The 55,958-nt window shown below is 70.5% G+C and carries 54 protein-coding genes, 1 tRNA gene and 2 pseudogenes; 13 read left to right on the top strand and 44 right to left on the bottom strand.

The genetic code is table 11. The annotated features are described in order from the left end of the window. Nucleotides 1-195: 195 nt before the first annotated feature. The 8 genes from PV682_RS15740 to PV682_RS15700 all read right to left on the bottom strand — a co-directional run bounded on the left by PV682_RS15740 (nt 196) and on the right by PV682_RS15700 (nt 6,414). Nucleotides 196-444, bottom strand: coding sequence for an SCO5918 family protein (locus tag PV682_RS15740; protein WP_319730116.1), 249 nt, complete (start codon nt 442-444; stop codon nt 196-198). A gap of 47 nt (nt 445-491) precedes the next feature. Further along, on the bottom strand, nt 492-716 hold the full coding sequence (locus PV682_RS15735) for a CBS domain-containing protein (protein WP_319730211.1): 225 nt from the start codon (nt 714-716) through the stop codon (nt 492-494). A 275-nt stretch (nt 717-991) separates the two neighbouring features. Continuing rightward, nucleotides 992-2,446: a DEAD/DEAH box helicase gene (locus PV682_RS15730; RefSeq protein WP_319730113.1), complete on the bottom strand. Its 1,455-nt coding sequence runs from the start codon at nt 2,444-2,446 to the stop codon at nt 992-994. 169 nt (nt 2,447-2,615) lie between these two features. Beyond that, a complete protein-coding gene (locus tag PV682_RS15725; RefSeq protein WP_010351538.1) occupies nt 2,616-2,819 on the bottom strand; it encodes a cold-shock protein in 204 nt (67 codons plus the stop codon). A 740-nt stretch (nt 2,820-3,559) separates the two neighbouring features. After that, entirely contained in the window at nt 3,560-3,781 is a 222-nt protein-coding gene (locus tag PV682_RS15720; protein WP_319730109.1) for a hypothetical protein, read from the bottom strand. Between the two features lie 1,284 nt (nt 3,782-5,065). After that, a complete protein-coding gene (locus tag PV682_RS15710; RefSeq protein WP_055722789.1) occupies nt 5,066-5,569 on the bottom strand; it encodes a phosphoribosyltransferase in 504 nt (167 codons plus the stop codon). A 10-nt stretch (nt 5,570-5,579) separates the two neighbouring features. Beyond that, nucleotides 5,580-6,155, bottom strand: coding sequence for a dCTP deaminase (gene dcd / locus PV682_RS15705; RefSeq protein WP_055722790.1), 576 nt, complete (start codon nt 6,153-6,155; stop codon nt 5,580-5,582). 73 nt (nt 6,156-6,228) lie between these two features. Beyond that, the gene (locus PV682_RS15700) at nt 6,229-6,414 is read right to left on the bottom strand and encodes a hypothetical protein (protein ID WP_079057021.1); all 186 of its coding nucleotides are present in this window, start codon (nt 6,412-6,414) and stop codon (nt 6,229-6,231) included. Between the two features lie 279 nt (nt 6,415-6,693). On the opposite strand from PV682_RS15700, the gene PV682_RS15695 reads away from it, so the two are divergent. Together PV682_RS15695 and PV682_RS15690 are read left to right on the top strand one after the other, a co-directional pair. After that, nucleotides 6,694-6,764, top strand: a tRNA-Gly gene (locus PV682_RS15695). A gap of 130 nt (nt 6,765-6,894) precedes the next feature. Further along, the gene (locus PV682_RS15690) at nt 6,895-7,083 is read left to right on the top strand and encodes a hypothetical protein (RefSeq protein WP_319730106.1); all 189 of its coding nucleotides are present in this window, start codon (nt 6,895-6,897) and stop codon (nt 7,081-7,083) included. 415 nt (nt 7,084-7,498) lie between these two features. Here PV682_RS15690 and PV682_RS15685 read toward each other — a convergent pair whose 3' ends face one another. Both PV682_RS15685 and PV682_RS15680 read right to left on the bottom strand, forming a co-directional pair. Next, entirely contained in the window at nt 7,499-7,762 is a 264-nt protein-coding gene (locus PV682_RS15685) for a response regulator transcription factor (protein ID WP_319730103.1), read from the bottom strand. A gap of 35 nt (nt 7,763-7,797) precedes the next feature. Then, nucleotides 7,798-10,047, bottom strand: coding sequence for an ATP-binding protein (locus PV682_RS15680; RefSeq protein WP_319730100.1), 2,250 nt, complete (start codon nt 10,045-10,047; stop codon nt 7,798-7,800). A gap of 676 nt (nt 10,048-10,723) precedes the next feature. Here PV682_RS15680 and PV682_RS15675 point away from each other — a divergent pair. Together PV682_RS15675 and PV682_RS15670 are read left to right on the top strand one after the other, a co-directional pair. Next, nucleotides 10,724-12,832, top strand: a complete 2,109-nt coding sequence (locus PV682_RS15675) for a protein kinase domain-containing protein (RefSeq protein WP_319730098.1) — start codon at nt 10,724-10,726, stop codon at nt 12,830-12,832. A 218-nt stretch (nt 12,833-13,050) separates the two neighbouring features. Beyond that, a complete protein-coding gene (locus PV682_RS15670; protein ID WP_319730095.1) occupies nt 13,051-13,845 on the top strand; it encodes a polysaccharide deacetylase family protein in 795 nt (264 codons plus the stop codon). 69 nt (nt 13,846-13,914) lie between these two features. Here the strand turns inward: PV682_RS15670 and PV682_RS15665 are convergent, their stop codons facing one another. Next, nucleotides 13,915-15,258, bottom strand: coding sequence for a BTAD domain-containing putative transcriptional regulator (locus PV682_RS15665; RefSeq protein ID WP_319730091.1), 1,344 nt, complete (start codon nt 15,256-15,258; stop codon nt 13,915-13,917). A gap of 86 nt (nt 15,259-15,344) precedes the next feature. On the opposite strand from PV682_RS15665, the gene PV682_RS15660 reads away from it, so the two are divergent. Further along, a complete protein-coding gene (locus PV682_RS15660; protein ID WP_319730089.1) occupies nt 15,345-15,848 on the top strand; it encodes a hypothetical protein in 504 nt (167 codons plus the stop codon). Between the two features lie 74 nt (nt 15,849-15,922). Here PV682_RS15660 and PV682_RS44335 read toward each other — a convergent pair. The 3 genes and pseudogenes from PV682_RS44335 to PV682_RS15650 form a co-directional block, all read right to left on the bottom strand. Further along, nucleotides 15,923-16,288: pseudogene (locus PV682_RS44335) on the bottom strand (GtrA family protein); the annotation flags it as partial. A 197-nt stretch (nt 16,289-16,485) separates the two neighbouring features. Then, the gene (locus tag PV682_RS15655; RefSeq protein WP_319730087.1) at nt 16,486-17,154 is read right to left on the bottom strand and encodes a hypothetical protein; all 669 of its coding nucleotides are present in this window, start codon (nt 17,152-17,154) and stop codon (nt 16,486-16,488) included. Further along, on the bottom strand, nt 17,144-17,686 hold the full coding sequence (locus PV682_RS15650) for a SigE family RNA polymerase sigma factor (RefSeq protein ID WP_319730084.1): 543 nt from the start codon (nt 17,684-17,686) through the stop codon (nt 17,144-17,146). Before PV682_RS15650 ends, PV682_RS15655 begins: the two co-directional genes overlap by 11 nt. Nucleotides 17,687-17,845: 159 nt before the next feature. On the opposite strand from PV682_RS15650, the gene PV682_RS15645 reads away from it, so the two are divergent. Then, nucleotides 17,846-18,364 (top strand): RICIN domain-containing protein, encoded by a 519-nt coding sequence (locus PV682_RS15645; protein ID WP_319730082.1) that lies wholly within the window; start codon nt 17,846-17,848, stop codon nt 18,362-18,364. A gap of 62 nt (nt 18,365-18,426) precedes the next feature. Here PV682_RS15645 and PV682_RS15640 read toward each other — a convergent pair whose 3' ends face one another. From PV682_RS15640 to PV682_RS15555, 18 genes are all read right to left on the bottom strand, one after another. Further along, nucleotides 18,427-19,500, bottom strand: a complete 1,074-nt coding sequence (locus PV682_RS15640) for an SGNH/GDSL hydrolase family protein (protein WP_319730205.1) — start codon at nt 19,498-19,500, stop codon at nt 18,427-18,429. Between the two features lie 210 nt (nt 19,501-19,710). After that, the gene (locus PV682_RS15635; protein WP_319730080.1) at nt 19,711-20,346 is read right to left on the bottom strand and encodes an HAD family hydrolase; all 636 of its coding nucleotides are present in this window, start codon (nt 20,344-20,346) and stop codon (nt 19,711-19,713) included. A 98-nt stretch (nt 20,347-20,444) separates the two neighbouring features. Further along, nucleotides 20,445-22,070, bottom strand: coding sequence for a serine/threonine-protein kinase (locus PV682_RS15630; RefSeq protein ID WP_319730079.1), 1,626 nt, complete (start codon nt 22,068-22,070; stop codon nt 20,445-20,447). A gap of 196 nt (nt 22,071-22,266) precedes the next feature. After that, entirely contained in the window at nt 22,267-25,206 is a 2,940-nt protein-coding gene (locus PV682_RS15625) for a golvesin C-terminal-like domain-containing protein (protein ID WP_407705680.1), read from the bottom strand. Nucleotides 25,207-25,515: 309 nt separating this feature from the next. Further along, complete coding sequence (locus tag PV682_RS15620) at nt 25,516-26,199, bottom strand: response regulator transcription factor (protein ID WP_319730073.1); 684 nt, start codon at nt 26,197-26,199, stop codon at nt 25,516-25,518. 15 nt (nt 26,200-26,214) lie between these two features. Further along, nucleotides 26,215-26,847, bottom strand: a complete 633-nt coding sequence (locus PV682_RS15615) for a potassium-transporting ATPase subunit C (RefSeq protein WP_319730071.1) — start codon at nt 26,845-26,847, stop codon at nt 26,215-26,217. A 24-nt stretch (nt 26,848-26,871) separates the two neighbouring features. Beyond that, complete coding sequence (gene kdpB / locus PV682_RS15610; RefSeq protein ID WP_319730069.1) at nt 26,872-28,986, bottom strand: potassium-transporting ATPase subunit KdpB; 2,115 nt, start codon at nt 28,984-28,986, stop codon at nt 26,872-26,874. Then, nucleotides 28,983-30,647: a potassium-transporting ATPase subunit KdpA gene (gene kdpA, locus PV682_RS15605; RefSeq protein WP_319730067.1), complete on the bottom strand. Its 1,665-nt coding sequence runs from the start codon at nt 30,645-30,647 to the stop codon at nt 28,983-28,985. Before kdpA ends, kdpB begins: the two co-directional genes overlap by 4 nt. Before the next feature lie 6 nt (nt 30,648-30,653). Then, nucleotides 30,654-30,743 (bottom strand): K(+)-transporting ATPase subunit F, encoded by a 90-nt coding sequence (gene kdpF / locus PV682_RS15600; RefSeq protein ID WP_010351568.1) that lies wholly within the window; start codon nt 30,741-30,743, stop codon nt 30,654-30,656. Beyond that, a complete protein-coding gene (locus PV682_RS15595) occupies nt 30,740-30,925 on the bottom strand; it encodes a hypothetical protein (protein WP_133258202.1) in 186 nt (61 codons plus the stop codon). The genes kdpF and PV682_RS15595 overlap by 4 nt, the downstream gene beginning before the upstream one ends. A 111-nt stretch (nt 30,926-31,036) precedes the next feature. After that, nucleotides 31,037-31,819, bottom strand: a complete 783-nt coding sequence (locus PV682_RS15590) for an inositol monophosphatase family protein (protein ID WP_319730055.1) — start codon at nt 31,817-31,819, stop codon at nt 31,037-31,039. Then, nucleotides 31,812-32,462, bottom strand: coding sequence for a glycerophosphodiester phosphodiesterase (locus PV682_RS15585; protein ID WP_055718033.1), 651 nt, complete (start codon nt 32,460-32,462; stop codon nt 31,812-31,814). The genes PV682_RS15590 and PV682_RS15585 overlap by 8 nt, the downstream gene beginning before the upstream one ends. After that, complete coding sequence (locus tag PV682_RS15580; protein ID WP_319730049.1) at nt 32,459-33,541, bottom strand: ABC transporter ATP-binding protein; 1,083 nt, start codon at nt 33,539-33,541, stop codon at nt 32,459-32,461. The genes PV682_RS15585 and PV682_RS15580 overlap by 4 nt, the downstream gene beginning before the upstream one ends. After that, a complete protein-coding gene (locus PV682_RS15575; protein ID WP_055718032.1) occupies nt 33,538-34,350 on the bottom strand; it encodes an ABC transporter permease in 813 nt (270 codons plus the stop codon). Before PV682_RS15575 ends, PV682_RS15580 begins: the two co-directional genes overlap by 4 nt. Continuing rightward, nucleotides 34,347-35,309: an ABC transporter permease gene (locus PV682_RS15570; protein WP_319730046.1), complete on the bottom strand. Its 963-nt coding sequence runs from the start codon at nt 35,307-35,309 to the stop codon at nt 34,347-34,349. The genes PV682_RS15575 and PV682_RS15570 overlap by 4 nt, the downstream gene beginning before the upstream one ends. Then, a complete protein-coding gene (locus PV682_RS15565) occupies nt 35,306-36,481 on the bottom strand; it encodes an extracellular solute-binding protein (RefSeq protein WP_319730043.1) in 1,176 nt (391 codons plus the stop codon). Before PV682_RS15565 ends, PV682_RS15570 begins: the two co-directional genes overlap by 4 nt. Nucleotides 36,482-36,652: 171 nt before the next feature. After that, the gene (locus PV682_RS15560) at nt 36,653-37,672 is read right to left on the bottom strand and encodes a hemolysin family protein (RefSeq protein ID WP_319730040.1); all 1,020 of its coding nucleotides are present in this window, start codon (nt 37,670-37,672) and stop codon (nt 36,653-36,655) included. Continuing rightward, nucleotides 37,669-38,988, bottom strand: a complete 1,320-nt coding sequence (locus tag PV682_RS15555; RefSeq protein ID WP_319730037.1) for a hemolysin family protein — start codon at nt 38,986-38,988, stop codon at nt 37,669-37,671. Before PV682_RS15555 ends, PV682_RS15560 begins: the two co-directional genes overlap by 4 nt. A 381-nt stretch (nt 38,989-39,369) precedes the next feature. Between PV682_RS15555 and PV682_RS15550 the strand changes: the two genes are divergently transcribed. Continuing rightward, the gene (locus PV682_RS15550; RefSeq protein WP_319730035.1) at nt 39,370-40,410 is read left to right on the top strand and encodes a sporulation protein; all 1,041 of its coding nucleotides are present in this window, start codon (nt 39,370-39,372) and stop codon (nt 40,408-40,410) included. Between the two features lies 1 nt (nt 40,411). After that, entirely contained in the window at nt 40,412-40,654 is a 243-nt protein-coding gene (locus PV682_RS15545) for a twin-arginine translocase TatA/TatE family subunit (RefSeq protein ID WP_319730033.1), read from the top strand. A 36-nt stretch (nt 40,655-40,690) separates the two neighbouring features. On the opposite strand, the gene PV682_RS15540 is transcribed toward PV682_RS15545, so the two are convergent. Then, nucleotides 40,691-41,749 (bottom strand): cytochrome c oxidase assembly protein, encoded by a 1,059-nt coding sequence (locus tag PV682_RS15540; RefSeq protein ID WP_319730031.1) that lies wholly within the window; start codon nt 41,747-41,749, stop codon nt 40,691-40,693. 131 nt (nt 41,750-41,880) lie between these two features. Here PV682_RS15540 and PV682_RS15535 point away from each other — a divergent pair, with 131 nt between their 5' ends. After that, a complete protein-coding gene (locus tag PV682_RS15535; RefSeq protein WP_319730029.1) occupies nt 41,881-42,291 on the top strand; it encodes an SgcJ/EcaC family oxidoreductase in 411 nt (136 codons plus the stop codon). Nucleotides 42,292-42,308: 17 nt separating this feature from the next. On the opposite strand, the gene PV682_RS15530 is transcribed toward PV682_RS15535, so the two are convergent. Together PV682_RS15530 and PV682_RS15525 are read right to left on the bottom strand one after the other, a co-directional pair. Then, nucleotides 42,309-43,022, bottom strand: a complete 714-nt coding sequence (locus PV682_RS15530; protein ID WP_319730027.1) for a hypothetical protein — start codon at nt 43,020-43,022, stop codon at nt 42,309-42,311. Between the two features lie 85 nt (nt 43,023-43,107). Next, complete coding sequence (locus PV682_RS15525; RefSeq protein ID WP_319730025.1) at nt 43,108-43,527, bottom strand: SRPBCC family protein; 420 nt, start codon at nt 43,525-43,527, stop codon at nt 43,108-43,110. Between the two features lie 155 nt (nt 43,528-43,682). Here PV682_RS15525 and PV682_RS15520 point away from each other — a divergent pair, with 155 nt between their 5' ends. Then, on the top strand, nt 43,683-44,138 hold the full coding sequence (locus PV682_RS15520; protein WP_055723901.1) for a tellurite resistance TerB family protein: 456 nt from the start codon (nt 43,683-43,685) through the stop codon (nt 44,136-44,138). Between the two features lie 143 nt (nt 44,139-44,281). On the opposite strand, the gene PV682_RS15515 is transcribed toward PV682_RS15520, so the two are convergent. From PV682_RS15515 to PV682_RS15490, 6 genes and pseudogenes are all read right to left on the bottom strand, one after another. Next, on the bottom strand, nt 44,282-44,638 hold the full coding sequence (locus PV682_RS15515; protein WP_319730023.1) for a hypothetical protein: 357 nt from the start codon (nt 44,636-44,638) through the stop codon (nt 44,282-44,284). A gap of 60 nt (nt 44,639-44,698) precedes the next feature. Then, nucleotides 44,699-45,688, bottom strand: coding sequence for a trypsin-like serine peptidase (locus PV682_RS15510; RefSeq protein WP_319730020.1), 990 nt, complete (start codon nt 45,686-45,688; stop codon nt 44,699-44,701). A gap of 200 nt (nt 45,689-45,888) precedes the next feature. Beyond that, nucleotides 45,889-46,083, bottom strand: coding sequence for a DUF397 domain-containing protein (locus tag PV682_RS15505; RefSeq protein WP_319730017.1), 195 nt, complete (start codon nt 46,081-46,083; stop codon nt 45,889-45,891). Between the two features lie 2 nt (nt 46,084-46,085). Continuing rightward, a pseudogene (locus PV682_RS44330) lies at nt 46,086-46,265 on the bottom strand (transcriptional regulator); the annotation flags it as partial. A 400-nt stretch (nt 46,266-46,665) separates the two neighbouring features. Beyond that, nucleotides 46,666-47,598: a M56 family metallopeptidase gene (locus tag PV682_RS15495; protein WP_319730012.1), complete on the bottom strand. Its 933-nt coding sequence runs from the start codon at nt 47,596-47,598 to the stop codon at nt 46,666-46,668. Nucleotides 47,599-47,604: 6 nt separating this feature from the next. Beyond that, a complete protein-coding gene (locus PV682_RS15490; RefSeq protein ID WP_319730009.1) occupies nt 47,605-47,994 on the bottom strand; it encodes a BlaI/MecI/CopY family transcriptional regulator in 390 nt (129 codons plus the stop codon). Between the two features lie 169 nt (nt 47,995-48,163). On the opposite strand from PV682_RS15490, the gene PV682_RS15485 reads away from it, so the two are divergent. Together PV682_RS15485 and PV682_RS15480 are read left to right on the top strand one after the other, a co-directional pair. Next, a complete protein-coding gene (locus tag PV682_RS15485; protein ID WP_055720392.1) occupies nt 48,164-48,739 on the top strand; it encodes a TerD family protein in 576 nt (191 codons plus the stop codon). Nucleotides 48,740-49,117: 378 nt separating this feature from the next. Then, nucleotides 49,118-49,663: a hypothetical protein gene (locus tag PV682_RS15480; RefSeq protein WP_319730005.1), complete on the top strand. Its 546-nt coding sequence runs from the start codon at nt 49,118-49,120 to the stop codon at nt 49,661-49,663. A gap of 693 nt (nt 49,664-50,356) precedes the next feature. On the opposite strand, the gene PV682_RS15475 is transcribed toward PV682_RS15480, so the two are convergent. Further along, nucleotides 50,357-50,884: a signal peptide protein gene (locus PV682_RS15475; protein ID WP_319730003.1), complete on the bottom strand. Its 528-nt coding sequence runs from the start codon at nt 50,882-50,884 to the stop codon at nt 50,357-50,359. Nucleotides 50,885-51,189: 305 nt separating this feature from the next. Between PV682_RS15475 and PV682_RS15470 the strand changes: the two genes are divergently transcribed. Beyond that, on the top strand, nt 51,190-52,785 hold the full coding sequence (locus PV682_RS15470; protein WP_319730001.1) for a carbohydrate-binding protein: 1,596 nt from the start codon (nt 51,190-51,192) through the stop codon (nt 52,783-52,785). A 160-nt stretch (nt 52,786-52,945) separates the two neighbouring features. Here the strand turns inward: PV682_RS15470 and PV682_RS15465 are convergent, their stop codons facing one another. Continuing rightward, nucleotides 52,946-53,800, bottom strand: coding sequence for an LLM class F420-dependent oxidoreductase (locus tag PV682_RS15465; protein ID WP_319729999.1), 855 nt, complete (start codon nt 53,798-53,800; stop codon nt 52,946-52,948). Nucleotides 53,801-53,857: 57 nt separating this feature from the next. Next, nucleotides 53,858-55,945: a HelD family protein gene (locus PV682_RS15460; RefSeq protein ID WP_319729996.1), complete on the bottom strand. Its 2,088-nt coding sequence runs from the start codon at nt 55,943-55,945 to the stop codon at nt 53,858-53,860. Nucleotides 55,946-55,958: the final 13 nt, after the last annotated feature.

The raw sequence follows: 55,958 nt of genomic DNA, 5'->3' as shown, positions 1-55,958 counted from the left end.
GAAGAAGACTAGCCACACCAGGAGCCAATGTCTACTGCGACAAGAGCAGATTTTGGTATCCAGAGATCACAGGCATCCTGGATCCCGCAGCATCGGGTGGAAGAAGTGCGGGGGCGGTGGCGATACGACGGTGAGGGCCCTGCCGACGCGCGTCGGCAGGGCCCTCACTGGGCTTCTGGTGGCGGGGTCTTCACCTCACCAGGCGGGCTCGGGCTGCTCGTGGCAGGTGAAGCCGAGGCGGGTCATGGCCCGGACGACCTCGGCGCCGCTGAAGTCGCGGCGGTCCTGCCGGGTGACGACCTGGCCCACCTGCTCGACCGGGTAGCGGCGGCGGCCGATGGTCACGGACTCACCCGTGACGAGCTCGGGTGTGACGCCCTTCATCGAGGCCAGCACCCCGCTCTTGGTCAGCTCGAACGGGTACCGGGCGATGACACAGCGCATGTTGCCTCACAGGTGAAGAGGGGGACGAGCTGATCGGGCGAGGTGGGTCAGCGGGCGTGGACGAGGACGTCCCGCAGCCGGAGCCGGTCCGTGTAGGCGGGGCTGTCGCGGAGGACGGCGAGCCGGGCCCGGGTGATCAGGCCCGTACTCTGCTCGTCCCCGTCGCACAGGACGAGGTGATCGACACGGGCACCGGCCATGAGGGACAGAGCCACCTCGACGGTCATGTCGTCACAGACCCGAGGCCCGGACGAGGCCCTGCCGTCGACCACGGCCTCGCGGGAGGGAACATCGTGCTGCGTCCGGACCGGCGTCAAGGTGCCTCCTACGGGAAAGGGGTGGGCCTGTGATGTGCGCGGCGGGCTGCGTCGGGTGAGGGCGGCGGGCCGGCGATGTGCGGGGGCGGGGCGGCGATGTGCTGGGCGGGCCCGTGCCGGGCGGGGGTGGCGGGCCTGTGTTGTGGGGGCGCGGGTCGCCCATCGCACGGCCCGGCAGCAGGTCCGCGGGCCCGCGCCGCGTGAAAGGCCGGCCCGCGGCCGGCGCAGCTCTAGGCAGCCGAGCCGAACCCGGTCCGCCGCCGCGCCCCGCGGGGCACCGCTTCGCCGCCGGGCCGGCCGCCCTGACCCCGGCGCCCACGACGACCCCGGGACGAGGAGGACGCGCCGCGCGGTCGTTCCACCTCCGGCGCGGCGATGACGACCGGGACACCGGAAGGGGCCTGCGCACCGGTGATCCGACTCAACTCCGCCTCGCCCGACCGCACTTGGGCGAACCGAGGGGTGATGCCCGCCGAAGCCATCAGCCGGCTCACCTCGCGACGCTGGTCACGGGTCACCAGGGTGACGACACTGCCGGACTCGCCGGCCCGCGCCGTACGACCACCGCGGTGCAGGTAGTCCTTGTGGTCGGTGGGCGGATCGACGTTGACGACCAGGTCGAGGTTGTCGACGTGGATCCCGCGCGCCGCGACGTTCGTCGCCACCAGCACCGTCACATGCCCGCTCTTGAACTGGGCCAGCGTCCGCGTGCGCTGCGGCTGGGACTTGCCGCCGTGCAGTGCCGCGGCACGGACACCGCTGCTCAGCAGGTGCCTGGTCAGCCGGTCCACCGCGTGCTTGGTGTCGAGGAACATGATCACCCGGCCGTCCCGGGCCGCGATCTCGGTGGTCGTCCGGTGCTTGTCCTCGTCGCGCACATGGAGGACGTGGTGCTCCATCGTGGTGACCGCGCCCGCCGACGGGTCGACGGAGTGGACGACCGGGTCGTGCAGGTAGTTCCGCACCAGCCGGTCGACGTTGCGGTCCAGGGTGGCCGAGAAGAGCATCCGCTGCCCGTCGGGACGTACCTGGTCGAGCAGGGCGGTGACCTGGGGCATGAAGCCCATGTCGGCCATCTGGTCGGCCTCGTCGAGGACCGTGACGGCGACCTCGTCCAGTCGGCAGTCGCCCCGGTCGATGAGGTCCTTGAGCCGCCCGGGCGTCGCGACGACCACCTCGGCCCCGGCCCGCAGCGCACCGGCCTGCCTGCCGATGGACATCCCGCCGACGACGGTGGTCAGCCGCAGGCTCACGGACCGGGCGTACGGCGCGAGCGCGTCGGCGACCTGCTGGGCCAGCTCACGGGTGGGCACGAGGACGAGCGCGAGCGGCTGCCGCGGCTCGGCGCGCCGCCCCGCCGTACGGGCCAGCACGGCGAGGCCGAAAGCGAGCGTCTTGCCCGAGCCGGTACGGCCCCGGCCGAGTACGTCACGACCGGCCAGGGAGTTCGGCAGGGTCGCCGCCTGGATCGGGAACGGTACGGTCACGCCCTCGTGGCCCAGCGTGGCCAACAGCCGCGCGGGCATGGCGAGTTCGGCGAACGCCTCGACGGCGGGGAGCGCCGGCGTGACCGTCTTCGGCGGCGCGAACTCGCCCTGTACGGCCTGCCGGTTTCCGTGAGCCCTGGACCGGTGCGGAACACCGGAGCGGCCACGGGTACGCGTGGTTGTGCGCGTGCGATTCATGCGGAACCTTCCTTGATGCGGCGCGTATCAAGGAATTCCCGCAGCAGGTGAGCGGCGCGGAGAATTGCGAGAACGAGCCAGTACGACAGGGGATGCGCCCTGAAATGCAGCGAGCTGGGGCCCGCACCCCAAGGTGCGGGCCCCAGCTGCGAAGAATGCGTGCCGGAGGTCAGGCGGGAACGATGTTCTCGGCCGTCGGGCCCTTCTGGCCCTGCGCGATGTCGAACGACACCTTCTGGCCTTCCAGCAGCTCACGGAAGCCCTGGGCGGCGATGTTCGAGTAGTGGGCGAAGACGTCGGGGCCGCCGCCGTCCTGCTCGATGAAGCCGAAGCCCTTTTCCGCGTTGAACCACTTCACGGTGCCAGTAGACATATCTATTCTCCTTCGGAGACGGTGTCAGGAATTCACCCTGCGTGAACTCCGTGTCGCCGTGCTGATTAACCCGTCGGGAATAAACCTTCTGGCAACCACACCTGCAACTGAGATCGACAGTAGCACGGTCCGATCGGCCCTGAAAGGTCAATAATTCCGATCCGGCCGACGATCGAGGAATAATCGCCGCGCCCCGCAGCTATTTCTCATTCCACGGGAACAGATATTGCTCGCTGCGAGCGTGCCCCTTTCTGTCCCGCGTATCCGCCCACAGCCCTGTGACCTCCTCCGACGGCCTGTTCACCGCGGCCACCGCCGCCGGCGGCCGGCACAGCGGCGAGCGCCTCGGCCGCGTTGAAGGTCACATCCTTCGCACAGGGCGTGCGTGGGGACGACTCCAGGTCTCGTCCGAACGGCCGCGAACGGAGCTGAACGAGACGGAACCGGAGACGACCCGCGGCCGGCTGCCGAAGTCACCGTCGTTCGTGGAGCTAAGCCGCCTTGCGGCGCGCCGCACGCATGCCCGAGGCGGGATCCTGCGCATCGTCGAGCAGGAAGACCTCGTCTCCCTCGAAGTCCGGGGCCTGGAAGGGGTTTGTCGTCGGAGGAGGCGACGCCGCGGTGGAGCAGCGGGGTTGCCTTTCCGGAGCGGAGAACAGCGACGTTGAATCGATGAGAGGTCTCTCTTTCGTTACAGGTCCCCGATGGGGCCTGGCGTGCCGCGACCGGGCACGGTGGTCCTACAGTTTGGTCATCTTGGCGTACGGGCTCAAGATCCGCATTTGCGTCGAGCCGAAATCCACCAGCACCGCGATACGGTCCTCGACGCTGATGACCCGGCCGAGGCCGTACACGTCATGGGTGACCTGATCGCCCTCGGCGAAGTGCTTGGGAGCCGGTGTGCCCGGGGCCTTGAAGGGGCTGGTGGGCAAGTGACGCTTCGGTGCAGCGGGCTTTGTCATGACTCAGTATGCGCCTACATGCGTCCCGCTCCCTGTGGTCGTCGGCACAGATCCGCACGAGAGCAACCGCGTCGCGGCACTGACCTGCGGTTTCGAGACGTGGCGAGGCGAAAAGCAGCCGCAGACTCCTTCTCCGGCCGTGGCTGATCTCTGCGTTCGGCACGGTCGGGGCACAAACCTCAGCCACCGACAGCCGGCCACGCCGACCTATCAGGCACACGCGTGCCCCGCTGCCTGCGGATCGACAGCCGCGGCTTGGCGGCGGTTGGATCTGCTGATCGCCTGCTCGCACCGTCTCATTCGGAACGATCGAGCTACGCCCGGTGCGGCGTTGCCTCCGCCCCAGCCGTATGAGGACGACCGCTGCCATCGCCGTGAAGGCGGCCGGCTGGAGATGTTCACTCGGCGAGTCGACGCCGGCAAGATCACAGCGGGTGGGCCACCTCACGACGGTTCAACCATGTCAAGCGGGTTGGGGCGCATACGCGTTGCCCTCCACGTGCTTTCCACCTGTGGTGGTGGGCTGAGTGACAGCGTGCAGGAGAGCCGCTCGCGGCTGCGGGGCAGGCCGACGTATTTCCAGAGCTTGGCCTGGTCGCCGTGCACGTTCGCGGTCGAGCATGCGGAGACCCCTGGCATGACGCTCGTGGTCACCACTGACCAGCCGCATCCGAGTAACTGGTTCGGCCGCGAGGCCACGCCTGTACTGCCGTCCAGCGTTGCCCAGGCCATTCACCTTGCTCTTCGAGAGGGTTGGACTCCCACGGCCCCGGGGTCCCCACTCCACCTCGACCAGTCCGCCGGCTTCACGCCTTCCCCCTGAACGAGCCAGAGAGAAGGCTGACGCTTGTGCCTCAGCCACGCTGTCGGGATGTGTTCGTGGACCGGGCAAGCCGCGACGGCCGAAGCGGCTGGGACGACGTTGTCACGCAGTGAGGAACTCCCTGTTCCCTCTGCGTGGAGTGCCTCGCTCGTCGTCGCCGACCCGCGCCCGCACGATCAGAACCAGCAGCGCGAGGAACCCGATCACAACGCCCTTTGTGACAGCTCGCGCAGTTCGAAACGCCTTCTCCGCTGACGCGCATCAGCCGGCTTCCACGCGAGCGCCTGTGGGCCGATCCTGGCCCCGACAGGTGCGCGCGGGGCGCAGCAGGGGCGTCCGGGCCGCTGTGGCGGCTCTGGGAAGCGGGTGGCAACGACGAGAGCCCGAGTCGTCGGGCCGCAATGTGGTCGGTCGCGCGGAAGCCCCAACTCGCAGAGAGGGCCAAGGGCTGTGACCTGTTCCTATGCGTCCAGGACGGTGGTGTGATGCCGGACCACCGGCGGCTCCACGGACCACGGGAAATTGATCCAGACCGAGTCGTCCGTGCGCTTCCAGACGTAGTCGCACTTCACGAGGGAGTGGGACTTCTCGTAGATGACGGCGCTGCGGACCTCGGCGACCGTGTCGAGGCAGAAGTCGTGGACGAGTTTGAGGGTCTTGCCGGTGTCGGCGACGTCGTCCGTGATCAGGACCTTCTTGTCGGAGAAGTCGATGACGTTCGGGACCGGGGCCAGCATGACCGGCATGTCGAGGGTCGTGCCCACGCCGGTGTAGAACTCGACGTTCACCAGGTGGATGTTCTTGCAGTCGAGCGCGTACGCCAGACCGCCGGCGACGAAGACACCGCCGCGGGCGATGGACAGGACGATGTCCGGCTCGTACCCGTCGTCGGCGATGGTCTGCGCGAGTTCGCGGACGGCGGCGCCGAAACGGTCGTAGGTGAGGTTCTCTCGTACGTCGGTCATGCCGCCCGCCTCATACCTGGGTGCGATGGAAGTTACGGAAGGAGCGCGAGGCGGTCGGGCCGCGCTGTCCCTGGTAGCGGGAGCCGTACCGCTCGCTGCCGTACGGGAACTCGGCGGGTGAGCTGAGGCGGAACATGCACAGCTGGCCGATCTTCATGCCCGGCCACAGCTTGATGGGGAGCGTGGCGAGGTTGGAGAGTTCGAGGGTGACGTGGCCGCTGAAACCGGGGTCGATGAAACCCGCGGTGGAGTGGGTGACGAGGCCGAGGCGGCCGAGGGAGGACTTGCCCTCCAGGCGGGAGGCCAGGTCGTCCGGGAGGCTGATCACCTCGTAGGTGGAGGCGAGGACGAACTCCCCCGGGTGGAGGATGAACGGCTCGTCACCCTCAGGTTCTACGAGCCTCGTCAGGTCCGCCTGTTCGACCGAGGGGTCGATGTGGGGGTAGCGGTGATTCTCGAACACCCGGAAGAACCGGTCGAGTCGTACGTCGATGCTGGACGGCTGCACCATGGATTCGTCGTAGGGATCGATCCGTACCCGTCCGGCGTCGATCTCGGCCCGGATGTCCTTGTCTGAGAGAAGCACGTCCCGAGGATACGCAAGACGCGCGGAGTCGCCCCAATCGGACGGCTCCACGCGTCGGGGTACTACCCGGGTACTACCTCTGAGCTACCCGCTTCTGCGCTACCGGCTTCTGTCCCGTGACCGGTACCGCGCTGCGCAGCCGCGCGCAGCGGGGACATCGGACGAGCCGGCCGGGGCCGAGCCGGTCGGCCTGCTGCATCGGGAACGAAGCGGTGCTGAACACGTGCCCATCGGCACATCGGACGACGGTGCGCTCCATCAAGTCCTGGAATCCCTTCCCCAAGAACCGCGTCACCTCTGGCGGGGTGCCGTGACGACGGGCGTCACATTACGGGATGAAAGGGACGAGCCTCCAGGCGGCGCTCCGCGCTCCTCAGCTCCTCTTCCGGGCCTCCACCGTACGCCCCAACTCCCTTGCCACGCACCCGGATCCGCCGCCCTCACCACCCCTCCACCACCCCACCTCCGACACCGGCCTCCCCCGATGAGGTAGAGTGACGGAGCAGTCGCCCACCGGATCCCTCCGGGGCGAATTTGTGCGGGTGTAGTTTAATGGTAGAACATCAGCTTCCCAAGCTGAGAGCGCGAGTTCGATTCTCGTCACCCGCTTTTTGAGATGGCTCAGGTTTAGCGACCTGGGCCTTTTTGTTGTGTGTGTCGATTCCATTGTTTCGGGCCGGAGGGATGCTGGCCGGGGTTGTCCCCGGCTCGGTGGAGGAGTACCGAGAGGTAGGCGAGCTTGGGCGGGCGAGTAGGTCGCCCGCCGGGGAGTCGGCGCGTCGAGCGCGACTACCGGGAGCTGAAGCGGGTCCTGGGCCTGGCCCGGACCGACGCCAGCCCTGCCCTTCACCGCGACCGCAACATCCGCCCCGGCTGCGCCGATCTCACCGAACGCCGCTACAAGTCGCTCGCCGGACACGGTGGATAGCCCTGCTGCCGCCATGCGTCCGCCCGCCCGGGCGAGACGGTCAGGGGCAGCGTGGAGGAGCAGGAGCAGCCCGGGGCTGTCGCTGTCGTGGCCGATGATGTCGTGGTAGGCGCTGCCCTGACCGGCGCTGCCCTGCCCCGAGCTGTCGTTCAGGATCGTGAGGAGGATTCCGGTGATCCCTGAGGCCGGGTGGCTCGGGGACACCACGAGGAGCTGGCCTGCCAGGAGGACCGACCGTTTCCTTGTGGACGCGGACCCGATGATGGGCGCGGGGTGCGGCCCGGCTCATGCGCCGGTCCACCCGGTTCCCGGGGCCGGGTGGTACGGCGGTACGGCGGTACGGCGACCGCGTACGGCGCGCCCCGGCCCCGCCGCCCCAGCCGCGACCAGCGGATGGCTGGGCTGGGCTGGTTCCCTACGGTGACGAGGTGGCCGTACCGGCCCGCGCCGGGCTCTCGACGCACCCGGCCTCGGCCCACCAGGCCGCGATCTGGGCGCGGCACGTGAAGCCGAGTCTGGCCCTGATGTTCTCGACGTGGCGGTCGGCGGTACGCGGTGACAGGCTGAGCTCGGCGGCGACCTGACGGTTGGTCATGCCCTGGGCCACGAGCGCGGCGACTTCCCGTTCCCTGCGGCTCAGGGGGTTCGACGCGGGGGCGTCCCGCTCCCCCGAGCTCAAGGCGGCCGACGCAATGGCGTCCCGCCCTCTGCGGCTCAAGGGGTCCGGCGCGACGGCGTCCCGCTCCCCGAGCTCAAGGCGACCGACGCAATGGCGTCCCGCCCCCTCCGCCGGCCCGGGACGAGGGCGTCCCGCCCCGCGTCGTCCAGCGCGAGGGCGATCGCGCGGGCCGGGCTGTCGTACCGGGCGCCTTCCGCGAGGGCCCTCTCGTAGCCGGCCGGGCCCAGGGCGGAGGCGACCGCGTGCTCGCAGCGCGCCCGGTGCCCGCCGAGTTCGGAGACGGGGCCGTCGTCGATGTCCCGGGTCAGGGCGTGTACGGCGCCCAGCAGCCGCGCCGCGCGCTCGTGGTCGCCCCGGGACGCGGTGATCCAGGTGAACACCTGGAGGGCCACCGCGGTCCCGGCGTGGTCGTTGAAGCCGCGCAGGGTCTCCAGCGCGGCCCGCGTCAGGGCCGTACCCTCCTCCCGGTCGCCGTGTGCCCACAGGACGTAGCCCAGCGCCCACTGCGCGTACGCCCCGTACAGCCGCTCCCCGGACGCTTCCGCGAGCCGCGCCGCGCGTCTGCCGGACTCCTCCGCCGCGCGCGGGTCGCCGAGGCAGACCTGTGCGATCACCAGCTGGAACAGCCAGAGCAGGGCCTGTGGTCCGTCGCCCGCCGACTCGTGGGCGGCCAGCGCCGCCTCGTACAGGGGCGCGGCCTGTGCCATCCGCCCCTGGAAGGCCGCCGACGCGCCGCGGTAGCCGAGGACGTACGGCCGGACCGACGGGTCGCCCAGCCGTTCGCCGAGTTCCTCGGCCTCGTCGAGCCGGCGGTCGGCCGTCGCGAAGTCTCCTTGCAGGATCGCCACCCAGGCGGCGGCCCACAGCGCCCCGGCCCGGGCGGGGGTGGGTTCGGGGGCCGCCGCGAGGAGGCGGTCGAACTGGCGGCGGCCCTCGCTGAGGAAACCGTCGGCGCACCAGTGGAAGCGGAGGGCTGTGGCCAGGCGGAGAGCGTCCTGCGCGTCGGCGGGATCGGTGGTGTGGGGCAGGGCCGGTTCTTCGGACGGTGCCGGGGCGGGGCCTGCTTGGACCGGGCCTCCCGGTACGGGGCCTCCCGGTACGGGCCCGGTCGCGCGTACGTGTGCGCTCGCCCCGAAGTCCAGCGCCGCCAGGAAGTTGCGGTGCTCGGTGCGCATCCGGGCCAGCGCCTCCCGCTGGCCCGGGCCGAGCCAGGCGGCGGCGGTGCGCTCGGCGAGGGCGCGGAAGAAGTCGCGGTGCCGGTGCAGCAGGGGCCGTTCCTCACCCGACGCGGCGAGCCGGGACCTGCCGTACGTACGGATGGTTTCCAGCAGCCGGTAGCGGGGCATGCCGTCGCGTTCGCAGGTGAGTACGACGGACTGGGCCACGAGCCGGTCGAGCAGGTCCAGCACCTCGTGCGCGGCGATGCCGTCTCCCGTACAGACCGTTTCGGCGGCGTCCAGGCCGAAGCCGCCGGCGAAGACCGACAGCCGGTTCCACAGCAGTCGCTCGGCGGGTGTGCACAGCTCGTAGCTCCACTCGATCATCCCGCGCAGGGAGCGCTGGCGTGGGGATGTGCCCCGGCAGCCGCCGGTGAGGAGCGCGAAGCGGTCCTCCAGGAGCTCGACGACCTGTTCGACGGTCAGCGTCCGCAACCGCGACGCGGCGAGTTCGATGGCCAGGGGCAGCCCGTCGAGGGCGGCGCACAGCCGGGTGGCGCGGGCCCGGTCGGCTCCGGTGAGGCGGAAGTCCGGGCGGATGGCGGTGGCGCGCTGCCGCAGCAGTTCGACCGCCTCGTCCGGGATCGACAGCGGCGGGACGACGAAGACGTTCTCGCCGGTGACGCCCAGCGTCTGGCGGCTCGTCGCGAGGACGCGCAGTTCCGGGCAGGCCGACAGCAGCGTCTTCGCCAGGCCGGCGGACGCGTCGATCACGTGCTCGCAGTTGTCCAGGACGATCAGCGCGCGGTGGCGGGCCAGGTGGTCCGTGAGCCGGTCGAGGGCGGGTCTGGCGGTGCGGTCCGGGAGGCGGAGCGCGTCCGCGGTCGCGGCGGCCACCGCCGACGGGTCCCGTACGGCGGCCAGCTCGACCAGCCAGACTCCGTCCGGGAACGCCTTGCGGGAGGCCGCCGCGGCGGTGAGCGCCAGTCGGGTCTTGCCCGCGCCGCCCGCGCCGGTGAGCGTCACGAGGCGGCCTGCGGCCAGCAGGCGGCGGATCTCGGCGGTCTCGGCGCGTCTGCCGACGAAGCTGTTGAGGGCGGTGGGCAGGTTGCCGGCGACAGGGATCACGCTGCTCACGGTCCACCCTCGCGTAATGTCGTACAAATACGACTTGAGGTTAGCAAGGGGTGGGGGTATGGGGGGGTGTGATGTTCATGGCATGGCTCTGCGCGAGAGTGGCTTCGCTGTGGCAGGGGGCCAAGGCGGGTACGGGGGGTGAGGGGGGTACGGAGGTGAGGGGGGTACGGGAGCTGAGGCCGAGCTCGGCCGGGAGGGTCTCGACCTGTCCGTCGGCCTCGTCCAGTCGCCGGTCGGCCGTCGATCCCTGAGCCCAGAACAGCTCCCCGAATCAAAGCAGTTGGGGAGACGGCGGGCCAACTCCCGTATATTCGCTCGCCGGTCGGGCGCAGCCCACGTACCGTCGCGCGCCGGAGACAGCTGTGCCGGAACGGGGGACCGTGAGCAGGAGACGCTACGTCGCCAGGGGCTTGCCGGGTGGCTACCGAATCTGGGACAACCGGGGGGCGCAGAAGCGGTAGGCGTCGGAGAAGTCAACCGAACCCGGCGGAAGAACAGTTCACCCGGGACGGCCTCAACGCGCCTGCGCGATCCACGACTTGGCGCCGCGAAGGGACGCCCACAGCCTCCACCCCTCCCCCGCCACCCTCCACCCGTCCGCCCCCGGAACCCCAGGCCCTACTGTGATCCCCGTGACCCCACCCGCCCCGGGAGAGAATGACCGGCGATGACACCCCTGAGTACCGGGGACCCGGAGTCCATAGGCGGGTACACCCTGCTCGGGCGGCTCGGGGCGGGTGGGATGGGGGTCGTGTATCTGGGGGTGTCCGCGTCGGGACGGCAGGTCGCGGTGAAGCTCGTGCGCGGGGCGTACGCGCAGGAGGAGGAGTTCCACACCCGCTTCCGGCAGGAGATCGCGGCGGCCCGCCGGGTGAGCGGCGCGTTCACCGCGCCGGTCGTGGACGCGGACCCGGACGCGGAGCGCCCGTGGATGGCGACGCTGTACGTGCCGGGCCGTAGTCTCGCCGAAGTCGTCCGGCAGGAAGGCCCGTTGGGGCCGGGCGAGGTGCGCACGCTGGGGCTGGGCCTGACGGAGGCGCTGCGGGACATCCACCGGGTGGGCCTGGTGCACCGGGACCTCAAGCCGGGGAACGTCCTGATGACGGAGGACGGCCCGCGCGTCATCGACTTCGGGATCTCGCGGGCGGCCGATCACCAGAGCCTGACCACGACGGGCCGGATGATCGGTACGCCGCCCTTCATGTCGCCGGAGCAGATGGCGTCGCCCCGGGACGTCACCCCGGCCTCGGACGTGTTCTCGCTGGGTTCGCTGCTGGTGTTCGCGGCGGTGGGCGCGGGCCCGTTCGACTCGGAGAGCCCGTACATCACGGGGTACCAGGTGGCGTTCGGGGCGCCCGACCTCACCGGGGTACCCGGTGAACTCCTGAGTACGATCGAACGCTGCCTGGCCAAGGACCCCGCCGAACGCCCGGACCTGGCGGACGTACAGCGCATGCTGAAGGCGCTCCCGGAGGACGTACCCGGCTCCACCGCCCCCAAGAGCCGCCCGATACCCCGGAGTTCACCCACGACGGTCCCGGTGAAGACCTCGACCGGTACGGGCCGCAAGCGCCGACGTACGAGGCTGCTGCTCGCCACCCTCGGCGCGGTACTGGCCGTCACGGGTACGACATACCTGACGAGCCGGGACCCCGAAGGCACGGCGAGTACTAGTACCACCCCTACCCCAGAGCTACCCGCCGGATGGAAGCCCTGGCAGGTAGCTCTCCGGTACGAGGTCAAGGGCATCCCTCTCGAGTACGACAACCCGGCGTGCGTGACGGAGAGCGGCGCCCTCTACTGCGGGGGTACGGGGTTCACGACCGCCAGGGTCGACGCGGCGTCCGGCAGGGTCGCGTGGCGGACCGGAACCCGCCCGCAGGGGGCGGGGCCGATCGGCGTACGCGGCGGAGTCGTCTACACCTACGAGCAGCCGGCGGACCGGACCAGACGCGTGGTGGCACTCGACTCCCGTACGGGCGAAGCGCGTTGGCGGCGTGACATCAACACGGCCGCGCGGGCGGTGCTGTACGACGGCGGGTTGCTGGCCCTGTCCCCGGACGCCTCGGAGTTCGTCGCGTACGGCCCCACGGGCGCGGAGTTGTGGCGGGCGCCGTCGCTGGACGAGTACTGCACCCCGGCGGCGCTGGGCGGCGTGCCGTACGCCCTGTGCGAGCAGGGCACCGAGCCCGGGCAGGCGCCGGTCGAGCTGATGCGGGCCGAGCCCGGCAGCCTGTCCACGACCGCCACCCTGCCGAAGAAGGCGCTGGCGCTCGGCGCGGTCGGCGGACAGCCCTTGTTCCTCGCGCCGCAGACCGCCGAGGACGTGTACGAGTCCGGGTACGAGCGGCCGTACGACGCGCTGCTGCGGGTGGACCCGGCGACCGGTCGCGTCACCCGGGTCCCGCTGGCTCGCGCGCTGACCGGTACGGCGACCCTGATCGGCGGCGTCGTCTACTTCGTCCGGTCCGACGGGTCGGTCACGGCGGTGTCGGCGGCCGACGGGAAGCGGCTCTGGCAGCGGGTGACGGACGTGGAGAGCCTGTCCGCGCCGGTGGTGTCGACGCGGTACGGGAGGGTGTACTTCGCCAACCGCTACGGGCGGTTGCTGGCGCTCGACAGCCGTACGGGGGCGGAGGTATGGGCTACCTCGGCGCTACCGGACCCCGGGGACAAGGTGCAGGGGTATCCCCCTCAGGTACTACTCGTCGACGACGCGATCGTGGGGATGGCGGGGGACACGGCGTTCTCGCGGGGGCCGGACGGGCGGGGGTGAGGGCGGGGGTGACGGCGGGGGCCTTCGCGCCGGGCCGGCCTTCCCGCTGAGCGGGACCTCACGCTGAGGGGGCCTTCCCGCTGAACGGGCCCTGTTCCCCCATGTCCCCGAACTCCCCCGGAAATGTCCGCGGTCCGTAACGGAGGGATCCCGCGGGCGCCGGACTCCGTCATGCCAGGTGGTTGCGGGGAGACACCGGCGAGGAGAGCGGGGCGGACATGGCGCGGCACAACGGTGGGCGGGGCTGGTACGGCAAGATGGTCGGGGCCGCGCTCGGCGTGACGCTGCTGGCGGCGGGCACGGCGGCATGGACCGCGCAGGCGGGCCCGGCGACGAACGGGGCGTCGGGCAAGGCGAGTTCGGCGCCGAAGGCGAGCGCGCCGGCGTCACCGGGCAGTCAGGCCAAGGCAGTCGACGTCAGCATCGTGCACGCGTCGGACGCGGGCCCGCGCGGCGTGAACATCACCATCGACGACGGCCCCGACCCGGTGTGGACGCCCCACATGCTCGACATATTGCGCGAGTTCGACGTGAAGGCGACGTTCTGCATGGTGGGGACGCAGGCGCGGGCGCACCCCGACATGGTGAAGAAGGTCGTCGCCGCCGGGCACCGGCTGTGCGACCACACCGTCTCGCACGACACCGGCATGGACAAGAAGTCCGAGGCGTACCAGTCGCGGCAGATCCTCGACGCCGAGCGCATGATCACCGAGGCGTCCGGGGGCGTACGGCCGATGTACTACCGGGCGCCGGGCGGCGCGTTCACCCCCTACAGCCGCAAGCTCGCCGCCTCGCACGGCATGCGTCCGCTGGGCTGGAACGTCGACACGAAGGACTTCGAGCGGCCCGGCACGGACGCCATCGTGGCCACGGTGGAACGGGAGTTGCCGAACGGGCCGACCCTGCTCTTCCACGACGCGGGCGGGGACCGGTCGCAGACGGTGGCAGCGCTGCGGCGGGTGCTGCCGCAGCTCAAGCAGGAGGGGTACGTGTTCGGGTTCCCGGTGCGGTGAGGGCAGGGGGGGTACGGGGTACGTCCGGGGTACCCCGTACCCCGGAGGTACCTCCTGCGTACCTCCGGGTCAGCACCCGCCGGGCCTCCGGTCGCCCCCGCACGTCGCCAGGCTGCACCACCTGCGTCGCCCGCTCGCGTCGAGGAAGAGCCAGCCGCACGCCTCTCCCGGGCAGGCCCGGACCGTGAAGTGGCGCGGATCGGCGAGGAGTTCGGCCGCGCTGTGCGCGACCGCGTGGAGCGGGAGGCGCAGGCCGGCCGAGGGGGCGGGCTGCCAGCGGGCCAGGCCGAGTTCGTCGCGGGTGAGACGTGAGCGAGCCGCGGCGGCCTCCGCCGTACGGGCCACCGCCGCGAAGGCGGAGCCGTCATGACGGTCCGTCAGACAGGTGTAGAGGTCCGCGCGGAATCGGTGCGCCTCCGCCAGTACGGCCGCCGCCTCCGCCGGTTCGCGAAGGGCCTGTTCGCGCAGGCGGGTGACCGACCGGCCGCCGATCAGGTCGAGATGGCCCGCCCAGACGGCGAAGGACGCGTAGGTGCGCAGCCACTCGGCACCCGGGAGGCGGGGTCCGGTCCAGCCGGCGTACGTGTTGCAGAACTCCAGCGCGGGGTGGCCGCCGGTGTTCCAGGGGAGCCACTGGTCGTCGACGCGTACGGCGTACACCGGGCCCGGGGGCCGGTCGAGCCGGTGGTCGCCGTGCAGGATGCGGTCGTGGAGGGTCTGGAGTTCCGGGCCCGGTTCCACGCCGTACCCGGTGGCCAGCGCTGTGCGCGTGGCGAGGTACAGGCCGAGGGCGTCGCTCTGGCGGCCCACCCGGTAGAGGGCGGTCATCTGGGTGGCGATCAGGCGTTCCCGGTCCGGATGGTGCTCGGCGAGGGGGGACAGGTCGGCCACGACCTCGTCGTACCGGCCCCTCTCCAGCAGTACGCGCGCCCTCGACTCCACGGCGGTGAGGCGCAGTTCGGTGAGGGGCGGGGCGAGGCGGCTGCGGAGGTGGTCGTCGGCGGTGCCGGCCAGGAGGGGGCCGCGCCACAGGGCGAGGGCCCGGCCGTAGAGGCGGGCCCGTTCCTCGGGGTCCCCGGTGTCGGACGCCTGCCGGGTGAGGGCGGTGAACCGCTGGGTGTCGAGGGTGTGCGGGCCCTGTTCGAGGGTGTAGCCGTCGTGCCGGGTCTCGATCCTCACCCCGTACGGCGTGAGAGCTACCCGCAGTCGTCCCACGTAGGTATGGACGGTGGCGCGCGCGGAGGCGGGAGCCTCGGTGCCCCACAGGAGGTCGACGAGGCGGTCGGTCGTCACGGGGTGGTCCGCGTGCAGCAGGAGGATCGCGAGGAGGGCGCGTTCCTGACGGCGGTTGCCGACCCGCACAGGCCGTCCCTCGTGGTGGGCGGTGAACGGGCCGAGCAGGTGGAACTCCATGGTGTCCGGAGCCTAGTTGGTGAGGGTGTGGTCAGGAGGCCCCGGGAGGGTGGGGGTACGACAGACCGTCCGACACGAGGAGAGTCATGCGCCGAACCGCACTCGCGCCGTTGGTACTTGCCGCCACCCTGCTGGGGGCGCCGGCCGCGCACGCGGACACCGGTTGGGAGCCGGCGCCGTCCGCGCCGTGGGACGTCGCCGCCGGGGTGCGGTGCCGCTTCCCCGTGCACGGCGAGCCCGTCGTCGACGAGGTGGTGCGCCGGGTGCTGGCGACCCGGCCCGACGGCACCGCCCAACGCATCGCCTACCGGGGCAAGTTGGTCGTCCGGCTCACGAACACCGAGACCGGTTCCTTCTACGACGCCGATGTGAGCGGCACGGCGCTCGTCGAACTCCGGGACGACGGCGGCCAGTTGTGGAAGGTGCGCGGCCCTGTGCTGGTGGGCGTCGGCGAGGGGAACCTGCCGCGCGGCCTGTACGTCGTCGACGGGGTGTACACGCTGGACATCGACGCCGCCGGGCACAAGGCCGTGCACCTGGCGCGGGGGACGGTGGACGACCTCTGCGCGCGGATCGCCCGCGACGGCTGAGCAGAGGGCCGCCAACTCCCCTGCGCCGTACAGGAGTCCAGGCTGGGACGACGGTCCGCCGCGAACACGTGGAGGCGCAGGACGACGAAGCGGCCCAGGCCGGCCAAGCCGGAGGCCCCGAGGTAGACGGCCTGTTCGGTCAGCTCGCCGGAGGCGGGGTGCGTCAGGTGCAGGACGAACATCGCGGCGCCGGTCGCCAGATAGGCGGCGACGGCCGAGCCGGCCGACTGCCAGTGCTCCCGCCATCCGGCTCCACGCCCCTTGCGGAACGTGAGGCGCGCGTGGAGTTCGGTGCACAGCAGGGTGGAGGCGGCGGTGACGACCGCGTTCGCGACCACCCAGGGAACGAGCACGGCCAGCTGCGGCACCGCGAAGGAGCACAGGACCCCGACGCCACCACCGAGGACCACGAACCGCAGGAAGGAGGCGAGGGCCGGCATGGGGGTCTCCTTTTCCGAAGGTTCACGTTTCTTGTTTCGGAAAAGCTACGTTGCGTTAGAAGATTGAGCAACTGTCTTATTGCAATAGACGGGCATCATTGCAGCTCAGAGCAGAGAAATCGTTGCAATGGAGGGAAGTTCAACGCAACATACTGCGCCCGCAAGTGTTGCAATGGATGAGCCGTGAAGGCAAAGCCTCAGCGTTCCACGGAGAGGGCCTCTCCCAACTCCGCTTGCCCGTGGAACCACTTGGCGTCGGACTCGTTCAACGCGAGCCAGCCGTCCGCTTTTTCGTATGTGCCGATGCCTTCCGTGTTGTACGAGTCGGACGCGCCGATGTAGACGGGTCGCCCGTCGGCGTCGACGAGTTCGACCGCGAAGGCGATGACCGCGTTGTAGCGGGTGCCGTCGGTGGTGTTGGTGACGGTCACGGTCTTGGTGCCGGGTTTCCCGCCGACCGTCAACGGACCTTTGAGCGTGGGTGAGTTGTCGAAGCCGGAGGCCAGTTCCATGCGTCTGCCGCCGATGGTCAGGGTGCGGCCGGCGAGGTCGACGGTGCCGGTCGCGGGGACGGCCGAGGCGGGTGCGCCCGAACTCGCGGGCGAGGGCGGGGCGGTGGGGGCTGGGGCGGGGCCGGCCGTCCGGCCCGCGGCCGGGGGGCGGCTGCGGGGAGCGGGGTCGTCGGCGCCCCGGGTCAGGCCAACGGCCAGTAGCGCGACGGCCGATGCGGTGACGCCCAGAGCAACTGCCGTACGGCGCCTGGACCGTCGTACCGCGCGGGCGCGGATCGCCGGGCCGGGCAGTGGGGGCGGTGTCTCGTGGGCGGAGGCCAACTCGTGGAGTGCGCGGGAGAGTTCATCCGACACGGCCGTTCTCCTTCCTGGCCGTGCCACCTCGGGCGGCGCCGCGTGCGGCGTCCCGTGCTTCGTCCACCGCGAGGTGTCTCGCCAGGGTCGCGCGGCCCCGGGCGAGTCTGGCCTTGACCGTGCCCACCGGCGCGCCCGTCTCGGAGGCTACCTGCTCGACGCTCAGGTCGCACAGGTGGTGCAGGACGATCGCCATCCGCTGGGGCGCGGGGAGTTGGCGCAGCGCGGCGACCAGCGCGGTGCGGTCGGGGCCGGGGCCCGGCGCGGTCTCGGGCGGCGGGGTGCGGCGCGCCAGCTCCAGCCGGCGGCGCGCCCGGCGCCAGCGGCTGATCGCGAGGCGCATCGCGACCGTACGGACCCACGCCTCCGGCGCCTCGTCGGCGAGGAGGTCCCGGCGGCGGTTCCAGGCGCGTACGAACGCCTCCTGGACGACGTCCTGCGCCTCCCCGTGGTCCCCGGTGAACGCCGTGAGCTGGCCGGTCAGCCGGGGGAACGCGGTCGCGTAGAACGCGTCGAACTCGTCCTCGGTCATGCCGCCGCCGGAAGTCTGGAAGTGCCGTGCAACCTGACCGTCCTCGCCGTGCGTACAGGTTCCGTAGGTCGCGTACATCGAAACACAACCCAAGTGGAAGACGGCGCACGCCAGTTCGCGGCTCCCTGCACTGCCCCCCATTCGAGAAGGAACCGAACGATGAACAGGCACCTCGTGCCGAAGTCCCGTGCTTTCAGCCTCCGTTGGTACGCCGGGCTCTTCGCCGTGGCCCTCTCCCTCGCGATGGCCCTCGTCAGCGCCTCCCCCGCGTCCGCCGCCATCGGCACCGACCTGCTGCGCAACTGGGAGACCGGGCGCTGCCTCGACAGCAACGGCAACGGTGACGTCTACACCCTGCCCTGCCGGCCGGGGAACGCGTACCAGACCTGGACCGTCGACTTCTACCGCCACAGCGACTACGACGAAGTCACCATCCGCAACAACGCGACCGGCCGCTGCCTCTACTGGGCCGACACCAGCGTCCGCACCGCCCCCTGCACCTCCTCCGGCGACTGGGGCCACAACCTCAGCATCTGGCGTGCCGTGGGCTCCGGTTGGGACAACGTCCAGCTCACCGACGCGGGCGGCGGCCGGTGCCTCGACAGCAACCGGGCAGGAAACGCCTACCTGTTGGGGTGCAACGGGGGCGGGTTCCAGAGGTGGAAGCTGGGCTTCTGAGCCGGGCTCCCGTCCGGGTGCGGCGGGTCGCAGGGGTGACCGGCCGCACCCGGGGTGTGGCTCTACCAGCGCAGGCCGAGTGCCGAGACCCGGTCGAGGAGCAGGGCCGACAGGGTGCGGTGGTCCTGGGCCGAGGGGTGCCAGTCGCAGGCCAGGAGGTCCAAGGGGACATCGCCGTAGTACCAGTGGTGGACGCGGGGGTCGCCCTGGGTATGACGGGTACGGGTGATGCGTTCGACGGTCTCACGGTAGGGGGCGGAGACCTGGGTGGAGCTGAGGAGGAGGCGGGGGCGGGGGCCGTAGCGGGCCCGGAGCCGGTCCAGGAAGCCGTGGTAGGCGGTCTCGAACGCCGTGACCAGCTCCTCCTGCGTCGTCCAGGGCTCACCCGGGTGGAGCGGGGTGGAGAAGTCGTTGATGCCGAGACCTACGACGATGAGCTGCGGGCGCCAGCTCGGCGGCCGGCGCCAGACGTCGCCGTCGACGTTCAGCAGCGCACGGTCGTAGTACGTCCGGTAGTCCGTGCCGGGGCTGGTACCGGCGTAGTTGCGGACCATGCCCCGGCCCGAGAAGGCGTTGATCTGGTAGTCCGCGTCGAGCGCTCTCGCGGTCAGCGCCCCGAAGGACAGGTCGGCGTTCGTGTTCCGGTCCACGCCCCCGACGGCCGAGCAGTCGCGGACGCCGGAGACATTCCCGTACCCGGCGGTGAAGGAGTCCCCGATGTACTCGATCTGCCGGCGCCGGGCACGCGGCGCGGGCAGGATCGCACCGCCACGCACGGCCACGAACCCCCCGAACTTCCCTACCGCCCACGGGCTTTCGGTCCGCTTCACGAGCCGCACGCGGTGTACGCCGTCGGCGAGACCGCTGATCCGGGCGGTGGTCCGGCCCGGGGTCACCAGGGTCGTCACGGTCGTGCCGTCGATCTGTACGTCGTAGTCGTTGACGGAGTCGTCGAGCACGACGCCCACTCCGGTCCCTGTGAAGCGGGCCTCGAAGTAGACGCCGGGCCAGGTGAATTGGACGAACCCGTCGGGGCCCGGAGTGGTCCGGCCCACCGTGTGGAACCGGGTCGGGGCGGCGGTGGCCCGCGCGGGGGCGGCGACGGCGGCCACCGCTCCCGCGAGGGTCGCGGCCATCAACGTCCGGCGGGACACGGGGAGTTGAGGCAAGGGGCGGTGGAACAAGGGGAGTTGCGGCAAGGGGCGTCGGGATCCAGAAGGCATGTGATCGTCCTCGGCTGACGAGTCGGATGCGGGAGCGCTCCCACAGGGGCCTTGTTCAAGGTGACCGCGCCGGATCAAGGCGTCAATGCCCGCGTCGGCGATCGTCGGCCCGCGTAGGGCGCGTCAGCCCGCCAACACCCCCTCGCCGACGAGGACTTGAGCAGCCGCCTCGACGCCCGTCCACACGTGCGCGCGCCAGCCGTGCGCGCGTGCCGACTCGACGTTCACGGGGCGGTCGTCGAAGAAGATCACGTCGGACGGCGGTCGCCCGAAGTGCCGGTCGGCGCTGCGGTAGACCTGGGGGTCCGGTTTCATGAGCCCGAGGTCGCAGGAGAAGACGAGCGTCTCGAACCGCGCGCTCCACGCGGCCCGCCGGACGGCCGCCGCCAGGGACGCGGGCGCGTTGGACAGCACGCCGAGGGGGGTTCCGTGCCGGGCGAGCCGGTCCAGGAGGTCCGCCGAGTCGTCGGCGAGCACGGCCCAGGCGGCGGTGTCGATCCGGTCCAGCCGCTCGATCCACCCGGCGTCGAACGTCCGGCCCAGGGCCTCGCCGATCAGACTCCAGTACCGGGTGGGGGTCCCTCCGAGGTCGTACGGGTCCCGGTGGGCCCAGTAGAGGGCGGCGAACTCCTCCTCGGGGAGGTCCAGCGCCTCGGCGAGTGCGGTGAGGGCCTGCCCGGAGGGGGCCAGGACGCCGCCGAGGTCCCAGACGACGAGGGGGGCGTGCGGGGCTGCGGGGGAGCTTCGGGGTCGTTCCACGTGCGGATGATAGTGAGGGGGCGGGAAGCGCGGGGCGCCCGCTGGAGGAGGTAGTTCTGGAGAGGTAGCTCCCCGGAGCTACCTCCGGGGAGGTAGTCCTAGCGGGTCGGCCAGACCGTGAGGTCTCCGGTCAGGAAGTTGCTCCCGCTGTCGGGCAGGTAGGTCGACTTGATCTGGATCACGAGCATGCCGATGGCTCCGGAACGGTGCTTGACGCAGATCCGGCTCCCCTCCGCCACGACGACGAGCGGGAGTTCGCTGCTGCGCGTACTGGACCCCGCGAGGTAATGGCGGCATTCCTCATAGGAATTGGTCGGCTCGACCGGGAAGAAACTCATCGCGCTGGTGCCGCTGCGCAAGGTGCAGCGGGAGTTGCCGCACACGAGCCGGATGTCCCCCTTGCGGTCGTCGCGCTGCCCCTGCGCGTCGAGGCTGATCGAGTTCTTCTCGTCCAGCCTCACCAGGGGATGCGCGACCGCTTCCGGCGGGCCGGAGACCGGCTGCTCGGCCGATCCCGCCGCCTCGCCACCGGCGGCCCCGTCCGGGAGGGCCTTCTCCGACGCGTCTTTCCCCGAGGCCGACGGCGAGGGCGTGGCCGAGGAGGACGCACCGTCCCTGCCGCGGTTCAGTTCCGAGATCTCCGACCCCAGCCATGCCAGCGCCGCCAGCAGCGGAACGGCCATCAGCGCGCCGACGCCCGCGATCAGCCGCGTACGGCGCCGCCCTGCCCGTAGTACCTCGGAGGGATGTCGTACTTCTGAGGGGCGTAGTACTTCGGGGGGAGGCGCCCACGGGCTGGTGGCCGAGAGGGTCGGGACGAGCGTGGGCTCGGGCACCGGCACCGGTGGCCCCACCACGTCACGCCATACCTCCGGTCCCCCGGAGGTATCAGCCTCGGGTCCCAGTTCCCGCCGGCACCAGGCGACGACCTCCGCGGGGGTGGCCCGCTCCTCGGGGTCGGCGGCCAGGCACCGCGCGAGGACCGGCCGGAGCTGTTCGGGCAGCGCCGACAGGTCGGGGGCGGAGTTCACGATCCGGTACATCACGTTGAGCGCGGTACCGCTCCCGTACAACGGCTCCCCGAGTGCGGCGAACGCCACGGTCTGGCCGAGGGAGAACACGTCGGCCGCCGGGGTGATCTCACCGGCCGACGCCTGTTCCGGTGCCATGAACTGCGGTGTGCCGATGGTGGCGCCCTGCGTGGTGTGCACGGTGCTGTCGGGGGCCGTCGATATCCCGAAGTCGATGACCCGGGGCCCGTCGGAGGCGAGCAGGACATTGGACGGCTTCAAGTCCCGGTGGACGACGCCGACTTCGTGGATGGCCTGGAGCGCCTCGGCGACCCCGGCCATCAGCCACAGCACCGCCGGCACCGGCAACGCCCCGCGCCGGGCGACGAGTTGGGACAGCGACGGCCCGGGCACGTAGAGCGTGGCGAGCCAGGGCGGTACGCCGTCCGCGTCGGCGTCGACCAACTCCGCGGTGTACGCGCCCCGTACGCGACGAGCGGCCTTCACCTCGCGGTGGAACCGCTTCCTGAAGACGGGGTCGTCGGACAGCTCCGGCCGCACGACCTTGACCGCCACGGCCCGGCCGCCCCGCGTGTACGCCAGATAGACCCGCCCCATGCCTCCGGCACCCAGCCGCGCCACCAGCCGGTATCCGCCCGCTACTTGAGGGTCGTCCCGCTGGAGCGCCTCGAATCCGCCGCCCTCGTTCCCCAAGGCCGTCCATCCCCCCTGCTGTTCGAACGATCAGCAGGAGCCTAAGGGGCGGACGACCCCGACAGGTCCAGCGGGCTGTCGCACCAGCTGCTCACGCGCCGGATTCCGGGCCCGCGCACGGCGGAGGCCGGGGAAGGGCGTTCCCTTCCCCGGCCTCGGTGGCACCCCCTACCGGGGTGCTACGGGTACGGGGGTACTACGGGGTGACCGCGTCCGACGGCGTACCGGCCTGCGGGACGAAGGCCAGCGCGTCCCAGGCGATCGCCGCGTCACCCGTGCCGTCGGCCGTGGCCGAGCTGAGGGAGACGCTGGGGGTCCCCCGGAAGTCGTACGACCCCAGGGAGAGCCAGGTGTTCTTGCCTCCGGTGTCCTGCGAGACCGTCTTCTCCAGGACCGTGCCGTCACCGAGGTCGATGCGGTAGGTCGCCGACGGGGTGTCGGCCTGGTGGTCGGGCAGGTGGACCATGACCCGGGCCCAGCCCTTCAGGGTGCGGTCGGGCGTCCAGGTGCCGGTGACGACCGAGTCCGTGAAGGTCGGCACCCGGGTGTGGGTGAGCCAGAAGTGCCCGCCGAACCCGGCCCCGAGCTGATGGAAGTCGATCTTCGAGGGGTAGACCGTCGCCCCGTTCTGCACGGCCGAGCCGAAGGTGAACGTCAGCGTGCCCCGGCTGACCCAGTTCCGCTTCCCCGCGCAGGGGTTGGCGGACCCGACGCGGAACTTCACGGTGTTCGGGACGTCGTCGACGATCAGCGCGTTCGGCGGGAGGGTGGAGGCGCAGGCCGCCGGGTGGGCCGGCGTGACCTTCGGCTCCGGGTCGGTCGCCTCATACGTGAGTACCTCGGTACCACAGGTCTTCGCACAGTCGGTCCAGGTCACCGGCTTGTTCCACCAGCACTTGAAGTCGTCGCGCTGACAGGGTCCCACCGGCTGGGTCGAGCCGGGTACCTGGTGCGGCTTGCTGGTGTCGCAGCTGTTGACGTCCGGCGCGCAGAACGTGTCGTGCGCGGGCTGCGCGTCCGGCGCGTTGCCGGTCGGCCAGGAGCCGACGGTGAACTGGGGGACGGGCTTGCCGGTCTCCGGGTCGTTCTTCTGGAGGGAGTACGCCGCCCAGCCCATCACCCTTTCGGGGTAGGTCCACAGGTTGGGGGTACGTGAGTCCCCGTACCCGGAGGAGAGGAACATCTTCCGGTCCGCCGGGTAGAGGCCGTTGGCCGGGTTGTTGAACCAGCCGAGGCCCCAGGGTGCCGAACTGTCCGTCGTACTGGGCAGGTTGAAGCCGCTGTTGTACGCCCAGAGCGCGAACCACCAGTTCTCCAGGTACTGCGGGTCGCCGCCGTTGGCGAGTACGCCGTTGTCGTGGAGCTGGTTCCACTTGTCCTGGAGGATGCGCAGCCCGGCGGCGATGTTCGCCGCGTAGTCGACGGTGATCGCCTTCTGCTGCTCAGGGGTGAAGGTCGTCGTGTCGGACTTCGCCATGCCGCTGGTGACCTGCGCGATGCCGTAACCGCAGTCCGCACCGGCCCAGTTGATGGTGTGGACGCTGCCGGCGTTGCCGTAGTAGCCGCCTTGGACGAAGTTGCCGCTCTCGCCCGCGGACGCCCTCGTCGTGGCCTGCACGAGGTTGGACTCCTGCGCGAGGACGCCGAGCATGATCTGCGCGGGAACCCGTCCGCCGCCCTTGAGCTGGAGCGGCGGGAACATGCCCTGCGGGGTGTACGACGCGAGGTCGGCGCCGTTCCAGCCCTTGCGGCGGCGCACGTCGAGCCTGCCCTGGACGGCGAGGTCGGTCGCCCACTCGACCATCTGCGGGGAGGGCTGGAGGGACTGGAGGTCCGGGTCGTTGCGGGTGACCGCGCAGGCGCGGTCGGGGTCGGTCGTGGAGTGGGCGGGGTCGTCGGCCGGGGGCTGTCCGCCGGTCCGGGTGCCCACGGGCTCCGTGCGGACGCTGTCGGTGTGCACACCGGTGCCCGAACTCGCCTTGCCCGCACCGGACTTGGGGCCACCGAGCGCCGGTGACCGCGTCAGCCCCTGCGCCACCTGGAGCGCCTCGGGCTGCACGCGGAACGCGAAGTCGGCGCCGGTACCGGTCGCGAGGGCGTCGATGCCGACGGGCTGGGCGGTCCCGGTGTCCGCGACCGCGCCGGGCTCGGCGCCCGCCGCTTCGGTGCCGCTGCCGACGCCGGTCAGCGCGAGGGCGCCCTTCGTGGACACCTCGGCGGAGGCGGGTACGTCGTCCAGGGTCCGCCAACTCGTCGGCAGATCCGCCTTCTTGAGCTTGTCGCCCGCGTCGGCCCCGGTGACGAAGACCTGCCCGCCGGTCCCGTGCACCGCGAGGGTGCCGAGCGCGCCCGAACCGAGCACGCGGTCGGTTCCGTCGGCGGTCACGCGACGGACCTGAACTGCCTTGTCCCCGGAGGGCACTTGGTAGGCGAGACCGGTCTGCGCGTCCGGCACGAGCCGGAACGGCCTGCCGCCGGCCCGGGCGAGCGTACGGACGTCGCCCTTGCCGTTCACGGAGACGACGGAGTCGCCGGACGAGGCGGCGATCCCGGTCCCGAAGGGCACGGCCGAGGTCAACTGCCCTGCCACGGACTGCTGTCGGACGATCCTGCCCTGTCCGGCGTCGACGGTCAGCAGCTGGGTGTCGTCGCCCTGCGGCCGGGTCAGCACGGCCTGTTCGCCGTCGCCGCAGCCGGGGTTGAAGTAGGCGAGGGAGACCAGTTCGGGAAGCTTGGTCACCGCGCCGTCGCTCAGGTCGACCACGGCGGCGAACGCGCCTTCCTGGAAGCCCTGTTGGTCGTTGGCGGCCTGGCGGGGCGCGTAGACGACGACCGCCTTGTCGCCCGAACCCGTCACGCAGGTCTGCCCGATCCACTGGTCGGTGTCGATACCGGGCTCGGAGAGTGTGGCGGCGGTGCGCCAGGCGTAGGCGTGTGCGGAGTCGGCGACGAGGACGTGGAATCCGGTCGCGTCACCGTCGTAGGTCACCATCCGGTCGCCCGACTTCCGCCAGTTCGACGGGAGTTGGGAGGTGTCCGTGACCCGGTCCGGCGGGGCGGCGCCATCGGGCGACGACGGCCCGCTCAGCGTCGCCGAGGCGAGAGGGGCGACGATCGCCGTGGCGAGCACCGACATCACGCCGGCCGCCGCTATCCGTCCCCGCCTGCTTTTCGGCACCTGCCAGCGGTGCCTTCCTCCTGTGTTCTCACGAAAGACGCGCAAGGGTATTCCGTTTCCGTCCAGATGCGGTACGCGCATCGGCGAAGGTCTGGTGGCCGCACAGCACAGGGGGCCGGGGCCGATGAAACGGAAGTTATCAGTCCACTATGACCGGATCGGACCGGAGATTGCTGTACCGATCGGTATCCACGAAACATCCACGGGCGGCAGGAAAACCACCCGGAAACCTTGAACAAGCCGTATACCCACGCCCCCCGTACCGGCTCACCCCTCGAAGCGGTACCCCATCCCCGGCTCGGTGATGAGGAAGCGGGGGTGGGAGGGGTCCGTCTCCAGTTTCCGGCGGAGCTGGGCCATGTAGACGCGCAGATAGTTGGTCTTGTTGCCCCGAGTGATACCCCAGACCTCCTGGAGGAGGTACTTCTGGGTGACGAGGCGGCCGGGGTGGGTGACGAGGATCTCCAGGAGGTGCCACTCGGTCGGCGTAAGCCTCACGTCCCGGCCCCCGCGTACGACCTTCTTGGCGAGGAGGTCGATGGTGAAGGCGTCCGTCTCCACCCGGGTGGACTCGGGAGCCAGCGGCGTCTCCTCCGTACGGCGGACGGCGGCCCGCAGACGGGCCAGCAGCTCGTCCATGCTGAACGGCTTGATGACGTAGTCGTCCGCCCCCGCGTCCAGCGCCGCCACCTTGTCCTCCGAGGCCTGCCGGGCCGACAGGACCATGACCGGTACGCGCGTCCACAGGCGCAGCGCCCTGACGACCTCGACGCCGTCCATGTCGGGCAGGCCGAGGTCCAGCAGGACGACGTCCGGCGGGCGGGCGGCGGCGAGGCGCAGGGCCGTCGTGCCGTCGGGGGCGGCGTCGACGTCGTAGCGCCGTGCCTGGAGGTTGATCACGAGGGCTCGGACGAGCTGCGGGTCGTCCTCGACCACCAGCACCCGCGTCATCTCAGTGCGCCTTCCTCACTGCCGGGCCACCAGTGCCTTGAGAGCGATGTTGAGTTGGAGAACGTTGACCCGGGGGTCTCCGATGAAGCCGAGGGTGCGGCCCTCGGTGTGGTCGTCGACCAGCTTCTCGACCGCCGCGAGCGGCAGGTGGTTGTTCAACGCCACGCGGTGGACCTGGAGTTCGGCGTACGCCGGGGAGATGTCGGGGTCGAGGCCCGAGCCGGAGGAGGTGACCGCGTCGGCGGGTACGTCCGACGGCTTCACCGTGTACCCCGGCACCGAGTTGTCCTTGACGACCTTCGCCTTCGCGTCGTCGACCTGCTTGAGCAGCGTCCCGCTGTCGGCGGACAGGTTCGTCGCGCCCGAAAGCAGCAGCTTGTAGCGGGTGTTGACGGAGTTCTCGCCGAGGCCGTTCGCGGGCCGCCCCTGGAAGTAGTCGAGGCTGTAGCCCTGTTGGCCGATGAGCGACGAACCAGCCACTTTTCCTTGGGACTTGACCTCGGAGCCGTTGGCCTTGCCGTGGAAGGCGGCCTGGGCGATCCCCGTCACCACCAGCGGGTAGACCACACCGGTCACCACGGTCAGCACGAGCAGCGCCCGCAGGGCTGCGAACAGCAACCGGGCTGTATTGGTAAGGGAGTTGTTCATCGCTGTCAGCACGCTTTCAAAAAGTTACAGCCCGGGGACGAGGGAGATGAGGAGGTCGATGAGTTTGATGCCGATGAACGGCGCGATCAGCCCGCCGAGTCCGTAGACCGTGAGGTTGCGGCGCAGCAACCTGTCGGCGCTGACGGGCCGGTAGCGCACGCCCTTCAGGGAGAGCGGCACGAGCGCGATGATGATCAGCGCGTTGAAGATGACGGCCGACAGGATCGCGGAGTTCGGCGAGGACAGGTCCATGATGTTGAGCTTGTCCAGGCCCGGGTAGACGGCCGCGAACAGCGCCGGGATGATCGCGAAGTACTTCGCGACGTCGTTGGCGATCGAGAACGTCGTCAACGCGCCCCGGGTGATGAGGAGTTGCTTGCCGATCTCGACGATCTCGATCAGCTTGGTCGGGTCGGAGTCGAGGTCGACCATGTTGCCGGCCTCCTTCGCGGCCGACGTACCGGTGTTCATCGCGACGCCGACGTCGGCCTGTGCGAGGGCGGGGGCGTCGTTGGTGCCGTCGCCGGTCATCGCGACCAGCTTGCCGCCCGCCTGCTCCCGTTTGATCAGCGCCATCTTGTCCTCGGGCGTGGCCTCGGCGAGGAAGTCGTCGACCCCGGCCTCGTCCGCGATCGCCTTGGCGGTCAGCGGGTTGTCGCCCGTGATCATCACCGTGCGGATGCCCATCCGGCGCAGTTCCTCGAACCGCTCCCGCATGCCGTCCTTGACGACGTCCTTGAGGTGGATGACGCCCAACACCCGTGCCCCGTCGGTGTCTTCGACGGCGACCAGCAGCGGGGTGCCGCCCGCCTGGGAGATGCGGTCGGTCAACTCCTGGGCGTCGGCGGCGACTTCACCGCCCTGTTCGCGAACCCAGGCCACGACGGAGGCCGTTGCGCCCTTGCGGACCTTGCGGCCGTCCAGGTCGACGCCCGACATCCGGGTCTGCGCCGTGAAGGCGATCCACTCGGCGTGGCTCAACTCCCCTTCGTGGCGCTCCCGCAGCCCGTACTTCTCCTTGGCGAGGACGACGATGGAGCGGCCCTCAGGGGTCTCGTCGGCCAGCGACGACAGCTGCGCGGCGTCGGCGACCTCGGCCTCGGTCGTACCGCGCACCGGCACGAACTCGGCCGCCCTGCGGTTGCCGTAGGTGATGGTGCCGGTCTTGTCGAGCAGCAGCGTCGAGACGTCCCCGGCGGCTTCAACTGCCCTGCCGGACATGGCGAGTACGTTGCGCTGCACGAGCCGGTCCATGCCGGCGATGCCGATCGCGGAGAGCAGCGCGCCGATCGTCGTCGGGATCAGGCAGACGAGGAGCGCGACCAGGACGACCATCGTCAGATGGGTGCCCGCGTAGGTGGCGAACGGCGGGAGCGTGGCGCAGGCGAGCAGGAAGACGATGGTCAGCGAGGCGAGCAGGATGTTCAGCGCGATCTCGTTGGGCGTCTTCTGCCGGGCCGCGCCCTCGACGAGATTGATCATCCGGTCGATGAACGTCTCGCCGGGCTTCGTCGTGATCTTGATGACGATGCGGTCGGAGAGGACCTTCGTCCCGCCCGTGACGGCGGAGCGGTCGCCGCCCGACTCCCGTATGACAGGGGCCGATTCACCGGTGATCGCCGACTCGTCGACCGAGGCGACACCTTCGACGACGTCGCCGTCACCGGGGATGACGTCACCCGCCTCGCAGACGACGAGATCCCCGATCTTCAGCTCCGTGCCCGGGACTTGAGTCCCGTCGACCTTGCGCGCGACCGTGTCGGTCTTGGCCTTGCGCAGCGTGTCGGCCTGCGCCTTGCCGCGTCCTTCGGCGACCGCCTCCGCGAGGTTGGCGAAGACGACGGTCAGCCACAGCCACACGCTGATCGTCCAACCGAACCAGTCTGTCGGGTCCTTGAAGGAGAAGACGGTCGTCAGCACCGACCCGATCCACACCACGAACATCACGGGCGACTTGACCATCACCCGCGGATCGAGCTTGCGGACCGCCTCCGGCAGCGACTTCAGCAACTGCTTCGGGTCGAACAGCCCTGCGCCCACCCGGTTTTGGGCGGGGTCCCGGCCGGCCGGCGCGTCCTGGTGGGGTGCGAGGGTGGGAGTGGACATCGCGTCCTCTTGGTCCTTCGTACGAGTCGTCATGACGCCAGCCCCTCCGCCAGCGGTCCCAGCGCCAGCGCCGGGAAGTAGGTCAGCCCCGTGATGATGAGGATCGCGCCGACCAACAGGCCGGTGAACAAGGGCTTTTCGGTGCGCAGCGTGCCCGCCGTCGCCGGTACGGGGCGCTGCTCGGCGAGCGAGCCGGCCAGTGCCAGCACGAACACCATCGGCAGGAACCGCCCAAGTGCCATGGCCAGCGCGGTCGTTGTGTTGTACCAGTCGGTGTTGGCGTTGAGTCCGGCGAACGCGGAGCCGTTGTTGTTCGCGGCCGACGTGAACGCGTACAGCACCTCGGAGAAGCCGTGCGCACCGGAGTTGAGCATCGAGTGCGGGGGCGTCGACATCGCCATCGACACGGCCGTGAACACCAGGACCAGCGCCGGGGTGACGAGGATGTAGCAGGCGGCGAGCTTGATCTCGCGGGCGCCGATCTTCTTGCCGAGGTACTCGGGCGTACGGCCGACCATCAGGCCGGCGATGAACACCGCGATGATCGCCATGATCAGCATGCCGTAGAGGCCGGAGCCGGTGCCGCCGGGCGCGATCTCGCCCAGCATCATGCCGAGCATCGCGATGCCGCCGCCGAGGCCGGTGAAGGACGAGTGGAAGGAGTCCACCGCACCGGTCGAGGTGAGCGTCGTCGACACCGCGAAGAGGGACGATCCGCCGACCCCGAAGCGCACCTCCTTGCCCTCCAGCGCGCCGCCCGCCGCCTCCAACGCCGGTCCGTGGTGGGCGAATTCGGTCCACATCATCAGCGCGACGAAGCCGACCCAGATGGCGGCCATCGTCGCGAGGATCGCGTAGCCCTGCTTCACCGAGCCGACTATGACGCCGAACGTCCGGGTCAGCGAGAACGGGATGACGAGGATCAGGAAGATCTCGAAGAGGTTGGTGAACGGCGTCGGATTCTCAAAGGGGTGCGCCGAGTTGGCGTTGAAGTAGCCGCCGCCGTTGGTGCCGAGCTCCTTGATGGCCTCCTGCGAGGCGACCGCGCCGCCGTTCCACTGCTGGGAACCCCCCATGAACTGACCGACTTCATGGATGCCGGAGAAGTTCTGGATCACGCCGCAAGCGACGAGGACGACCGCCGCGATTGCCGCGCCGGGGAGCAGGATGCGGGTGACGCCGCGCACCAAGTCGGCCCAGAAGTTGCCGAGTTCACCGGTCCGCGAGCGCGCGAACCCGCGGACGAGTGCGACCGCGACCGCGATGCCGACGGCCGCGGAGACGAAGTTCTGCACGGCGAGCCCGGCCGTCTGCACGACGTGGCCCATGGTCTGTTCGCCGTAGTACGACTGCCAGTTGGTGTTCGTCACGAACGACACGGCCGTGTTGAACGACTGCGCCGGGTTCACCGAGTCGAAGCCCAGCGAGCCCGGCAGGATGCCCTGGAGGCGCTGGAGCAGGTACAGGAACAGCACGCCGACGGCCGAGAAGGCGAGGACGCCGCGCAGGTACGCGGGCCAGGTCATCTGCGTGTCGGGGTTGGCGCCGATGCCCTGGTAGATCCACCGCTCCACCCGCCAGTGCCGCTCGGCGGAGTAGACCTTGGCCATGTAGTTGCCGAGGGGGATGTAGGCGAGCGCCAACGCGCCTATGAGCGCGAGGAGTTGGAGCACCCCTGCGAGTACGGGACCCATGGGATCTCAGAACCTCTCCGGGAAGATCAGGGCGAGGACGAGATAGCCCAGCAGGGCGACGGCCACGATCAGGCCGACGACGTTCTCGACGGTCACAGCTTCGCCACCCCCTTGGCGGCGAGAGCCACCAGCGCGAACACCGCGACCGTGGTGACGACGAAGGCCAGGTCGGCCATCGCGAGCTCCTGAGAAGGATCGAATGCATCCGCAAGCGGATCGGACGCATTCGAGGAAACCTCCCGGACCGGCGGTTTCCGACCCCTCTTGACGGGTCCCATACGGCGCCGGACGCCCCTTTGACGGGTCCCATACGGGGTAGCTCTCGTGGGGGACGTGCTGCATCCCCCACGAGGGTCAACACCCCAGGTGTACGACCTGAGCCGTACGGTTCACGCCCGCGCGGCCCGCAGCAGCTGCGCCGCCTCCTCGGCGACCCCCGGCGAGGCCAGCAGCAGCGGCGTGTCGTACGCGGGCAGCTCCGGCAGGGCCACGGCGCCCGCCTCGGTCGCGATCAGCAGGGCGGGCAGGCCGTCGATCGGGTGGAACTCACCGATCGCGGCGGCGCTCGCGCGGCCCGACGCGACCTGGACCAGGGAGAGCGCGGTGGAGCCCATCACGCGGACCGTGCAGTGCCGCTCGGCGAGCGCGGCGAGGAGGGCGTCGAGGCCGGTCCAGTGCCGGTGCGCGGCCCACTCGGTCATGAAGACGTGGCCCGTGAGGGTCGTATACGGGTCGGCCTTCAGAGGTACGCCGTTCAGGTGAGCGCCCCGGCCCTTGAGCGCGGTGAAGACCTCGCCCCGCCAGGGGTCGGCCACCACGCCGAGCAGCGGGCTGCCGTCGGGTGCGGCGAGGCCCAGGGAGAAGGAGCACCAGCCGATGCCGTGCGCGTAGTTCGTGGTGCCGTCGATGGGGTCGATCAGCCAGTGCGGCGCGTCGGGGACGCCGTCCGTGGTCCCGTACTCCTCGCCGACGATCCCGTACGACGGGAACGCCCGGGTGAGGACCTCGCGGACGTGCGCCTCCACCTCCTCGTCGCGGTCGGTGACGATGTCCGCCGGGCCGTCCTTCTGGCGTACCTCCTGAGGACGAGGCCGGCGGATCACCTCCGACGCCCAGTACGCCAGCTCCCGCGCGACCTCCATCGCCGCGTCGAGGTCCACCTCGTCACGCACAGCTCTTCACCACGCCTTCCACGTCGTTGCTGATGATCGCGTCCACGCCCCAGGAGATCAGTTCTTCCCGCCGGGCGGCGTCGTCCACCGTCCAGCAGCTCACCTTGATGCCCCGGGTATGCCATACCCGTACCTCTTCAGAGCTCAGGAACCGGTGCTCGGGGTTGTAGTACTGGGGGCGTACGGCGGTGAGGACCGGTTCGGCCGGGGGTTCGGCGCCGTACCAGCTGAGGAAGAGGGTGACGCGGTCGTCCCGGGCCCGGACGGCGGCCATCGCCTCGGCCGAGCCGCAGAACATGGCGCCGGTTCCGCCGGTCTCGGCGAGGGCGGCGACCGCGATCCCGGGGTCGCCGGTGTCGAGGAGCAGCGGCCGGTCGGCGGTCCCCAGCGCCTCGGCGAGGGTGGGGACCTCGGGGGCGAGGGCGCGCAGCTCGGACAGGGTGAGGTCGGCGACGCGCTCGGGGCGGTCCCAGAGGCGGCTGAGGTCGTCGTCGTGGTGCAGGACGAGGACGCCGTCGGCGGTACGTCTCAGGTCCACCTCGATCGCGCCGGGCCCGGCGGCGGAGGCGAGCCGGATCGCGGCGAGGGTGTTCTCGACGGCGCCTCGGGGGTCGCCCCGGTGGGCGACGGCGAGGGCGCTCACGCGGCGGCCCCCTGCGGGTCGGCGGCGCCCTGAAGGCCGACGCTCTGAGGGTCGTACGAGAGGGCCCGCGCGGCTGTCACCCGTACCCGCTCCCCTACCCCGGGTGTACCCCCTGTGAGGTACGACCTGAGAGGTACCCCTCCGGTCTCCAGTTTCAGGACCACCTCGGTGAAGTGGCCCCTGGGGAGTACCCGGCTGACTACCGCGGGGGTACCGTCCTCCGTCCCCATCCGGATCTCCTCCGGGCGGATGCCGACCGTCCTGCCGGGGCCTGCGGGTCCCACCAGTTCGGCGCAGCGCAGGAGTTCCGTACCGTCGGGGTGGCGCAGGACACCCTGGTCGGCGGTGACCTCGTCGAGCCGGTTGAGGCTGCCGACGAACTCCGCGGTGAAGAGGGTGGCCGGCGTGCGGTAGAGGTCGTCGGGTGCGGCGTACTGCTCGATGCGGCCCGCGTTCATGACGGCGATGCGGTCGGCGACGCTGAGGGCCTCGTCCTGGTCGTGGGTGACGAACAGGGTGGTGATGCCCAGGCGTTGCTGAATGTCGCGGATCTCCTCGCGGACGCGTTCGCGGAGTTTGGCATCCAGGTTGGACAACGGCTCGTCCAGCAGCAGAAGTTGGGGCCGGAGCGCCAACGCCCTTGCGAGGGCGGTGCGTTGCTGTTCACCGCCGGAGATGCGGGCCGGGTAGCTGTCGGCGTGGTGGGCGAGGCCGACCAGGTCGAGGGCCTCGGCGACACGCCGTCTCGCCTCGCCCCCCGGGACCTTGTGCATCTTGAGACCGAAGCCGACGTTGCCCGCGACGGTCATGTGCGGCCAGAGGGCGTAGTTCTGGAACACCATGGCGGTGGGCCGCCGTTCGGGCGGGACGGCCGCGTAGTCGGTGCCGCCGATCTCGACCCGGCCGGCATCGGGGGTCAGAAATCCCGCCGCCATGCGGAGAGTTGTGGTCTTCCCGCAGCCCGAAGGGCCGAGCAGGCAGACCATCTCGCCGGGTTCCACCCGCAGTTCGAGGCCGTCGACGATCGTCCGGCCGCCGAGCGTCTTGCTGAGTCCGGCCAGAACCAGCCCTGAATTCATCGCAGTTGGAACCCTTCGGCGAGATGGCCGCCCATGATGTGCCGGCGCACGCCGAACAGCAGGACCACGGACGGGATGGACAGCAGGAGCGAGAAGACGGCCGCGACGCCCTCGGGATAGTTGGTGACCATGCTGTACATGGCGGTCGGCATGGTCAGGTAGACCGGTGCGCCGACGAGCAGCGTGCCCTGGGCCTCGTCGAACGCGGCGAGGAAGGAGAGGATCACCGCGACGAGGATGCCGGGGCGGGCGATCGGCAGGGTCACGCGCCAGAACACGGTCAGCGGCCCCGCGCCCGCGTCGCGCGCGGCCTCCTCCAGGCTGCGCGGCACCGAGGAGAACGCGGCGGCGGGCAGCCACGTCATGAAGACGACGGTGCCGAGGAGTTGGACGATGACGACGCCCCAGAACGTCGTCATCAGGTTCAGCGTGTAGAAGAGCGACGCCATCGCGACGTACAGGCCGATCTTCGGGAAGGCGTTCACCGAGAACAGCGCGACGAGGAAGAAGCGGCGGCCGGGGAAGTCGAACCGGGAGAACGCGTACGCGGCGGGCAGGCAGACGACCGCCGACAGCAGCGTGGCGACCGGCGCGAAGACGAAACTCCAGCGCACGGCGGCGACCAGGTCGGGGTTGTCGGCGACGGCCCGCCACCAGCGCAGCGTCCACTCCTGCGGGAGGAGTCCGGGGTAGCGCCAGGTGCCGGCGAACGCGTGCGGGAAGAGCCACAGCAGCGGGCCGAGGACGAAGAGGGCGAGGAGCCCGACTCCCAGGCCGGTGAGGGTCTTTCGGAGGATGCGTACGGTCATCGGGCCGCCGCCTTCCTGGCCTCGCGGACGTTGGCCCGGACGTACGCCACCCCCACCAGCGAGGCCAGCGCGAACACGACGACGGCCATCACCAGGGACTGCTGGGGCTGGTTGTAGGACTGGAAGGTGTTCGCGAGCTGCACCCCGAGCATCGTCGGCGCCGTAGGACCCACGAGGTAGGGGACGGTGTAGCTCCCGAGTACGGAGATGGTGGTGAACGCGGCGGTGATGACGGCCGGTACGCCCGCCATCGGCAGGAGCACCCGGAGTATTACCTGGGTACGACCGGCCCCCGCGTCCCGGGCCGCCTCGATCAGGGCGTCCGGTACGGCGGCCATCCCCGAGGACAGCACGAGGACCGCGAAGGGCAGGTTGGTCCACACCTGGCCGATCACCACGCCCCAGATCGTGTAGCTGAGGCGGGGTGCGTGGCTCCAGCCCAGCGCGTGCGCGAGGGTGGTGAAGGCGCCGTCGCCCGCGTAGAAGGTGAGGATCGCGTACGAGCCGATCACCGCGGGCAGGAACAGCGGGGTGATCGCGAGGGCGCTGACGATCTTCGCGGTGCGTCCGCCGGTGAGGCGCGCGTACAGGGCGACGGTCAGCGCGAGCGCGAACACGGCGACGACGCTCAGGAGGGTGACCTCGACCGTGACCCTCAGGCTGCGCAGGAAGGCGTCGCCGGTCAGGACCTCGCGGTAGGCGCCGAGGGTGCCCCACCAGTGGTCGGCGGCGTGCTGGTGCAGGCCGATCGCGGCGATGACGGAGTTGAGGCCGCCGAAGTGGCCGAGCGTGTACAGCACGCCGGAGACGACCGGGATGCCGACGAAGAAGGCGACCAGGAGGAGCGGCGGGAGCACCAACAGGCCGCCGGGGCGGGGGCGTTGGCGCCGAGCACCGCCGCCGGGGTCCGGGGTGCGACGTCCCGCACCCCGGCCTCGTACGCGTTCGGTGGGACTCACTGGCCGGGGACCTTCTGCTGCCACAGGTTGTTCATGTCGTTGCCGGTCTTGCCGGAGTAGCCGGGACGCAGCTTGGTGACGTCGACTCCCGTGAAACGGGCGGCAGTTGCCTTCGGGAGTTCGGTCAGCGGGATCACCGGGTAGGCGGCGAGGTTCTTGACGATCGCGTCCTGCTGGGCCGCTTCCAGGAAGAAGTCGGCGAGCTTCAGCGCGGCCTTCTGCTTGGTGCCGCCCTTGGGGATGCCGATGTAGGAGGCGCCGCCGGTGAAGGTCGGCGAGGAGATCTGGGTGAACTTCACGGTCGGGTCGAGCGTGTGGTTCTGGACCGCGGAGAGGTACATGTCGGACCAGACCGGCGCGATGGAGATCTGCCCCTTGGCGAGGAGGTCGAGGACGGCCTGGTTGCCGTTGGGGTATACCCCCTTACCGTAGACGTACTTGTTGAGCCCCTTGAGGTCGGTGAACCCGGCATCCCACTTGGACTCCAGCGAGGCGTCGTACCCCGTCTGGAAGGTCTTCAGGGTCGCCGCGTCGAGGTGGCGGTCGAGGGTCGTCTCGACGAACGAGCCGCCGGAACCGCCGGTGGAGGGGCTGTTGTAGGCGAACCCGCCGGGGTTGGCCTTGATCCAGGCCACCAGGTCGTCGTACGTCTTCGGCGGGGTCTTCACCCTGGTGGCGTCATACGCGAGGACTACGGAGGAGCCCCGGTAGGGGACGGCGGCGTTGTCCACCGGGCCGAGGAGTGAGGGGTCCACCTTCTTCAGGTTCGGCACATTCGCCGATGACACCGTTGTCAGCAGGCCCGCCGCTGCCGCGTCCGGCGTGATCGAGGACTCGATGACGTCGTACCCGGCGTCGCGCTTCGTCTTCGCGGCGGCCTGGAGCTTCGCGAGCGTCGCGGCGTCGGCGACACCGTGCGCCGAGTAGACGACCTTGACCTGGTAGCCGGGGTTCGCCTTCTCGAAGGCCGGGACGACGATGTCCTGCCACAGCTTCTGGATGTTCGTGTCCCCGCCGACGTACGCGGTGAGGTGGCGGTCCGAGCCGCCCCCCGCCGGGGCCGGCGAACACGCCGAGGCGGCGAGGGCGAGCCCGCCGGCACACAGCACGGCGACCGCCGTGCGCGTGGAGCGGGCGGACACTGCGGTCCGGACGGGGATCCGGTAGGGCATGGTGAGGCTCCGGCCAATCGATACGGAAGGGGGTGTTCCGCACGATAAGCACCACGTCCGACCGGGCGCAGGAACCTCCGGGTGAACCCGGAGTGACGCCTGGAGAGCCATTACCTGTCCCCTTGCGCCCCATTTGCACCGCTCTTACCGAGGGCCTTCAAGCGGCCGTCATCAGGCACCTTGGGGATGCAGGAGCCTCGCCAGCAGGTCGTCCAGGGTGACCAGGCCGGTGAGGCGGCCCTGTTCGTCCCGGACGACCGCCAACGTGGCCCGGCGGCGCCGGAGTTGTTCGATGGCCTCGGCGACGGTGTGTTCGGGGGCGAGTTCGGGGACCGGCCGGGACAGTTCCCGGGCGGTGGTGGAGCGGTGCCGGGAGCGGGCGACGAGGGCGTCACGCGCGTGCACCGAGCCGACGACCGTGTCGCCGTCGCGGACCAGCAGGCGGCTGCGGTCGTGGGCGGTGGTGAGCGCGAGGATCGCCTCGACGTCCGCGTCGGCCGGGACCGACGTGATCTCGGCGGCGGGCACCTGGAGTCCGGCGACCGGCAGCTGAGGCTCCGTCAGGGAGTTGGTGATCAGCTCGGAGTCGTCCTTGCTGATCAGCCCGAGCCGCTCCGACTCCTCGACGAGGTGGGCGAGTTGCTCCCGGTTGTGGACGGACGTCAGCTCGTCGCGCGGGGTGACCCGGCAGAGCCGGACCAGCGCGTTGCTCAGCGCGTTGAGGACGCGGATGACCGGCCGGACGGCCTTCACGACGCCCCGGAACATCGGGGACAGCAGCATCGCCGAGCGCTCGGGGTGCGCGATCGCCCAGGATTTCGGGGCCATTTCACCGACGACCATGTGCAGGAAGACGACCACGATCATCGCGACGGCGAAGGCGATGCCGTAGCTGAGCGCGCTCGGCAGGCCCAAGTCGCGCAGGAGCGGGTCGAGTTCGTGGGAGATCGCCGGTTTGGACACCGAGCCGAGCCCCAACGTGCAGACAGTGATGCCGAGTTGGGCGCCCGCTAGCATCAACGACAGTTCCCGCATACCCGCGAGGGCCGCGTCGGCGCCGCGCTGCCCTTCGGCCGCCGCCTTCTCCATGCGGTGCCGTTTGGCCGCCACGAGCGCGAACTCGGCGGCGACGAAGAACCCGCTGCCGACCAGCAGCGACAGGGTCACGAAGAGTGCCATCGGGAAGCTCATGACGACCGCACCTCCAGGCGGACCCGCTCCGGCACGTGCCGGTCGAGCGTACGGACGTCGATCGTGGCCGAACTCCCGTCCACAAGCGGGATGTTCAGGCTGTCCCCGACCGTCGGGAAGCGCCCCAGCCGGTCGACGATCAGGCCCGCGACGGTGTCGTAGTCCTCCTCCTCGGGAAGGACGACGCCGGTGGCCTCGGCGACCTCGCCGAGACGGCGGCCCGCGTCGACGAGCCAGCCGTCGCCGTCCGCGACGGCGATCTCGGTGATGCGGTCGCTCTCGTCGGCGATGTCCCCGACCAGTTCCTCGGCGATGTCCTCGTAGGTGACGAGGCCGGCGACACCGCCGTGTTCGTCGAGGACGACCGCGAACTCGTCGTCCCCGGTGCGCATGTGGTCCACGGCGTCGGGCAGCGGGAGCGTGTCGGGCAGGAGCAGAGGGCGGCGGGCCGCGGCTCCGGCCGCCGTGACCGCCAGCCGATCGGCGGGCAGCGCCATCAACTCCCGTACCCCCAGCACCCCCGCGATGTCGTCGGGGTGGTCGCCGAGGACCGGATAGTTCGAGTGGCCGTGTTTCGCGATGAGTTCGACGGCCTCGGCCGCCGTCGCGTCCTTGCGGATGAAGACGGCGTCGGCGCGCGGCACCATCACCTCGTCGAGCGTCCGCTCGGAGAACTCCAGTGCGTGGTCGAGGAGTTGGGCGGTCGCGGTGGGCAACTCGCCCTGTTCCCTGGATTCTCCGATGAGATGACCCAGCTCCTCCAGCGTCGCGCCGTGGTGCAGCTCCTCGACCGGCTCGATACCGGCCTTGCGCAGCAGCCGGTTCGCGGCGCCGTCGAAGACGTGCACCACCGGGCCGACGGCCTTCAGGTACGTCAGGGTCGAGCCGGCCAGCGCCTTCGCGAGCCGCTCGGGTACGGCGATGGCGAGGTTCTTCGGCGCCAGCTCGCCGATGACCATCTGGACGACGGTCGCGAGCACGAAGGCGAGGACGACCGAGATCCCGCCGACCGCGCCCCCGGGGACGCCGGCGTCGGTGAGCAGCGGTTTCAGCAGCGCGGAGACGGAGGGTTCCGCGATGAACCCGACCACCAGACCGGTGACCGTGATGCCGAGCTGGGCGCCGGAGAGCATGAAGGAGAGGCGTTCCAGCACCTTCAGTGCCCGGGTGGCTCTCCGGTCTCCCTTCTCGGCCTCCCTCGCGAGAGCCAGCCGGTCGGCGGAGACGTACGCGAACTCCTGGGCGACGAAGTACCCGGTCCCCAGCGTGAGGACCAGAACGGCCAGCAGGCCGAGCCAGGCTTCCGCGGCGCTCATCGGACACCACCCCGCCGGGCGCCGCGGTCGGTGAGACCCGTAGTACTCGGGTATGAGCGGGATGGTCCGGGACTGTGTCCCGGGGAGTCCGTCGATCTGGCGGACACGCGTTCACTCCTTGATCGAAGAAACGTTCACTCCGAACGTTCACCATGGCAACGATTGTGGCCGAGACCCGGTTCCCGCGCCCGGCGGAAAACCGGCCCCGCCTGCGTGCGCAGCAACGCACAGCAACCGTTTTCAGCCGTTCCCGGCCCACGAGCGCGAAGCCTCTGCCCCGTCCCGTACCACCGACCCTATGCTGCTTCTACTTGAATGTAGAAGGCTCACGCGTGAAGAACCTCGCGCGTACCGGCCCGTGATGAAGGAGTGGACGCCACGATGGTGTTCAAGCGACTGCTCGGCTCGCTCGGCGTGGGCGGCCCCACGGTCGACACGGTCCTCGACCCGGCCCCCGTCCGCCCCGGCGGCGCCCTGTCCGGTCAGGTCCACCTCAAGGGCGGCAGCGCCGACTTCGACGTCGAGCACCTCACGCTCGAACTCGTCGCCCGGGTGGAGGTCGAGCACGAGGAGGGCGAGAGCGACGGCGTCGCCGTCTTCGACCGGACCGTCGTCGGCGGCGGCTTCCGGCTCGCCGAGGGCGAGACCCGCAGCGTCCCCTTCACCCTGACGCTCCCCTGGGAGACCCCGGTCACCGAGCTGTACGGTCAGCCTCTTGGCGTAGTACTCGGGGTGCGTACGGAGCTGGCGGTCGCCGGCGCCAAGGACAAGGGCGACCTCGACCAGCTCACCGTCACGCCGCTGCCCGCGCAGGAGGCGGTCCTTGAGGCGTTCGGCCAGCTCGGCTTCGGTTTCCGCTCCGCCGACCTGGAGTACGGCCGGATCGCCGGTACCGGGCAGCGGCTCCCCTTCTACCAGGAGATCGAGATCACCCCGTCGCCGCAGTACGCGGGGGTCTTCAACGAGATCGAGGTGACCTTCCTGGCCGGCCCCTCCGGGGTGGAGGTAGTACTTGAGGCCGACAAACGTGCGGGGTACTCCTCCTCGGACACGCTGAGCCGCCACGTCGTCGGGCACCAGGACGTCCGCGACTGGAACGCCGAGGTCGAGGGGTGGGTACGGCAGCTCGCGGAGCACCGGGGGCCGTACGGGTACGGGGGTACGGGGTACGCCGGACCGGGGGTACCCGGGAGCTACGGGGAGCAGGCGTCGTACGGCGAGCCCGGCAAGCACGACCCGTACGGCCACGGCGGCGCCGTCGGCCACGAGGAGCACCGGCGTTCAGGGCCGGGTGTGGGGACGGCCATCGCGGCCGGGGCCGCCGGGCTCGCGGTCGGTGTCGTCGGCGGGATGGTCGCGGCGGAGGTCGTGGACGAAGTCGGCGACTTCTTCGAGGGCGACGACGAAGAGGGCGAGGACTGACGTGTTCGGGCTCAGCGAGCTGGCGGTCATTCTGATCGTCGTCATAGCCGTGCTGGCCGCGAAGAAGCTGCCGGACCTGGCGCGGTCGGCGGGGAAGTCGACGCGGATCCTCAAGGCGGAGGCGCGGGCGGCGAAGGAGGAGGGGAACCAGGTGACCGAGGCGGGCGAGGGTACGCCTCGGGTCGTCCGGGGGGAGACCGTGAAGCGGGGTGAGGTGCCGCCGGATCAGCGGGCGGCGTCCTGAGGTAGTACCCGTGTAGTACTCAGGTCCCCCGGCGGGTCAGCCGTCCCCGTGGTGGCGGCGGATCCTGGACGCGACCTCGTTCTGTTCCGTCTCCCACCAAGGTCGTACCCGGTCTGCCTCTTCGGAGTGACCGGGGTGACCGGGCCGACCGGAGTGATCCGCGCGGGCGGGCTGACCGGCGCGGCCGGTGTCACCGGCGTCTGCGGTGCGCACGGTGGTGTGGGAGCGGGCGACGCGGGCCGCCTGCTCCTCGTCGAGGCGGCGGTCGAGTGCCGCCGCCTGGACGCGTTCCGTGCGCGCCCACTGCACGAGGATCGCCAACAGGAAGGGCAGCGCGACGAGTTCGGCGATGCTCAGCATGACGCCGCCGCCGAGCTGCTGGTCGTACCGGACGCTCGGCGCCCAGCCGGGGTGGTGGTGCAGGTACCAGGCGCCCGCGATGAGCGAGCCGTGCGTCATGACGACGAGGCCGGGCACGGCGTCGATGATGCCGTCGAGGAAGACCAGCGCGGCGCGCACGGGGTGGGTGCACCAGGCCGGGAGCGTCTCCTCCTTGGTGAGGACGGGTACGACGAACAGGCATCCGGCGGCGAGCAGGTTGAGGTACATCAGCTCGTGGAGCCAGCCGTCGCGCAGGGCCGTCGAGAAGTACGGCGTGAAGTAGACGGTCAGCTCGGTGAGCAGGACGAGGGCGGTGCTGACCAGCGGGAACGTCAGCGCTCGTACGACCCGGCCGGTCATCGCCCGCCGGACCCGGCTCGCGCCGCGCTCCGGCAGCGCCTCGACCGCCAGCCGCAGCGGGTCGCCGAGCGCGAGGCCGAGCGGGGCTACCAGGTCCAGCAGGATGTTCTGGACGGCGGCGGGCCAGAACAGGACGTGGTCGTACACGGCTAGTCCCGACATCGTCGCGACGAGCAGCGTGCCGAGGCCGAGAACGGCGAAGGCGAGCGTCCGTACGACCGGCCAGCGTCCCCGCAGCCGCGCCACACCCCAGGCGTACGCCCCGCCCAGCGCGGCGATGAGCAGCAGTGCCGGGACGTCGAGTTGCCAGGCGGTGAGGAAGTGGCCGGGGGTCGCGGCGGGCAGGGCGCTCATCAGGGTCGTACCTCTCAGGTATTGCTTCGGGGCAAAACGGTAGTACTACCTCTCAGGTATGACGGACGCGGGAGGGAAGCCGACGACCTGCCCTTGACCTCGACTTTGCTTGAGGTCCGAGGATGGGCGGCATGGATACGAACACGACAGACACCGAAGCGGCCGACATCGCGGCGATCGAGAAGGTCGTCGCCGAGGTCGAGCGGACCCAGCGCGCCAAGGACGCGGAGGGGTTTCTCGCGCTGTTCCACCCCGAGGCCCTCTGGACGACCGGGCACGGCAAGGTGCTCGTCGGGCTCGACGCGATCGCCGAGTTCACGCGGGCCGTGCTGCCTGCCGCGAGCTGGGACGGGGAGGTCGCTTACGAGCCGGTGCGCATCCAGTTCCTGCGGCCCGATGTGGCGGCGGTCAAGGTGCGCCAGGTGTACCGGTCGGCGGAAGGGGTGGACTCCGAGGGCGCCCCGCTCTACGTGATGAGCAGGCGGGGCGACGGGGTGTGGCTGCTGCACGCGTGCCAGAACACGGAGGTGAAGGCCGGGTAGCCGGTCAGCCGGGCCGCTCAGTGGCCGCCCTGCGGCTCGAAGCAACCGCCTTCCGGGTAGGGGCCGTTGGTCGACACCTGGTAGTTGGTCTTCTGGACGAACGCGGTGACGCAGGCGTCGTCGTGGACGCGGAGGCCGACGCGGGCGCCCTCGGGGGTGGTGTAACCGCCGTTCTCGTACCGGGAGTCCATCGGCTTCACCTGGAGCGTGCCGCCCAGGGACTTGCCCTTCGCGTCGAAGTGCTCTTCCTTGTAGCCGAGTTGGAGCATCGCGGTGCGGACCGTCGCGGGGTCCCACTTCTTCTGCTGCCACAGGCGCTTGAGGACGGGTTCGATGCGGGCGGCCTCGCGCTGGGCGTCGGCGGCGCTCGCGGGGGACATCTCGGCGGGGATGCGGAAGCCGTTGTTCTCGCGGTAGTGGGGGGCTCCGTCGCCGGCGCCGGGTTCCACGTAGGCGGGGGCGGGTGGGGTGGTGGGGGAGGCGGAAGTACCACGTCCCTCGGAGGTATTACGGCCGTCGGGGGTACTACGGGTACCGGGGCTCGGGGTGCCGGGGGTCGCCCCTTCCGGCGTAACACCTCCGGCTCCGGCCGTGCCTCCCTCCGTCGCCGTACCCGCGCTCGTCCCCGCCGGAGCGCCGCCGACGTCCGCCGACGTGTGCTCCTTGCCGCACGCGCCGAGCGTCAGTGTGGCGACGACGATCAGGGCCGCCGTCGCAGCGCCTTTCCTCATGTGCACCTCCGGCACATCCATGCCCCCCGTTACAGGCCGGACTCACCTTAGAGGGCTACCCCGGCCCTGTCGTGAGTACGGGTGCTCAACGGGCGTTCGGCGCCTGTTCCAGCAGGTCCTTGAGGCGGGCCAGGTCGGCGGCGACCGTCTCGGCGTCCCGGTCGAACTCGGTGTCGGTCATGGCGGGTTGGCGGCGGAGGGTGAAGACGAGTTCGCAGGTATCGGCGTCGTAGGGGATGACGCGGATGGGGTTGTGGACGGTCTGGCCCGTGGGGAGGGTCACGTAGTGGTCGAGGACGCCGAGGTCGTTCTCCGGGGTGAAGGTCACGGTGACGCGGCCGAGGAGGCCGGACCGGGCGACCCATTCGCCGTCGGTCTGCTCGATGGTGTCGCCGAGGCCGTGGGCCCAGGCGGGGAGGTGGGCGGGTTCGGCGACGTAGCGGTAGACGTCCGGGGCGGGGCGGGCGATACGGACGGTGAGGTGGAGGGTGCCGGTGTTGTTCATCCGCCGAACGTAGCGGGCGGGCGGGGCGGGGGTCTTGAATGAATCGGACGGGGACATGGCGGGAACCAGCACATCAACTTCTACGTTCCTGTAGAAGATATAGGCAGGCAACGGTAGGGCGGCCTGAGCGGGCGCCCCTGGTTTTTGGAGTGTTCATGGCCCTGTGGGACCGCATCAAGGACTCCGCGTCACAGATGCAGACGCAACTGGTCTCGAAGAAGAACGACCTCAAGAGCGGCGCGTTCCGGGACGCGAGCATGGCCATGTGCGCGCTGGTCGCGGCGGCGGACGGCCACATCGATCCGTCGGAGCGGCAGCGTGTCGCCCAACTCATCGCGAACAACGAGGTGTTGCAGAACTTCCCGGCGGACGACCTGCGCCGGCGCTTCGAGGACAACCTCAACAAGCTGACCACCGACTTCGACTTCGGCAAGGTCAGCGTCCTCCAGGAGATCGCCAAGGCGAAGAAGAAGCCGGCCGAGGCCCGCGCGGTCATCCAGATCGGCATCGTCATCGGCGGCGCGGACGGCGACTTCGACAAGGACGAGCAGGCGGTGGTCCGTGAGGCGTGCTACACCCTCGACCTGCCGCCGCACGAGTTCGACCTCTGAGTTACGCCGATCGAGCGCCGGGCTCACGGGTACTACGGGTATTACGGGTACCGCGGGGCCTGGCGCTCGGGGGCACAGGGCTTCCCCTCGGGGGTATTACACGGGTAGTACCGGCCGTCCCGGTGAGCAGAAGCGCGGAGCGCTCACGGATCCACCGGCGTGTTCGGGATGCCGCTGTCGATGACGCAGTTGTCGGCCGGGTTCTGGGTGTGGCTCTGACTGTCGCCGGGGGCTGTGCCGGAGGAGGTGCTCGCGGACTCCGGGGTGGTGGACGTGGAGGGGTCGCACGAGGCGCTGGAGCCGGGGCTCTGGCCGGTGCCGCCGCCCGAGGCGGGTCCCGTTCCGGTGGCCGACCCCGCTCCCGGTCCCGTCTCAGATCCCGTGCCCGGGACGCCCGTCGGCGGGGAGCCGGGACCGCTCTCCTCCGCCCCGCAGGCGACCAGTGTGCAGGCCAGCACGCCGATGGTGACGGCGAGCCGAACTCGTAAGGATCCGGGCATGAGTTGGCCCCTCCACGTCGTACGTCCTTCAGTCGGCGGACGCCGGTTGGCGCATCGACGTCAGTAGGAAGAGTACGTGTTGAACGCGTCGCCGACCCAGGTCGCGAAGTACGGGGAGCGCATCTCGGTCGGGTTGTCGCGGCGTTCCGTGTTGCTGTTCACGCCGTTGACGTAGCCGCTGTAGTAGACGTTGTCGTCCTTGCCGAAGATCCAGGGTCCGCCGCTGGAACCGCCGGTCATGTTGCAGGGCATCTTGATCTGGTCGGTGACGGAGGAACTGCGCTGTGAGGTGGTCGCGGAGCAGAAGTACTGCCACTGTCCGTCGAACGCGCCGGCCGCCGGGTACCCCATCGCGACCATGAAGCGGTCCTTGGGGTAGTTCCACTGGATCCCCAACCCGCCCACGGTGTTGACGAGTTCACCCGACGAGTTCGGCGAGGTGATGACGATGCCGACGTCGTAGCCGAAGTTCCCGCTGTTGATCCACCCGTTGAACGCGACGAGCGTCTCGGCCCACCACGTCCCGTACGGCCGGCTGCCGTGGTCGTAGTACGGCACGAACTGCCAGTTGGAGGCCCAGCTTTGACCGGGACCGCCGTGGACGCAGTGCCCTGCCGTGAACACCATGTTCTTGTTCGTGCTGTTGACCGCGGACCCGGAGCACACGTAGTCGATGCCGTCCGAACCCCGGTAGAACACCTTGCCCACGACCCGAGTTGCCGAGACCTTCAGCTTCGGCGCACCCGGCGCGACCTGAACTCCCTTACCAGCGACGGGTTGTGAGCCGATCGTCGCCCCACCGATCGCCTCCTCGATGACGCTGTCCGGCACGGACGTACCGACCGCCTTCGGCGGTACGGCCGCCGCCATGCGCTCCGGCGTCCAGTACTGCCCGGTCAGCGCTTGCGCGCCGGGTGAGACCCGGTGTTCAACTGCGCTGGAAGCGGCTGCCGTTGCCTGTCCCTCGGCGGCGACGACCGTCGACGGCGCGAAGGCGAGCCCGAAGGCGACGCAGGCGGCGAGCAGATATCTACAGCGATTGCGTAACACGTGACACCCTCCCCATCCAGTGGCATGTCCACGCAAGCCTCCAAAGTCTGTGCAAGTCCTGTCAATGGGTTCAACAGGGTCGGAGGGGCTGGATCCCGACGCAGGCGCAACAGGACGTGGAGAAAGGGCACTTGGGGGGAGCCGAGAACGACGAAGCCCCTCTCGGTCGGGCACGGAGAGGGGCTTGATTTCGCCGTAGGTCAGTTCCGGGGGGCGTCGCCGAACTGGCCGAGGAAGGAGGCCCAGGTCTCGCGGGAGGTGGTGAGGAGGGGGCTACTGATGAGCTTGCTGTCGCGAACGGCGAGGCCGCCAGGGGCAGTTCGGGCAACTTCTATGCAGTTGCTCTGCGTCCCGGAGTAGGACGACTTCCAGAAGGAGCCTACGACCTCGGTCACGATCAGTTTTCCTTGCCGCTCCGCAGTGCGCTGCGGATGAGCCGCGCACTGGCGTCGGGTGCCAGTGCCGCCGATCGTCGTTGGTCGAAAGCGTTGGCGTAAGCCGATAGATCCGCTGCCCCCTCAAGGACAGACGTACCCCTGAGGTTCTCCAGGGGGACGGCTTCGACCACCGGATCAGCATCGACCCCGATCTCTCCGACGCCGTCACCCTCGCCGCCAACGAACTCGTCACCAACTCCGTCGCCCACTGCAAGATCCCCCTCGCTACCCTGGAAGACGAGGGCGGCCGTGGCCTGGTCCTCGTCGACCGCCTCGCCACCGACTGGGGATACGCGACGGCCCCGTACACCAAACACGTCTGGGCCACCTTCACCCTGCACCCGGCGAGGGCATGTGCTCCGGCGGATCTCTGAGGCACTGGCACGCCGAAAACACCCGGCCGACCCGAAGCCCGCCTCCGAAGTCCGCACCCCGGACCCGTACGTGTGGCGCCTGCCGAACCGACCGACGCCGTCCGACGCCGAACGGGCCTACGCCTCACAGGAGTTGGAGTAACCCCTCACCGAGGGACGCCCAACCTCACAACGGCGTGGCCGCGTGCAGGATGACGAACATCGTCACCGCCGAGTTCGCGGACGACATCGCGGATACGGCCGTCCCCGCAGCCGCCCCCCACGCCGCGAGCCCCACCCCCGTGAACACGGACGGCCAGTGCCGGACCAACGGGGCGGGCCCCAGAAGTGCCGCCACCCGGCGGGGAATTGGGCCGGGCGCGGCGAACCCGGCGAGTGCGGGGACCGGTGCGCCACGGGACAGCAGCGCCGCCTTGCCGATCGCCCGCGCGACCGTACGGCGGCTGCCGATCACCGCCGCCGCGTGCTCGTCGGCCCAGCGTTCCGCCGTATAGGAGACGGCAGTTGAGAGCGGGCGCAGGAACGGGTTGGCGCGGGCGGCGAGTTGGACGGTGAGCAGGTACCGGTGGTGCCGCGCGGTGAGGTGCGCGCGTTCGTGGGCGAAGAGGGCCCGGCGTTCGGCGGGGTCGAGGCTGCCGAGGAGTGCCGTGGTGACGACGATGCGGTCGCGGCGGGCGCCGGGGAGGGCGTACGCGTACGGCGTGTCGTCCCGTAGTACCGCTACCTCTGTGGAGGGAAGCCCGGCGAGCGCCCGGTGGGCGCGGCGGCGGAGGCGGACGTGGCGCCAGGCGGTGCGGACACAGATTCCGGCGACGGCGAAGAGGGTGGGGATGGCGGCCTTGCCCGCGATCTCGTCGTAGGGGACGGCCGCGCGGACCTCGGGGTCGGACCAGCCGTCGGGCAGGGGGTTGCCCGGTAGTTGCGCTGTTCCGACGACCATCAGAAGGGCCAGGCAGACCGTGCTGCACAGGGCCATGACCGCGGCCATCGCGGTGAGCAGGCGGGTCGCGGCGCGGGGGTGGAGGTGCTGTTCGGCGAGGCGCGCTATGGGCCACGCCGTCAGGGGCAGGACCAGGGGGAGGAAGATGAAGAACCCCATACGGCGTCAGTCTTCCCCTTCGCTCCCGGTCTCGCCCAGCAGTTCCCTCAGCAGCCGCTCGTCGTCCGCGCCGAGGCCGGTGACGAAGCTGGCGAGCACCGCCTCGCGGTCGCGTTCGCCGTCGAGCACCTTGCGCATCTTCCGTGCGGCCAGGCCGGCTTGGTCGGACGCGGGCGTCCAGGCGAAGGAGCGGCCGGCGCGCTCGCGGGTGACGGCGCCCTTCTCCAGGAGGCGGGTGAGGATCGTGATGACGGTGGTGTACGCCAGGTCGCCGCCGAGGCGTTCCTGGACCCAGCCCGCCGTCGCGGGGCCCTCGGCCGCGCGCAGGGCCTCCAGGACGAGGGCCTCCAGCTCACCCTGCCCCCGCCGCCGGGGACGTTGTTCGTGGTCCGTCACGCCCTGCTCTCCTCTCCCCCGCCGGATGTAGCTCCATGGTATCGGGGTATGTCATACCCTCCCCTCCGATTATTTCTACAGTGATGTAGATTTAATGGTCAGGGTGATCCTCCCGGGTCACCCTCGCGGCCTACGGTCGTAGTACCCCCATCCCGAGGAGGAGTTCGCAGTGGGAGTAACCCTGTCCAAGGGCGGCAACGTCTCGCTCAGCAAGGAGGCTCCCGGCCTCACCGCCGTCCTGATCGGGCTGGGCTGGGACGTCCGCACCACCACCGGCGCCGACTACGACCTCGACGCCTCGGCCCTGCTGCTGGACGCGAACGGGAAGGTCGCCTCCGACGCGCACTTCGTCTTCTACAACAACCTCACCAGCCCGGACGGCTCCGTCGAGCACACCGGCGACAACCTGACCGGTGAGGGCGACGGCGACGACGAGAGCATCAAGATCAACCTCACCGGCGTACCGGCCTCGATCGACAAGATCGTCTTCCCGGTCTCCATCCACGACGCCGACAACCGCGGCCAGAGCTTCGGCCAGGTCCGCAATGCGTACATCCGCGTCGTGAACCAGGCGGGCGGGCAGGAGATCGCCCGCTACGACCTCTCCGAGGACGCGTCCACCGAGACCGCCATGGTCTTCGGCGAGCTGTACCGCCACGGCGCCGAGTGGAAGTTCCGCGCCGTCGGCCAGGGGTACGCCTCCGGGCTGCGCGGCATCGCGGCCGACTTCGGCGTCAACGTCTGATACGCCGCCGGATGTACGGGGATCGCCTCGCGGGGATCACCTTGAGGAGACGTCTTCGGACGATCCCCGGGTGATCCTCGGGATAGCTCTCGGGTAGTCCCCGGTTAGGTCTCGGGTACTCCCCGGCCGACGCTCGGGACAGCCTCTGGGCCGGCTCCGGGGGCGTACCCGGTCAGCCCTCGGGGCAGCCCTTGGCCTGGCTCTGAGGTCGTACCCGGGTAGGCCCTCGGGGGTACCCCCCTGGGGGTGACGCCTGGAGCCGACTCCGGAGTCGTACCCGTGTAGTTCCTGGGAATGATCCCCGGCCGACCCCTGGGCGAACCCCGGAGCGGTCCCTAGGGTGATCCCCCTCCGCCCCCTTCACCACCGGGAGACCAGATGGCCGTCCCGCACCACCTCCGCCCGGAGGACCGAGCGGACTTCGAGGAGACCCTGCGCCTCGCACTCGTCAGAACGGGGCAACGCGCCCTGAAGGAACAGGCGCTGGCCGACGCCGACGTCATCTCGGCGGCGGCAGGGGCCGAGTACGCCGCGTACGTCGCCGCACGGCAGGACGCGAGCCGCCGGCCCGCCACACAGAGCACCGCGCTCGCGGCCCTCGCCGTCCTCACGCCGATCATCTCCGCGACGTCGGCGGTCTTCCTCCTCCTCGCCGGCTACGTCCTCCAACTCGCGGACGCCTCCGAGCCGTTGCCGACCTCCCTCATCACCGCGGGCTGGTTCCTCGGCGCCGTCGCCGTCCTCAGCACGCTCCTCGCGGTCGCCGCGTTGTTCCGCACGGCACTCCAGACCCGCCGGGGCCCCGCGTCACCGGCCGACATCGAGCAGGCACGGCTGGAGTGGAAACGGGCGCTGCTGGAACGGGGGTTGGTGCCGTACCTGTCGGGGTCGGGGGACAACTCGGGGCGCACGGCGACTGGTTGACGGACACGCCGTGTGCGGCGTCGAGTTGCCGGCTGCGACGCGGCTGGTCCGGCGCGATCGAGAGCCGTGTGACGGGGAGTTGCCGCAATCGGGCCGCGCCATAGGAAGCCCGCGCGGCCGGGCAGCGCAGGTGAAGGCGCACTGTTCGGGGGCCCCGGCTGGGGGTCGCCCTGTTCGGACAGCGCCGCTGGGGGCGCACTGGTCAGGCAGCGCGGCTGGAGGTCGCCCCGTTCGGGAAACCCGGCTGGAAGCCGGGCCGTTCGGGCCGCGCCGCAAGAAGTCGGCGCGCTCAAGGCCGTAACGCAGGAAGCTCGCGCCTTCAGGCCACGAGGTAGGCGGTCGCCGCGTCAGGGCCGCATCGCAGGAGGCTTGCGCAGTCAGGCCGCGCGGCGATGCGTCGCCCTGTTCGGTCCGCATCGCAAGGGACCGACGTGACCAGTCCGCCCGGGGGAACCGGCACGTTCAGTCCGCGTGACAGATGGGCGCCGAACTCAGGCTCCACCGACGGAAGTTGGTGTCACCGGCACGCCCTCCCCGGGCCCGCCCGCATACGCCGCGAGCCGGAGCCTGCTCGTGGCGGCTCCGGCTCGTTCGGCCTCAAGGGCTCGGGTACACCCGGTACTCAAGGGCGCCGGCACTCAACGGGCACCGGTTCTCAAAGGGCGCCCGGCGTTCAGGCACGCGCCGAGAGGCTCAGCCGTACACGACCACCCGAGGCTGGACCGTCCCGACCGCCCCGGGGGACGTGACGGTCAGGCGGTACACCTGGGTCAGCGTCTCGCCGGGCGCGAGGGTGCGCTGGGCGGTGGTGAGGTCCGTGTAGAGGGTGCCGGTCTGGGTGCCCGGCGTGACGGCGGTCCAGCAGCCGTCGGCCTCGCGCAGCTCCAGCTTGACGTCGGCGGGCTTCAGGAAGGGACCCGAGTCCGGTGAGACGAGCAGGAGTTGGGGCGCGACGATCAGGTCGGACGCGGTGGTGTTCGCGTAAGTGACCGTGAATTCATGGCGCTTGCCGTCGGTGGGCAGGGCGCTGGTCGCCTGGTCGACGAACTCGACCGGTATGGGGGCCTGTTCGGCGGCGGAGGAGGCGGTGGCGGTGGCCGCCGCCGGGGTGGAGGGAGCCGCGAGGGCGGGGGTTGCCGTGGCCAGGCCGCCCGCGAGGGCCGCGAGGAGGGCGAGGGAAGCGATTCTTGCCCCGGTGTGGGGGAACGGGACTTTCTTCACGGTGCTGTCCGGTCTCTTTCCGATTGGTCCTTCAGGGGTACTGCGGTAGTCCTACGGGACCGAGTATTCCTGAGCGCTTCCGCTCTTTGCCTTCGGGATGCCTGCCCGTTCACAGCGCAGGCCGGCGCCACCCCACCTGAAGTTCACATCCATAGACAATGATCAAGTACATGACTCTTGACGCGTCCACACCATGAGCCTACTTTCCAGAGAAAGCGCTTGCTATCGCCCGGATACCCCAGATCCGGGAGCTCTACCTGTTCACGTACACACCCCGCAGTCATGTACTCGAACGGAGCCGCACGATGCACCAGCGATCTGCGAGAACAGCCGCCCTCGCCTCCTCCGCTCTCCTGGCCGGCACCCTCGTCGCCTTCACCGGCACATCCCCCGCGAACGCCGCGACCGTCCGCCACGAGGCCGAGACCTCCCCGGCGGTCTGCACGGGAACCATCGACTCCGACTGGGCCGGCTTCTCAGGCAGCGGTTTCTGCAACGGGACCAACTCCACCAGCGGATATGCCCAGTTCACGGTGAACGCGGCCGTCGCCGGGACAGCGACGCTCAACGTCCGCTTCGCGAACGGGGCTTCGGCCGCCCGCCCGGCCTCCCTCGCCGTCAACGGGACGACCGTGCAGACGCCGTCCTTCGAGGCGACCGGCGCGTGGACGACCTGGGTCACCAAGACGCTGACCGTCACGCTCAACGCGGGCAGCAACACGATCCGCCTGACGCCCACGACGTCGGAGGGCCTGCCCAACGTCGACTACGCCGAGGCGACGACCACCGACTCCACGACGCCTCCCGCGACCGGCGCGATCTACGTCTCCCCGACCGGCACCGACAGCGCCGCCGGCACGCAGTCCGCGCCCACGACGCTCACCTCGGCGATCGGCCGGGTCACCGCGGGCGGCACGATCTACCTCCGCGGAGGGACGTACAACCAGTCCTCGACGGTGACCATCCCCCAGACCAGCAACGGGACTTCGGCCGCGCGGACCACCCTCACGGCGTACCCGGGTGAGACCCCGGTGCTCAACTTCTCGGCGCAGAGCGAGAGTTCGTCGAACCGGGGGCTTCAGCTCTTCGGGTCGTACTGGAAGGTGTACGGGGTCGTCGTCGAGCGGGCCGGGGACAACGGGATCTACGTCGGCGGCAGCCACAACGTCATCGAGCGGACGATCACCCGCTACAACCGTGACACGGGGCTCCAGTTGGGGCGGATCGCCTCCTCCACGCCGAGCAGCCAGTGGCCCTCCGACAACCTGATCCTCAGCGCCGAGTCGCACGACAACGCCGACTCCGACGGGGAGGACGCGGACGGGTTCGCGGCGAAGCTGACGACCGGGACCGGGAACGTCTTCCGGTACGCCGTCGCGCACAACAACATCGACGACGGCTGGGACCTCTACACCAAGACCGACACGGGTCCGATCGGGCCGGTCACCATCGAGGACTCGCTCTCCTACAGCAACGGCACGCTGTCCGACGGCACCGTCAACTCCAACGGGGACCGCAACGGGTACAAGCTCGGCGGCGACGACATCGCCGTCGACCACGTCGTACGGCGCAGCATCGCCTACCGCAACGGCAAGCACGGGTTCACGTACAACAGCAACCCGGGGTCGATGGCCGTCTCCAACAACCTCAGCATCGACAACGCAACCCGCAACTACTCGTGGGACGCGGGGACTTCGGTGTTCCACTCCAACACGTCCTGCCGGTACGCCGTCAGCGGCTCCAACGACAAGACGATCGGGAACGCCGACAGCACGAACCAGTTCTGGACCGGCACCAACGGCTCGCGCTGCGCGTCGAGTTGGTCCGGGGCGCTGAAGTGGTCGTTCGCGTCGGACGGCAAGCTGGTGGTGACGCTGGGCGGGGCGGTCGTGACGCCGTGATCCGCTGAATGGCAATACCGCGTGCGGGCCCGCCTGTTATCGAGGCGAGCCCGCACACGGCGACTTCGGAGGCGGCGCGGCCGGACAAGCGGCGCGGCCGGACAGGCGGCTCAGCCGGAGCGCCGGTCGGCTAGAGCGCCGAATCACTTCAGGAGGCCGCTCACCTCAGCGCAAGCGCCCGCGCCAACTCCCGGTATCCAGCAGCGGAGTTGCCTTCCCCGGCCTCCAGCAACTGCACCACCACATGGTCGGCCCCCGCCTCGACATGCGCCCGCAGTCCCGCCGCGACCATCTCCGGCCCGCCCTGTACCACCAGGTCGGCGAGAAGCCGGTCGCTGCCGGGCGGGGTCAGGTCCTCGTCGCCGTAGCCCAACGTCCGCAGGTTCGCGGTGTAGTTGGTGAGCGCGAGATAGGGGGCCACCCGCTCGACGGCCAACTCCCGTGCCCGTACCGGGTTGTCGTCCAGGACGACCTTCTGCTCGGTCGCCAACACCGCGTCCTTGCCGAGGATTTCGCGGGCACGGCGCGTGTGCTCCGGGGTGACGAGGTAGGGGTGCGCGCCGGCCGTCCGGTTCCCGGCGAGGCGCGTCACCTTGGGTCCGAGTGCCGCCAACACCCGGCGGCTGACCGGCACTTGGGCCTCGTCGAGGACGTCGAGGTAGTCGTTGAGCGCCTGGTACGGCCGTACGTACTCCTGCGTGATCTCCCGGTGTCCGGCCCCGATGCCCAACAGGAAGCGGTCGGGGTGCCGTTCGACCACCCGGTGGTACGCGCGGGCCACCTCGGGCGCCGGACTGGCCCAGATGTTCACGATCCCGGTCGCGATCACGATCCTCTCCGTCGCGTCCAACAGCCGTTCGACCGTGGCGAATTCGGAGACCGGGAGGTTCCCGAGCCACAGGGCGCCGAAGCCGAGCGCCTCCAGTTCCACGGCAAGCTCGGATGGCGTCTCGGAGATCCGCCAGACACCGTACGTACCGAGGTCGAGGGGCGCGGGATCACTGATCGTCGTCATACCCGGGCCAACGACCCCGCCCTCTCTCCTATTCCGATCTCCATCGAAATAATCGGCTCACCACGGCAGCTCCCTCCCGTGCACGACCTCCATCCGTGAAACCGCCCTGGTCAGCACCACGTACAGCCGGTGCCACCCCCGCTCCTCCCCCTCCACGATCGCGACCGGCTCGACGACCACGACGTGGTCGTACTCCAGGCCCTTCACCACCCCGGCCTCGACGACCTCGACGTGCTCGCCCAACAAGCCCTGGAACTCGCCCACTTGGCCGTCGGCTACGACCACACCCACCGAGCCCTCCGACTTCAGCGCCCGTCGGACGGCCTCCGCCACCGCGTCGTACAACTCCCCGGCGGAAGGGACCCGGGTGATCCTCAGCTCCCCGCCTCCGCGCAGGGATCGAGCGGCAGGGACCGTGACGTCCAGCCTTCCCAGGACCCGGTTCGCCAGGTCCAGCACCACCCCGGGGACGCGGAAACCGACAGTAAGCGGTACCACAACGGCGTCGGGTTTTCCGAGGTGGCGCAGCTGCTCGGGCCACGAGCGGGCCGCCCAGGCCGTGGTTCCCTGGGCCAGGTCGCCGAGGACGGTCAGGGAGCCGAACTCGACGCGGCGGGCGATGGCGCGGCACTCCATCGGGGAGAGGTCCTGGGCCTCGTCGACGACGACGTGGCCGTACCCGGCGGGGTGGGTGATGAGACCTGAGAGTTCGTCCAGAAGGACCAGATCGGCGGCGGACCAGCGGACCGACTTCCAGGAGCGGGCCGGCCGCGTCCAGGCCAGCTCCGCGCACTCCCAGGCCGACAGGACGCCGTCGGCGTACCGCTCCAACTCCTCGCCGCCGCGCAGGAGTTCGTACACCACCTCCTCCGGGCGGACCTTCGGCCACACCGCGTCGACGCAGCCGCCGACCGCGCGCTCCACCCGTCGTACCCAGGTGGCGTTCCGGGTCCCGCTGCGGCGTTCCGCCTCGGCGCGCATCCGGACGACGATCCGCGTCCGCACCCGCTCGCGGCCGATCTCGTACGGCGGCTCCTCGGCGAGGACGGCCCGGACGATCTCGGCGACCTCGCTCGCCGGTACCCGCCAGCGGTACGACCCCTCCTGGACGACGGCACCCTGCGCGTCGTCCGCGCGGACCCTGCCGTACAGCGCCCGGCGTAGTACCTCCGCCATACGCGGGTCGTGCTTGAGGGCTGCGGCGGCGCGGGTGTCCGTGCCGGTGGCCGGGTGGAGGGCGATCTCTTCGAGGAGGGTCGACTGGCGGACGCCGGTCTCGCCGAGGGAGGGGAGGACCTCGGAGATGTAGGAGAGGAAGGTGCGGTTCGGGCCGAGGATCAGCAGGCCGGCGCGCTGGATGCGGCGCGGGTGCGTGTAGAGGAGGTACGCCGCGCGGTGGAGGCCGACGGCGGTCTTGCCGGTGCCGGGCGCGCCCTGGACGCAGATCGAGTCGCCGAGTTCGGCGCGTACGAGGTCGTCCTGCTCGGGCTGGATCGTCGCGGCGATGTCCCTCATGGGTCCTACCCGGGGACGCTCCAGCTCGCGGGCGAGCAGACCGGTGACGGCGGCACCGGCCCCAGCACCGGCCCCGGCCCCGGCCTCATCGGCGTACCCCTCCGGGACTACGGCGCCGGGTCCCTCTGCGGAGGTAATACCGGTACGACCCTCAGCCGTACCCCCACCCCTGACCGCCCCCAGCCGCTCGTCCTCCAGCCCTGTCAGGTCCCCCGAGTCCCCCCGGCTCCCCGCCGCCCACCCGAAGCGTCGCCGGACATCCACACCCTGTGGATCGCGGGCCGACGCCTGGTAGAACGCCCGGGAGACCGGCGCCCGCCAGTCCACGACCAGCGGCGGGTCGGCGGGCCGCTCGCTCACCCGGATCCGGCCCACGTGATGGGCCCGCCCGTCCGCGAAATCCAGCCGCCCGAAGAACAGCGGCCCCTCCGGCAGCTCGTGCAGCGCCTTCGCGTGGCTGCGCAGCCGGTAGCCGAGGACCTCCGCGTCGGCGCCGGACGCAGAAACGTCCTCACCTGCGACGACCTGCTCGTCGGCGCCGTTCACCATTGCCTCGAAGGCGGCCCGGCAGCGGTCGTGGTGGGCTCGCTCGTGCCGTAGGGACGCTTCCAGTTCAAGCTCGCCAGTCATGGCACAAGCCTAA

Origin of the sequence: Streptomyces niveiscabiei (assembly GCF_033794345.1) — a bacterium.
Classification (GTDB): Bacteria; Actinomycetota; Actinomycetes; order Streptomycetales; family Streptomycetaceae; genus Streptomyces; species Streptomyces niveiscabiei.
The sequence above is the reverse complement of the archived record's forward strand: the minus strand, read 5'-3'. Positions and strand labels throughout refer to the sequence as shown.

What these genes read in the sequence shown, in the direction of transcription:
- PV682_RS15470 (WP_319730001.1), top strand. Translation starts at nt 51,190, where the DNA reads ATGCACCAGCGATCTGCGAGAACAGCCGCCCTCGCCTCCTCCGCTCTC.
- PV682_RS15710 (WP_055722789.1), bottom strand. Translation starts at nt 5,569, where the DNA reads ATGACCGACGTACGAGAGAACCTCACCTACGACCGTTTCGGCGCCGCC.
- PV682_RS15670 (WP_319730095.1), top strand. Translation starts at nt 13,051, where the DNA reads ATGGCGCGGCACAACGGTGGGCGGGGCTGGTACGGCAAGATGGTCGGG.
- PV682_RS15580 (WP_319730049.1), bottom strand. Translation starts at nt 33,541, where the DNA reads ATGAATTCAGGGCTGGTTCTGGCCGGACTCAGCAAGACGCTCGGCGGC.
- PV682_RS15740 (WP_319730116.1), bottom strand. Translation starts at nt 444, where the DNA reads ATGCGCTGTGTCATCGCCCGGTACCCGTTCGAGCTGACCAAGAGCGGG.
- PV682_RS15560 (WP_319730040.1), bottom strand. Translation starts at nt 37,672, where the DNA reads ATGAGCTTCCCGATGGCACTCTTCGTGACCCTGTCGCTGCTGGTCGGC.
- PV682_RS15515 (WP_319730023.1), bottom strand. Translation starts at nt 44,638, where the DNA reads ATGCCCGGATCCTTACGAGTTCGGCTCGCCGTCACCATCGGCGTGCTG.
- PV682_RS15645 (WP_319730082.1), top strand. Translation starts at nt 17,846, where the DNA reads ATGAACAGGCACCTCGTGCCGAAGTCCCGTGCTTTCAGCCTCCGTTGG.
- PV682_RS15540 (WP_319730031.1), bottom strand. Translation starts at nt 41,749, where the DNA reads ATGAGCGCCCTGCCCGCCGCGACCCCCGGCCACTTCCTCACCGCCTGG.
- PV682_RS15660 (WP_319730089.1), top strand. Translation starts at nt 15,345, where the DNA reads ATGCGCCGAACCGCACTCGCGCCGTTGGTACTTGCCGCCACCCTGCTG.
- PV682_RS15725 (WP_010351538.1), bottom strand. Translation starts at nt 2,819, where the DNA reads ATGTCTACTGGCACCGTGAAGTGGTTCAACGCGGAAAAGGGCTTCGGC.
- PV682_RS15495 (WP_319730012.1), bottom strand. Translation starts at nt 47,598, where the DNA reads ATGGGGTTCTTCATCTTCCTCCCCCTGGTCCTGCCCCTGACGGCGTGG.
- kdpB (WP_319730069.1), bottom strand. Translation starts at nt 28,986, where the DNA reads ATGACGACTCGTACGAAGGACCAAGAGGACGCGATGTCCACTCCCACC.
- PV682_RS15525 (WP_319730025.1), bottom strand. Translation starts at nt 43,527, where the DNA reads ATGAACAACACCGGCACCCTCCACCTCACCGTCCGTATCGCCCGCCCC.
- PV682_RS15675 (WP_319730098.1), top strand. Translation starts at nt 10,724, where the DNA reads ATGACACCCCTGAGTACCGGGGACCCGGAGTCCATAGGCGGGTACACC.
- kdpA (WP_319730067.1), bottom strand. Translation starts at nt 30,647, where the DNA reads ATGGGTCCCGTACTCGCAGGGGTGCTCCAACTCCTCGCGCTCATAGGC.
- PV682_RS15530 (WP_319730027.1), bottom strand. Translation starts at nt 43,022, where the DNA reads ATGAGGAAAGGCGCTGCGACGGCGGCCCTGATCGTCGTCGCCACACTG.
- PV682_RS15480 (WP_319730005.1), top strand. Translation starts at nt 49,118, where the DNA reads ATGGCCGTCCCGCACCACCTCCGCCCGGAGGACCGAGCGGACTTCGAG.
- PV682_RS15640 (WP_319730205.1), bottom strand. Translation starts at nt 19,500, where the DNA reads ATGGCCGCGACCCTCGCGGGAGCGGTGGCCGCCGTCGCCGCCCCCGCG.
- PV682_RS15700 (WP_079057021.1), bottom strand. Translation starts at nt 6,414, where the DNA reads ATGGAGCGCACCGTCGTCCGATGTGCCGATGGGCACGTGTTCAGCACC.
- PV682_RS15730 (WP_319730113.1), bottom strand. Translation starts at nt 2,446, where the DNA reads ATGAATCGCACGCGCACAACCACGCGTACCCGTGGCCGCTCCGGTGTT.
- PV682_RS15615 (WP_319730071.1), bottom strand. Translation starts at nt 26,847, where the DNA reads ATGAACAACTCCCTTACCAATACAGCCCGGTTGCTGTTCGCAGCCCTG.
- PV682_RS15720 (WP_319730109.1), bottom strand. Translation starts at nt 3,781, where the DNA reads ATGACAAAGCCCGCTGCACCGAAGCGTCACTTGCCCACCAGCCCCTTC.
- PV682_RS15550 (WP_319730035.1), top strand. Translation starts at nt 39,370, where the DNA reads ATGGTGTTCAAGCGACTGCTCGGCTCGCTCGGCGTGGGCGGCCCCACG.
- PV682_RS15620 (WP_319730073.1), bottom strand. Translation starts at nt 26,199, where the DNA reads ATGACGCGGGTGCTGGTGGTCGAGGACGACCCGCAGCTCGTCCGAGCC.
- PV682_RS15520 (WP_055723901.1), top strand. Translation starts at nt 43,683, where the DNA reads ATGGCCCTGTGGGACCGCATCAAGGACTCCGCGTCACAGATGCAGACG.
- PV682_RS15465 (WP_319729999.1), bottom strand. Translation starts at nt 53,800, where the DNA reads ATGACGACGATCAGTGATCCCGCGCCCCTCGACCTCGGTACGTACGGT.
- PV682_RS15650 (WP_319730084.1), bottom strand. Translation starts at nt 17,686, where the DNA reads ATGACCGAGGACGAGTTCGACGCGTTCTACGCGACCGCGTTCCCCCGG.
- PV682_RS15565 (WP_319730043.1), bottom strand. Translation starts at nt 36,481, where the DNA reads ATGCCCTACCGGATCCCCGTCCGGACCGCAGTGTCCGCCCGCTCCACG.
- PV682_RS15555 (WP_319730037.1), bottom strand. Translation starts at nt 38,988, where the DNA reads ATGAGCGCCGCGGAAGCCTGGCTCGGCCTGCTGGCCGTTCTGGTCCTC.
- PV682_RS15665 (WP_319730091.1), bottom strand. Translation starts at nt 15,258, where the DNA reads ATGGAGTTCCACCTGCTCGGCCCGTTCACCGCCCACCACGAGGGACGG.
- PV682_RS15460 (WP_319729996.1), bottom strand. Translation starts at nt 55,945, where the DNA reads ATGACTGGCGAGCTTGAACTGGAAGCGTCCCTACGGCACGAGCGAGCC.
- PV682_RS15595 (WP_133258202.1), bottom strand. Translation starts at nt 30,925, where the DNA reads ATGGGACCCGTCAAGAGGGGTCGGAAACCGCCGGTCCGGGAGGTTTCC.
- PV682_RS15625 (WP_407705680.1), bottom strand. Translation starts at nt 25,206, where the DNA reads ATGTCGGTGCTCGCCACGGCGATCGTCGCCCCTCTCGCCTCGGCGACG.
- PV682_RS15575 (WP_055718032.1), bottom strand. Translation starts at nt 34,350, where the DNA reads ATGACCGTACGCATCCTCCGAAAGACCCTCACCGGCCTGGGAGTCGGG.
- PV682_RS15535 (WP_319730029.1), top strand. Translation starts at nt 41,881, where the DNA reads ATGGATACGAACACGACAGACACCGAAGCGGCCGACATCGCGGCGATC.